Raw genomic sequence first — 57024 nt, forward strand, 5'->3', positions numbered from 1 at the left:
TGGCTGGAACAAAGTGGTGGGCGACCTGGCCAGCCTTAACCAGCACATCGGCCAGCAGCAACCGGGGCTGCCGATTATTTTGCTCGGCCACAGCATGGGCAGCTATATCGCCCAGGCCTATCTGCTGCATCACAGCGCCAGCCTGCATGGGGCGATACTCAGCGGTTCGAATTTCCAGCCGGTGGCGTTGTATCGCGCGGCACGGGCGATTGCCCGTATCGAGCGCGCGCGCCAGGGTTTGCGCGGGCGTAGTGCATTGATTGACTTTCTGTCGTTCGGCTCCTTCAACAAAGCGTTCAAACCCAATCGCACCGCCTTCGACTGGCTCAGCCGCGACCCGGTTGAAGTCGACCAATACATTCATGACCCGCTTTGCGGTTTCCGCTGCACCAACCAGCTGTGGGTCGATCTGCTCGGCGGCTTGCAGCAAATCAGCAAAGCGTCCAATCTCGCGCAGATCGATCCGGGCCTGCCAATTCTGATAATCGGCGGCGAATGTGATCCGGTGAGTGAAGGCAAGCGTCTCAAAAGCCTGGCCCATGCCCTGCGCGACGCGGGCTGCCAGCACCTGCAATTGACGCTCTACCCGCAGGCACGTCATGAAGTGTTCAACGAAACCAACCGCGACGACGTCACCGCGGATGTGCTGACATGGCTCGATCACGCCCTGACAGTGCGCAGGCCCACCCGCTGCGAATAATTTTTCGTTTAAAATCAGCCAATTAAATTATCGATTAGCCACAGGATGCACCTTTAGATGACCCAGGTAACCAACACCCCCTACGAGGCCCTTGAAGTCGGCCAGACCGCCAGCTTCAGCAAGACCGTCGAAGAGCGCGATATCCAGCTGTTCGCCGCCATGTCCGGCGATCACAACCCGGTGCACCTTGATGCCGAGTATGCCAAGGCGACCATGTTCAAAGAACGCATCGCCCATGGCATGTTCAGCGGTGCGTTGATCAGCGCGGCGGTAGCCTGTGAACTGCCTGGCCCGGGCACGATTTATATCGGCCAGCAGATGAGCTTTCAAAAGCCGGTCAAGATCGGCGACACCCTCACCGTGCGCCTGGAAATCCTGGAGAAGCTGCCCAAGTTTCGTGTACGCATTGCCACGCGAGTGTTCAACCAGCGCGATGAGTTGGTAGTGGATGGCGAAGCGGAGATTCTTGCCCCGCGCAAACAGCAGGTAGTGACGTTGACCGAATTGCCGCCAATCAGCATTGGCTGAAAATGACGCAATACAAATGTGGGAGGGGGCTTGCCCCGATGGCGGTGATTCAGTCAATAAACCTATCGACTGATCCACCGCTATCGGGAGCAAGCCCCCTCCCACATTGCTTTTACAGCATGTACAACCCAGGGCTTACGACTGAGCGCGAGCCTGGTTACGCAGGGCTTTAACCTGGTCGTGGTTGCGCTGCACGCCGTGGTACTGACGTTCAACCAGATCACGAATACCCAGCAGGTTGTGCTTGTTGATCTTCTCGATCGCTTCCTTGTAAGCCTTCAGTGCGTGGTCTTCACCGCGCTCGGCTTCGTTCAGCACCGATTCTTCGTCCTTACCGGTCACCATCGACTTCACGTCAACCCAACCGCGATGCAGCGCACCGGCCATGCTGCCGGAATCTTCCGGATCGCCACCCAGGGCACGCACGGCGGTTTTCAGTTCGGCGGCGGCAGTGGCGCAATCGGCGGAACGCTTGACGAACAGGGCTTTGAGCTCTGGGTGCTTGATGTCTTCAGCGCACTCCTGGAAACCCTTTTGGCCGTCGATGCTGGTTTCGATCAGGTCGTTCAGTACGGAGATGGATTCTTTATTGATGTCAGTCATTTTTCAATTCCTTATGTGGGTTGAGAAAGTTGTCTTAATGATTGCAGCGCTCGTGCCAGGTTTTGAAAAATTACTTATTTGTTTTATTTCAATGACTTACGAATTATTGAACCATCTGTATCGACGTTATTTGCATGATCTGTCATTTGGCCTTCATGCAGAATGCCTGTATTTTCCCCGCTATCGAATCAAACGCTGAAGCCCATGAACCCCGAAAAACTCGAATTGCTGATCACCCGCGAAATGCCCTTCGGCAAATACAAAGGGCGGATCATCGCCGACCTGCCCGGCCCCTACCTGAACTGGTTCGCCCGTGAAGGTTTTCCCCACGGGGAACTGGGCGGCTTACTGGCACTGATGCAGGAAATCGACCACAACGGTTTGGCCGAATTGCTTGAACCGCTGCGCGTTAAACACGGTAAACCCGCCCCTCGCCATTAATTAAGAGCCTCGCCATGCCAAGGAATGCAAACAACGAAAGTCACTGGCAGGCCATCGCCCAGCGCTATGAGCTGGAGCCGGGCCCGATCAATCTGGAAAACGGCTACTTCGGGCGCATGAGCCGTGCAGTCCAGGCCCAGTACCTGGAACACGTTGCCTTCATCAATCGCAGCAACTCGGTGTACGTGCGTCAGCGCTTCGAGCAAGGGGAAAATCTCGAAATTCGTCGCCAACTGGCTGCTTTGATCGATGCAGACCCGGACTCGGTAGCCTTCACCCGCAACGCCACTGAAGCCTTGCAGTCGCTGATCCGCAACTACAACCGCCTGCAACCCGGCGACCAAGTGCTGATCAGTGACCTGGAGTACGACACGGTCAAAGGCGCGATGCGCTGGCTGGCCGGCGTGCGCGGTGTCGAAGTGATCGAGATTTCCCACGCTCACCCGGCCAGTTTCGACAGCCTCGTGCAGATCTATCGCGATACCTTCATTCAGTACCCGCGCTTGAAGCTGATGGCGCTGACCCATGTCACGCACCGCACCGGCCTGGTGATGCCGGTGGCGGCGATCGCCAAGGCTGCGCGTGAACAGGATATTGATGTAATTCTCGACGGCGCCCACGCTCTGGGCCAGATCGATTTCAACCTGGCCGAGTTGGGCATTCAGTTCGCCGGCTTCAACTTGCACAAATGGATCGGCGCCCCGCTGACCCTGGGCTTTCTCTACATCGCCCCCGAGCGCCTGGCGGATATCGACCCGGACATGGGTGAATTCCACTACCCCGCCACGGATGTACGCGCGCGTACGTCGTACAGCACGCCGAACTTTCCGGCACTGATGAGCCTGCCATTGGTGTTTGAAGAACACCGGCAATTGGGCGGCGCGGCGGCCAAGGGCGCACGGGTCAATTACCTGCGCAATCGTTGGGTGAACCAGGTGCGGACTGTGCCGGGAATCGAAGTGCTGACGCCGGATGATCCGAGGCTGTATTGCGGGATTACCGCGTTCAAGTTCGTTGGGCGCGATCAGCAAGTGATGGTGGATCGGTTGCTCAACGATTACGGGCTGTTCACCACGACCCGCACGGGTTCGGCGTTTGGCACGTGTATTCGGGTGACGCCGGGATTGGTGACGTCAGCACAAGACATCGGCATGCTGGTCAACGCCATTACCGAGCTGAGCGAAGATTAAATGTGGGAGGGGGCTTGCTCCCTCCCACATTGGTTTTGTGGCGTTCTTCAGGTTTTCTACAGGCAAAAAAAAGCGGTACACCGACCAAGTGCACCGCAAAAATGCCGTTAAGCACAGCAACAACGATTCGATAAATCAGATCAATCCAGCAGTGCCAGCGCCTCGGCGGTGACTTCCTGGATACGCGCCCAGTCGCCGTTCTTGACCCACTCAGGATCAAGCATCCAGCTACCGCCCACGCACATCACGTTTTTCAACGCCATGTAGCTTTTGATGTTGGCCGGGCCGACGCCACCAGTCGGGCAGAATTTCACTTCGCCGAACGGACCGCCCAAGGCCTTGATCGCCGCCACGCCGCCGCTGACTTCGGCCGGGAACAGCTTGAAGCGGCGATAGCCCAGGCCATAGCCTTCCATAATGCCGGAGGCATTGCTGATGCCAGGCAGCAGCGGGATCGGGCTGTGCACCGAGGCTTCCAGCAGGTCGCGGGTGATGCCGGGGGTGACAATGAACTGCGAGCCGGCAACTTCTGCCGCTTCGAGCATATGACGGTCCAGCACAGTGCCGGCACCGGTGCACAGTTCAGGGCGCTGCTCGCGCAATACCTGGATGGCCTTGAGGCCGAACTCGGAACGCAGGGTCACTTCCAGGGCGGTCAGGCCACCGGCAGCCAGGGCATCGGCCAGGGGCAGGATGTCCTGCTCGCGGGCGATAGTGATCACAGGCAGGATCCGCGCCTTGGCGCAGAGGCTGTCGATCAGGGCAACTTTATCCGCCATGGACACGGTCGGTTGAGGGCTTTTCATAGCGGCTGATCCTTGGCTCATGGGCACCAGTAAATCTCTAAAGTAGGTTGCAAAAACGCGCGAATCGGCATGGCGGCGACATCGTCACCGGCCAGCGCGGCGCTCAAGGTAGTCAACTTCGAACTGCCGGAAATCGACAGCACGGTGTAGTGGGCCGTGGCCAGCAATGCACGACTCATGGTCAGGCGCTGGTGCGGCACGGTTGGCGCCAGCATTGGCCAGCAACGGCGGGTGCCGTCGGCCTGCAACGCCTGGGCGAGGTTCGGGCTGTTGGGAAACAGCGATGCGGTGTGGCCGTCATCGCCCATGCCCAGCACCAGCACATCGATCGCCGGCAGTTCGGCCAGCAGGCGATCAGCCTGCTCGGCCGCCTCTTCAAGGTTGGCGGCAGCGCTGTACAGGCTCAAGAATTTCGCCTTGGCCGCCGGGCCCTGCAGCAGGTGCTGCTTTAACAAGCCGGCATTGCTGTCGGCATGCTCCACCGGCACCCAACGCTCGTCGGCCAGGGTGACCGTGACCTTGGACCAGTCCAGGGCCTGCCTGGCCAGGTTCTGGAAGAACGCCACCGGGCTGCGGCCACCGGACACCACCAGGGTGGCCGCGCCACGGGCGCTGATGGCCGCGCGCAATTGTTCGGCCACGTCATTGGCCAGGCCGTCCGCCAACAGCACGGGCGTACGATACTCATGGGCAGTGACGCCCTGAGGCAGTTTCAATTCAGATATCGCCATACCACGACCTCCCATCCCGCGTGATCAGTGCAATCGAGCTCATCGGCCCCCAGGACCCCGCCGCATACGGCTTGGGCGCATCACCGGATTTTTTCCACCCGGCGATCAACTGGTCACACCACTTCCACGCGGCTTCAATTTCATCTTTGCGAACAAACAGGTTCTGATTGCCGCGCATCACTTCCAGCAACAACCGCTCGTAGGCATCGGGAATCCGTGCGCTGCGATAGGTGTCGGAAAAATTCAGTTGCAGCGGCCCGCTGCGCAGTTGCATGCCCTTGTCCAGGCCCTGCTCCTTGGTCATCACGCGCAAGGAAATACCTTCGTCCGGCTGCAGGCGGATGATCAACTTGTTGCTGATCTGCAAGCGCTGCTCGGGGGCGAAGATATAGTGGGACGGTTCCTTGAAGTGGATGACGATCTGCGACAGCTTTTGCGGCATGCGCTTGCCGGTACGCAGGTAGAACGGCACCCCGGCCCAACGCCAGTTGCGAATATCGGCGCGCAGGGCGACGAAGGTCTCGGTGTCGCTCTGGGTGTTGGAATTCTCTTCTTCCAGGTACCCCGGCACGGCTTTACCGGCGCTGTAGCCGGCAATGTACTGGCCGCGCACCACCTGGGTGGTCAGGCCTTCCGGGCTGATCGGCGCCAGGGCCTTGAGCACCTTGACCTTCTCGTCGCGAATGCTGTCGGCAGACAGATCGGCCGGCGGGTCCATGGCGATCAGGCACAGCAGCTGCAGCAGGTGGTTCTGGATCATGTCGCGCAGTTGGCCAGCCTTGTCGAAGTAGCCCCAACGGCCCTCGATGCCAACCTGCTCGGCCACGGTGATTTCCACGTGGGAAATGTAGTTCTGGTTCCATTGGGTTTCGAACAGGCTGTTGGCGAAACGCAAGGCGATCAGGTTCTGGACGGTCTCTTTGCCCAGGTAGTGGTCGATGCGGTAGGTGCGGTTTTCCGGGAAAAACTGCGCGACGGCGTCGTTGACTTTGCGCGAGGACTCCAGGTCCGAACCAATCGGCTTTTCCAGCACGACGCGGGTGTTTTCCGCCAGGCCGACCTTGGACAGGTTTTCGCAGATCGCGCCATACACGGCGGCCGGGGTGGCGAAGTAGGCGATCAGGCGCTGTTCGCTACCGACCTTTTCGGCAAGGGCGACGTAGTCGTCGGCCTTCATGAAGTCGACATGCACATACGCCAGGCGCGCCAGGAAACGCTGGGCCACGGCTTCGTCCAGCTCCTTGCCGACGTATTTGCGCAGTTCTGTTTCGATATGGGCCAGGTGCTGCTGCTCGGAACCGGCTTCGCGGGCCAGGGCCAGGATGCGCGTGTCATCGTGCAGCAAGCCGGCGCCATCGAGTTGATAGAGGGCAGGAAATAACTTGCGCAGCGCCAGATCACCCAAGGCGCCAAACAGGGCAAAGGTGCAGGGTTCTACGGTTATCAAAGGCATGATGTTTGTTCTTTTATCAAGTTAAGCTACAAATACCTTTTTTCAAGGCATCACTCAAGGAAAAATGTAGTAATAACCACAACATTTTCCGCAAATACGCATTGCGAGTGGTGGTGTTCGGCTACCCTCAGTAGGATAGGCCACCGCGAAAAGCCACTCATCGATTGGTTACCGCCTCTTTATTTGCATTGTCGCCCGAAGGAAAGACTGAATGGACCGCGTGCGAAATCTTCTGGAACAGATCCGGAACCGCCTCGAAGAATTGAACAAGGCCGAGAAAAAAGTCGCCGAGGTCATCCTGCTCAACCCGCAGCAGGCCACCCGCTTCTCGATCGCTGCCCTCGCCCAAGCCGCTTCGGTCAGTGAACCGACGGTCAACCGCTTCTGCCGTTCGTTCGGCGTCAGTGGTTACCCTGAACTTAAATTGCAATTGGCGCAAAGCCTGGCCAGTGGCGCGGCGTATGTCAGCCGCGCCGTGGAAGCCGATGATAACCCGGAGGCCTACACCCAGAAGATCTTCGGCAGCGCCATCGCGTCCCTGGACAGTGCCTGCCAGGCCCTCGACCCAGCCCTGATCAGCAAGGCCGTGGATCTGTTGATCCAGGCGCGGCAGATCCACTTCTTCGGCCTGGGCGCCTCGGCCCCGGTGGCCATGGACGCGTTGCACAAGTTCTTCCGTTTCAACCTGGCGGTGACCGCCCACGCCGACGTGCTGATGCAACGCATGATCGCCTCGGTGGCGCATACCGGTGAGTTGTTCGTGATCATTTCCTACACCGGGCGTACCCGTGAGCTGGTGGAAGTGGCGCGTATCGCGCGGGAAAACGGCGCGTCGGTGCTGGGCGTAACGGCCGAGAACTCACCACTGGCCAAGGCCAGCACGGTGAGCCTGAATATTCCGCTGCCGGAAGACACCGATATCTACATGCCGATGACCTCGCGGATCATTCAGCTGACGGTGCTGGATGTGCTGGCGACCGGGATGACGTTGCGCCGTGGGGTGGATTTCCAGCCGCATTTACGCAAGATCAAAGAGAGCTTGAATGACAGCCGGTATCCGGTGGGGGATGAGTTCAACTGAGCCTGATCGTTCCCACGCTCCGCGTGGGAATGCCTCTTGTGACGCTCCGCGTCACGGCATCAAGAGCAGACGCGGAGCGTCAAGGGCCGCATTCCCACGCGCAGCGTGGGAACGATCACAGCAGTACCACTAAATCCCAGCCCGAGCCTGCAAACTCAGATGCGCCCTCTCCCCCGGCGCCAGGCTGGCCCCGGCCATCGCCGACTCCACGCACACAAACCCCGACGCCTCGTTGAAGCTCACACCCAACAACGGCCGGCTGCCGGGATGCCACACCACAGTGTCGGCGCTGTCGCCGGTGTCGATACACAGTTCCCGCTGCCACGCATGGTCCTTGAGGTGCAGCTCACCCTCATGCTGGAACACCCGCTGGCAGCCGCCATCCACCCGCAGCTCGCCTTCCTGCTGGCAAGCCTGGCGGTTGAGCTGGTCATAACCTTGCGCCCCGTCGAGCCCAGACAGCGCTACCTCGTCAACGTGACCGATACGCCAGTAGGCATGCAAAGCGTGGCTCAACTGGCACGGCAGCTCATCCTGATGCTCGGTGCTCAGGCGCAGTTCCAGGGTTTCACCCAAATGCGCGTGCAGGTCCACCTGCCAGTCGCACAGCTGCAGCTGCCAGTGCAGGCGCACGCCATCGTCTTCGGTGCTGCTGTCGAGCAGTTTCCAATCGATCAAGCGCGCCCAACCGTGGGAAGGCCACGCGTTTTCGCTGGGGTGACGGCCATACCACGGCCAGCACACCGGCACGCCACCCCGGATGGCACCGACTTGCGGCCACTTGGCGGCGCACCACAGCCAGGGTTTCTGGCCGGTGGGCTGAAAGTGCAGCAATTGCGCGCCCTGGCGACTGAACACCGCCTGGCACAGCGGATGGTCGATCACCAATACGTCACGCATCTGGAAGCGCTCCCAGGCGAACACCGGACGCTCGCGCAAGGATTTGAAAAAGCGTTGCAGCGGTTGCTCATGCATGTGCACAGGTTCCGAATATCACAGTGCGACCCAAAAAAAAGCGGATAGCCATGGCTACCCGCAAAATGCGCACAGAGAGAAGGAGCTTATCGCAACAGCGTTAGAACGTAGACTGGATTTTCAGGCCCGCTACCAACGCGTTGTCGACTTTGTCCACGCCACCAGGCTGGACAACGTATTGCAGGTTCGGACGCACGGTCAGCCAGTTGGTGACGTGGAAACCGTAGTTGAGTTCGACGTTGTACTCAGTCTCACGAATGGGCGTGTAGAACGGATTGTCATAGTCGCTCACACCATTGGCGGCGTTGAGCAGTTCAGAGTTCTTCTTCACGTCATCGTTGACATGCAGGCGAGCGACGCCAATGCCGACGTCATCTTTTGGACGCGCGTCGAAGGGGCCTTTGTACACCAGCATCAACGACTGGTAGTTGTCGACCAGGTTGGTTTCCTTGTCGTGGAAGGTCGCGTTGGCGGCGATGTTCAGGCCACGGGTAGCGTCGCCGTTATGCGTGGTGAGTTGCTGTTGTGCAACGAACCAGTAACCTTTCTTGCTGCTGTGGGTACGGTAGGCGGCGCCAGTAGTGGCGGCATCGTTGCCGTTGACGTCTTCGCGTACGTCAGACGCATCGGCAGCGCTTTTGTAGTAACCCACACGGTATTCGCCCGGCAGGTTGTTGACCTTCGGCGACCAGACCAACTCCACCGGAATCACGGTGCCTTTGGTACCGCTGCCGCTGAGTTTGAAGCCGTTGCCGTGCTCCAGTTGCGACGGGTTCTGGTTGTAGGCACCAATCTGCGCATACAGCTCAGGCGTGATGTTGTACTTCACGCGGATAGCGGCCTGGGCGACCGGCCAGTTGTACCAGGTGTTTACGTAGTTACCGACCTGGGAGCCGCAGAACGACAGGTTCTGGAAGTCGCACGGGAAGGTGTTGAAGTCTTCGCCTTCACCGAAGTAGCCGAGCTTCACGTCCAGCTTGTTGTCGAACATCTGGTGCTGAACCCAGAACTGGGTCAGACGCACCATGTGGCCACGGCCATACACTTCCTGAGACGAACTCAAGGTGCCGGCGCGCGGGTCGCCAATACGGTCATTGGAGATGTTCTGGCCATTACGATTGGTGAACTGGATCTTGGCCTGGGTGTTATCCCAGCCCCACAGTTTTTGCAGGTCCAGTGCCACGCCCAGACCGAACTGGTCGGAGTAACGACCGGTCTTGTCGTCGTTGTAGCCACCGTGGGCGTTGTAGCCCATCTCCCCTACGTAGTCGGCCTTGATGTCGATACCTTGCTCGATCAGCTTGGTACGCTCGCCGCCCCAATCGCCGGTCATCCACTTGGAATCGGCGCTGAACGCATCGGCCGCCATCGCATTGGCGGACAATACAAGGGCTGCTGCCGCTGACAGTTGGCAGAACAGCCGAGTGTTGTTGTGTTGCTTTTTCATCCCTACATCCTCGTCTTTATTGTTATTAAACTGTTTTTATCTAACGCGGGTTACATTTTTTAATCAAAACAACTACTTATCTCGCCTAACGACCTTTGAACTGGGTCACATTGTCGGCATGCCCCTGTGCCGGCAATGCAGCAACGGTACCCAATCGCTCACCGGTCGCGGCATCAAACAGCAATACCTTGGCCGGGTCGAACTGCAGGGTCAGGGTCTCGCCCACCTGCGGCGCCACGTCCGGCGCCAGACGGCAGCAGACCTTGGTGTCATTGAGCTGCACGAACACCAGGGTGTCCGGGCCGGTCGGCTCGGTTACCTGGACTTCGGCACGAATGCTCGAAGAACCATTGCCCTCGCCCGCCGCCAGCACGATCTGCTCCGGGCGCAGGCCCAGGATCACATCGCGGTCTTCCAACCCAGCGTCATTCATACTCAGCGGCAGCTCGCAACGGGCCTGGCCGCTGTCGAGCAGCGCCACCAGGCGACCGTCCTTGCGTTGCAGACGCAAAGGCACGAAGTTCATGGGAGGTGAACCGATAAAGCTTGCCACAAACAAGTTGGCCGGGTCGTTGTAAATTTCTTTCGGCGTACCAAATTGTTGGATGATGCCGTCCTTCATCACCGCCACTTTGTCGCCCAGGGTCATTGCTTCGATCTGGTCGTGGGTCACGTAGACGGTGGTGGTCTTCAGGCGCTGGTGCATCAGCTTCATTTCAGTGCGCATCTCGACGCGCAGCTTGGCGTCAAGGTTCGACAACGGTTCGTCGAACAGGTAGATCTTCGGTCGACGCGCCAAGGCCCGGCCCATCGCCACGCGCTGTTGCTGGCCACCGGACAGTTGGCCCGGCTTGCGGTTGAGCAGGTGTTCGATCTGCAGCAGCTTGGCTACGCGCGCGACTTCGGCGTCAATGTCGGCCTGGGGCATCTTGCGGATCTTCAGGCCGAATTCGATGTTCTCGCGCACGCTCATGGTCGGGTACAGCGCGTAGGACTGGAACACCATGGCGATGTCACGGTCCTTGGGGCTCATGCCGCTCACGTCCTGATCACCGATCATGATCGCGCCGCCGGAGATGGTCTCAAGACCGGCGATGCAGTTCATCAACGTGGACTTACCGCACCCCGACGGACCGACCAGGATCAGGAACTCACCTTCCTTGATCGACAGTTCGATGTTCTTCAAGGTGTCGGGCAGGCCGGCGCCATAGGTCTTGTTTACATTGCGAAGTTCAAGCGTAGCCATGATTACCCCTTGACCGCGCCGGCCGTCAGGCCGCGCACGAAATACTTGCCTGCGATCACATAGACCAGCAGGGTCGGCAGCCCGGCGATCATCGCCGCCGCCATATCCACGTTATATTCCTTGGCCCCGGTGCTGGTGTTGACCAGGTTGTTCAGCGCTACCGTGATGGGCTGCGAGTCGCCGCTGGAGAACACTACACCGAACAGGAAGTCGTTCCAGATCTGGGTGAACTGCCAGATCAGGCAGACCATGATGATCGGCGTCGACATCGGCAGAATGATCTGACGGAAGATGGTGAAGAAACCGGCACCGTCCAGGCGGGCCGCCTTGATCAGCGCATCCGGGATGCTCACGTAGTAGTTACGGAAGAACAGCGTGGTGAACGCCAGGCCGTAGACCACATGCACGAACACCAGGCCGGTGGTGGTGCTGGCCAGGCCCATCTTGCCGAGGGTGAACGACGCCGGCAGCAGCACGGTCTGGAACGGCAGGAAGCAGCCGAACAGCAACAGGCCGAAGAACAGCTGCGAACCGCGAAAGCGCCAGAACGACAGCACGTAGCCGTTCAACGCACCGATCGCTGTGGAGATCAGCACAGCGGGCACGGTGATCTTGATCGAGTTCCAGAAGTAACCGTCCACGGTGGCCCAGGCCTTGACCCAGCCAATGCCGCTGACCACGGTCGGCCAGCTCAGCAGGTTGCCGGTGCTGATGTCTTCAGGCGTCTTGAAACTGGTGAGCAGCATCACTACCAGCGGCACCAGGTACAGCAGCACCGCAAGGATCAGCACCGCGTAGATCGCGATGCGACTCAGGCTGATGGCAGGTTTAGCGGCGAGACTAGTCATTGCGCTTGGTCCTCAGCTCGGAATACAGGTACGGCACGATGATCGCGAGGATCGCACCGAGCATCAGGATTGCACTGGCCGAGCCCATGCCCATCTGGCCGCGACTGAAGGTGAACGAGTACATGAACATGGCCGGCAGGTCGGAGGAATAGCCCGGGCCGCCAGCGGTCATCGCCGCCACCAGGTCGAAGCTCTTGATCGCAATGTGCGCCAGGATCATCACCGCACTGAAGAACACCGGACGCAGGCTTGGCAGCACCACGCTCCAGTAGATGCGTGGCAGGCTCGCGCCGTCGATCTGCGCGGCGCGGATGATCGACTGATCGACGCCCCGCAGGCCCGCCAGGAACATCGCCATGATAAAGCCCGAGGCTTGCCACACGGCGGCGATCACCAGGCAGTAGACCACGCGATCAGGGTCGATCAGCCAGTCGAGACGGAAGCCTTCCCAGCCCCAATCGCGCAATAATTTGTCCAGGCCCATGCCCGGGTTGAGCAGCCATTTCCAGGCGGTACCGGTGACGATCATCGAGAGCGCCATCGGGTACAGGTAAATGGTGCGAATGAAACCTTCGCGACGGATTTTCTGGTCGAGGAAAATCGCCAGCAGCACGCCGATCACCAGGGTGATACCGATGAACATCCCGCCGAACACGGCGAGGTTTTTGCTCGCTACCCACCAACGATCGTTGTCGAACAACCGCTCGTATTGCGCCAGGCCAGCCCACTTGTAGCTGGGCAGGAAGGTGGAGGTGGTGAACGACAGCACGAACGTCCACAGGATGTAGCCATAAAAGCCCACCAGCACGATGAACATGCTCGGCGCCAGCACCAGTTTAGGGAGCCAGCGCTGCAGTGCATCGAATGGCGAGGCCTTGCTGAACACAGCAACAGAACTCATGGGGAAATCCAATACAAGGAAAAGGACTGACAGGTGAAACCATGGCGCTCCCCTGTAGGAGCGAGCTTGCTCGCGAAAGTCTTCAACGATGACGCGGGCATCAGGGATGAACGCGGTGACCTTGAGTTTTTCGCGAGCAAGCTCGCTCCTACAGAAAAGCGCTTTTAGAGCGTGTTACTTCGCCGACTTGATCGCAGCGCCCAATTTCTTGGCGGTGTCGGCCGGGTCGGCTTTCGGATCGTTGATGTAGTTGGTGACCACGTCAAAGAACGCACCTTGTACCGCCAGGGTGGTGGCCATGTTGTGCGCCATGCTTGGCTGCAGGCCACCGGTCTTGGCATCGGTCAGGAAGTCCTTGGCCGCCGTCTGGGCGCAGGAGTCGAAACCGTACGAATCCATTTTGTTCAGCATGTCGTTGCGCACAGGGATCGAACCCTTGTTGATGCTGAACACTTTCTGGAAGTTTTCACCCAGGACGACTTTGGCGATGTCCTGCTGGCCAGCGGCAGTGCCTTTGTCTTTCTGCTTGAACACCGCCAGGGAGTCGATGTTGTAAGTGAAGGCTTTGTCGGTGCCCGGGAACGCTACGCACTCGTAGTCCTTGCCGGCGACTTTCTTGGCGGCGGTCCATTCGGACTTGGCCCAGTCACCCATGATCTGCATGCCGGCCTTGCCGTTGATGACTTTACCGGCTTCGAGGTTCCAGTCCTGGCCTTTGCCGTCAACGTCCATATAGGTCGCGACTTTCTTCAGCTCGGTCAGCGACTTGACCATTTCCGGGCCGGTCAGTGCGCCGTTATCCAGGTCGACCAGGGCTTTCTTGTAGCCATCGGCACCCATCACCGAGAGCACCACCGCTTCGAACACGGTGCTGTCCTGCCAAGGCTGGCCGCCGTGAGCGAGCGCAATGAAGCCCGCCGCTTTCAGCTTGTCGCCGGCGGCATAGAATTCTTCGAGGGTGGTGGGGTTCTTGGTGATGCCGGCTTTCTTGAAGACTTCCGGGTTGATCCACAGCCAGTTCACACGGTGGATGTTGACCGGTACGGCGACGTAGTCACCGTCGTACTTCACGGTGTCGGAGACTTTCTTGTCGAGCAGGGAGTCCCATTTTTCTTCTTTGGCGACGTCTTTGAGCACGTCGGTGTCGAGCAGGCCGGTGGACGCCCATTCCTGGATGTCCGGGCCTTTGATCTGGGCGACGCCAGGTGGGTTGCCGGCGACCGCACGGCTTTTCAGCACGGTCATTGCAGTGGCACCGCCGCCACCTGCAACAGCGCCGTCTTTCCAGGTGAAGCCGTCTTTCTCGACTTGGGCCTTCAAGACATCGACAGCCGCTTTTTCACCGCCCGAGGTCCACCAATGCACCACTTCAACCGTCCCTTTGGAGTCGGCGGCAAATGCACTGAGGGGAAACAACGAGGCAACGGAAATAGCTACGGCGAGGCGATTAATCGCGTTCATCTGAATACCTTTTCTTGTTGTTATGCATGCAAGTCTAGAGCTTGCGCTGCACGGAGTTTAAACAGGGATTTTCCGGGCGCAGGTAACAAAGGGACGTACAAATGTCACCACTTGGTGACATAGCGTCCGCTGCCCAATGCACTGGCCAGGCTGGGTGCCAAGGGTAATGCAGGCAGCAACACGGCTTGCCAGGCATGGTACAGGTCCGGTTTGCCCGCCCAGATTTTGCTGCTGGGCTGGTTGTGCGGGCTGAGTTCGTGATGCCAGCTGCCATGGAGCCGGTCGATGAAATGGGTTTCGCAAAACTCCCAGAACCGCCGGTACCAGATTTCATAATGCAACTCACCGGTACGCTTGAGCAGCGCCTGGGCCGCAGCGCTGGCTTCGGCATGGGTCCAGTGCAGGCGTTCGCGAACGACCGGGCGGTTGTTCCAATCCAGGGTGTAGACAATGCCCGGCGCACCATCCACGGCCCAGGCATAGTCGCAGGCGCTGGCAAACAGCCCTTGGGCATCGCTCACCAACCAGTCCGGCGTGAACAGCCCGGCTTGCAGGCGCGCGGCTTCCAGATGCAGTACCAGCCGCGCCCATTCGAAGCCATGGCCGGGGGTGATGCCGTAGGGACGGAAACCGTCGGCGGGGTTGTCTTCATTGTAAGCGGGCAAAGGCTTCCACTGGGCGTCGAAGTGCTCGATCACCATAAAGTGGCTACCGGCGGCGTGGGTGTGGATAACGCGCTCGACGATACGCAACGCGCGGTCCAGCCAGCGCGTGTCACCGGTGACATCGGCCAGGGCGAGGAACGCTTCGGTGGCGTGCATGTTGCTGTTGGCGCCGCGATAGGCTTCGACGCCGCTCCAATCGCGGGCGAAGGATTCGAGCATAACGCCCTCCTCTTCGCTCCAGAAGAACTGGTCGATGATATGGACCGCATCGTTCAACAGGGTGTGTGCACCGGGTGCACCGGCCACCACCGCAGAGCTGGCGGCCAGGGCGACGAAGGCATGCAGGTAAGCGGCCTTGCCGGTATTGCCATCGATGGCATCGGGCGCGGCGAACCAGCCACCGTGTTCGCTATCGTGCAACGGGCCACTGAGGGCCGCGACGCCGTGGGCTACCAGCTCGGCGTAACCGGGCAGCCCCATGGCGTGGGCCATGGCGAAGCTGTGGGTCATACGGGCAGTGTTCATGGTTTCGGCATGGGCATCGGCCGGCAACTGGCCTCTATCGTCGAGGTTGCCAAAGCCGTGCGGCAGGCGCGAAGCCTTGGCAAATGACAGCAAACGCTGGCCTTCTGCCGCGAGCCAGGCGTGATGGGCAGGTGCGTTCAGCCAACTGCTGGCAGGCAGTGGTTGCATGGTCATGGGTAGCCCTTGTTATTTTTTATGGGTGGCCGGAGTCTAAACAAGGGCGCGGGAGTGGCAAGTAACGAAGGGGACAAGAAATGTCACCGGACGGTGACAAAGGTGCGAGCGACATCGATTTACCTGACTAATACAGGTTTAAATGTGGGAGGGGGCTTGCCCTAATGCCAGTCAGTTAAGCGTACACCGCCGTCTGTAGGAGCGAGCTTGCTCGCGAAAAACGTCAACGATAACGCGTGCTTCCTGAATGAAGGCGGTGCCTGTGAGTTCTTCGCGAGCAAGCTCGCTCCTACAAAAAGCCTTAACTGACTGGCATTAGGGCTAGCCCCCTCCCACATTTTGGCCTCATTCACAGTCCACAGAACGAGTCATTGACCCAGCGGCGTGACCGCCGCCGGCGCATTGAGACGTTGATTCAGGTTCTGCACCTGGCTTTGCAAGGTCGTGATATTGCGCGTGGTCTGGATGCGGAACACGTCGAATTCCTTATTGGTCGGCGCATCCGTGGTGACGGGCTGGTTTTCCTGCGCGCTCTTGAGTACCAGCACGTCCTGCTCAAGACGGGCGATGGCCGCCGTCGGATTGCCTTGCTTCTTCAAGGCCGCCACGTCGTTAGCCAGGTCCTTGGTCTCAACCTGTGCCGCCTTGAGGCTGGCGACCGCATCGGTCAGGGCCTGCACCTGGCCCTGCAATTTGGCATTCGCATTCGCAAGCTCAGTGGTGCTGGCGCTCATCTGTGCCAGGCGCTGGTCGAGCGCGGTGGCTTGGCCGGCCACGCCCACTTGTTGCTTGCCCTGCTCGAGCAACTGGGCTTCCAGCTGCTTGATCTGCAATTTCAGGGCTTCGCCGCCGTTGTTCACATTGGCTTCGCTGGCCACGACCTTGCCGGAAATATCCTGCAGGCGCCCCGCCGCTTCTTCGCTGATACGCGCAAAGCTTTCCTGGGTGGCGACCAGTTGCTGGCCCATCAGGGAAATCTGCTGGAAGCTCCACCAGGCAAGACCGGCAAAGGCGATCAGCAATGCGCCGACCAGCGCCCACAACGGGCCGGTGTTGGCCCGTTTAACCTTGACCACAGGCGTCGTCCGCGAGCGCACCGAGGTGGCGGCAGTCGGCACGAAATCATCATCGTCCCCGGGATCAGCCCGCAGGCTGGGAACGTTGTCGAAGTCGTCTTTAGCATCGTTACGCATGAATCTATCCTGAATCAATGAGATGGCCGGCTGGAAAGCCGAGCGGCGCGAGTATAAACCCTGCGCCCGGCGCATGGGTCGACACGCAACCGGCGATACGGTTCCCGATGTGTTGCTGGTTGTGAGCTTAAGCGTGGCCCGGGGCCTGGGCCTTCCACCAGGTACAGAACTCGTCGAGGGCGCTCCACAGGCTGACCTTGGGCTCATAGTCGAGATAATGCCGCGCCCGGCTGATGTCGAGGGTGAAATCTTTGTTCATGACCTGCATGCCCAGGCGCGACAACGACGGCTCCGGCCGCCCCGGCCACATTGCGCAGAACGCCTCATTCAAAGCCGCCATGCTGTAGGACAAACCATAGGAGCGATAGCGGGTGACCTGCGGCAGGTCCATTTGTCGCATCACGTAGTTGACCACGTCCCACACCGGCACCGGCGTGCCATTGCTGATGTTGTAGGCCTTGCCCAATGCCGAACCAGGCGCCAGCAAACTGCTGAGCAGCGCCTCGTTAAGGTTGTGCACGCTGGTGAAATCGACCTTGTTGAGGCCGTCACCGACGATGGCCAGGCGGTTCTTGCGCTGCATCTTCAACAGGCGCGGGAACAGGCTCATGTCACCGGCACCGGTGACGAAACGCGGGCGCAGGGCCAGCACTTCCAGACCGAATTCCTGGGCCCCGAAGACCTTCTGCTCCGCCAGGTATTTGGTCGCCGCATAAGGATGCTTGAAGCGCTTGGGCACTTGCTCTTCGGTCAGCCCCAAGTGGTCGCGCCCATCGAAATAGATGGAGGGCGAGGACAGATGCACCAACCGCCCGACCCGCTGCTTGAGGCACGCTTCGACGACGTTCTCGGTGACCAGCACATTGCCCTGATGGAAATCCTGATACTTGCCCCACAGCCCGACCGCACCGGCGCAATGCACCACGGCCTCGACGTCACGGCACAGCGCGCGCACCAGGTCGGCATCGTTCAGATCACCCTGGATAAACTCGGCCCCGCGCCGCACCAGATGTTCCACACCCTCGGCACGTCGCCCGTTGACCCGCACGTCCAAGCCCTGCTCCAGGGCGAAACGCGCAAAGCGCCCGCCGATGAAGCCGCTTGCGCCGGTGACCAGAATCTTCATGCATTACCCCATGTTCTTTCGTTTTTCATCGCTGTTGCCTTGACGCCCGCCATCACTTCAACGGCACCAACCATTGCCCACAGACCTGTGCCAGATGCTCGGTCAACAGGCCCAACAGTCGCCCGCCGCTGCGCCAATGATGCCAGTACAGCGGCACGTCGATGGGCTTATCTGGCAGCAATTCGACCAACAGGCCGTTCTGCAGTTGGTCGCGTACCTGCAGTTCGGGTACCAGGCCCCAGCCCAGGCCGGCTTCCGTCAGGCGGATAAAGCCTTCGGACGACGGGCATAAATGGTGCTCGAAACCACCGTTCACCCCGAGCGAAGCCAGGTAACGGTGTTGCAGGAAATCATCCGGCCCGAACACCAGGGCCGGGGTACTGGCCAATTGGTCGGCCTGCACGCCAGCGGGGAAGTGTCGCGCGATAAACGCGGGGCTGGCCAATGCGCGATAACGCATGGCGCCAAGCGCCAGGCTGCGGGCGCCGGCCACCGGGCGCTCGCTGGCGCAGATGCAGGCCGCCACTTCACCGGCGCGCATGCGTTTGAGGCCGACAGTCTGGTCCTCTACCACCAGGTCCAGCAGCAAGTGCTGTTCGCCGCAGAAATCACTCACCGCCAGCGCCCACCAGGTGGCGAGGCTGTCGGCGTTCAGCGCGATGCGCAAGCGCTCGGGCATGCCTTCTTCGTCCAACGCGGGCACCTGGCTTTGCAGGTCGCGCTCCAGCAGCCGCACCTGTTGCACATGGTTGAGCAAGCGCCGACCGATATCGGTGGGGGTCGGCGGCGTTGCCCGTACCAGTACCGGTTGGCCGACGCGCGCTTCCAGCAGCTTGATGCGCTGGGACACGGCCGACTGCGACAGCCCCAGCACCTGCGCGCCGCGCTCGAAGCCCGCCTGTTCCACTACGGCCGCCAACGCGGAAAGCAATTTATAGTCGAACATCAGTTTCTCTAATGAGCGATCAGCAATATTGATTTTTCTTATACAGCCTGTACCCAGAGAATAGCCAGCATCGCTTCTCTCTTTATAAGGAACCTTCCATGGTTGGCGAAACTTCCCTGGCAACCCTGTTGCGCAGCATGAGCCCTCAGCTCAATGACGGTGACTACGTATTCTGCACCCTGCCCGATCACCGTATCCCGGCCGGTTGCGAGGTGATCGGCAGCTTTCGCGAGCAGGAAGGCCTGACGCTGATCCTGGAGCGCCGGCACGCCGAGAAGGCTGGCCTGGCATTCGACTATGTGGCGGCATGGATCACCTTGAATGTGCATTCAGCCCTCGAAGCGGTGGGCCTGACCGCTGCGTTCGCCAGCGCGCTGGGTCAGGCCGGTATCAGTTGCAACGTGATCGCCGGTTATTACCACGACCACCTGTTTGTCGGTCGCGCGGATGCCGAGCGCGCCATGCATGTGTTGCACCAGTTGGCGGCGGACGCGGAGTAAACCCAATGTGGCAAAGCTATCTGAATGGGCTGTTGGTGTCCCTCGGCCTGATCATGGCGATCGGCAGCCAAAACGCCTTTGTCTTGGCGCAAAGCCTGCGCCGCGAACATCACCTGCCGGTGGCCGCGTTGTGCGTGGTGTGCGATGCATTGCTGGTGGCAGCCGGCGTATTCGGCCTGGCGACGGTACTGGCGCAAAGCCCGCTGCTGCTGGGCATTGCCCGTTGGGGCGGCGCGGCGTTCCTGCTGTGGTACGGCACCCTGGCATTGCGTCGAGCGTTTTCGAAACAGAGCCTGGAGCAAGGCGCACACCTCAAGGTGCGCTCATTGCGCGCGGTGCTGCTCAGCGCCCTGGCGGTAACCCTGCTCAACCCCCACGTGTACCTGGACACCGTGCTGTTGATCGGCTCACTGGGCGCGCAGCAAACCGAACCGGGCGCGTATGTAGCAGGCGCCGCCAGCGCTTCGTTGCTGTGGTTCGCAACGCTGGCCCTCGGCGCGGCGTGGTTGGCGCCCTGGCTGGCACGCCCGGCCACCTGGCGCCTGCTGGACCTGCTGGTGGCCGTGATGATGTTCAGCGTGGCCTACCAATTAATCAGTGCGCCATGAACTTATTCCAAAAGGCTCTGGAACCTCTATCCCACACAGTTGTTGCGTGGTTTTGCCGCACCCCCGGTGCTATGATCCCGAACTTGCGCCGCAAAGAGTACAGACTCGCCGGCGCTTGTTTGGCCGCCCGTGATCGGCCTTGCGCTCACCGCAACTGACCTGATTAGGAGAATCATCATGGCTTTCGAATTGCCGCCGCTGCCCTACGCACACGATGCCCTGCAGCCGCACATCTCCAAGGAAACCCTGGAGTATCACCACGACAAGCACCACAACACCTATGTCGTGAACCTGAACAACCTGGTGCCAGGCACCGAGTTCGAAGGCAAGACCCTGGAAGAAATCGTCAAGTCTTCCTCGGGCGGTATCTTCAACAACGCCGCTCAGGTCTGGAACCACACGTTCTACTGGAACTGCCTGGCGCCAAACGCCGGCGGCCAACCTACCGGCGCACTGGCTGAAGCCATCAACGCTGCGTTCGGTTCGTTCGACAAGTTCAAGGAAGAGTTCAGCAAGACGTCCATCGGCACCTTCGGTTCCGGTTGGGGCTGGCTGGTGAAGAAGGCTGACGGTTCCCTGGCCCTGGCCAGCACCATCGGCGCAGGCAACCCGCTGACCAACGGCGACACCCCGCTGCTGACCTGCGATGTCTGGGAACACGCCTACTACATCGACTACCGCAACGTGCGTCCGAAGTATGTAGAAGCGTTCTGGAACCTGGTCAACTGGAAGTTCGTGGCCGAGCAGTTCGAAGGCAAGACCTTCACTGCCTAAGCAACGCTTGCAGTAGAAAGAGCCCGGCGATTGCCGGGCTTTTTCATGGGCGCTGGAAAGTAGCGAGTTGGTTGGAATCCTGGAACTCGCCGAAGGGAATTTGCCACGCACAGAGTGAGAGGAATAACCCTCTCGCGCTCTTCTGGAGAAAAAAGATGGAAGAAATCGGAAAAGCAGGCGGGCAGATGGCGATGCAACTCATCAGCGGCCTGATGAAAGGTCTTGCCGGTGGTGCAGGTGGCGGCGGCGATGAAGGTGGCGCGAAAGCACCTGAGCGCCCCGGTGAGGACAACATGCCACCGCCACCACCGAAGATTGATTTTTCAGTCAGTTAATCAATGCGTTTGAAATGCCAAGCTACCGTTGGCATGCAGCGCGTTAGTCAAACAGTCAGACGGCGGAACGAATCCGCCGTTTTTCTGGTTTTTTTCTTTCTGTCAGGCGTGAAGTCGCCTTGCGCGCCAATGTTCCTTTGACTGCCATCGCCCGATTGCCAATACTCATGGCATATTGAAGGCCACCCGCATGAGACAAGGAATGCCCCTTTGAAGCTGGAACTCAAAAACAGCTTGTCGGTGAAGTTGCTACGGGTTGTCTTGCTCTCGGCATTGATCGTGGGCGTAGCGCTGAGCGTGGCGCAGATCGTGTTCGATGCCTACAAGACGCGCCAGGCCGTGGCCGGTGATGCCCAACGTATTCTCGACATGTTTCGCGACCCCTCGACCCAGGCCGTGTATAGCCTGGACCGCGAAATGGGCATGCAGGTGATCGAAGGGCTGTTTCAGGATGACGCCGTGCGCGTCGCGTCCATCGGTCATCCCAACGAAACCATGCTCGCGGAAAAAAGCCGCGCCTTGCAGCAATCTTCCAGCCGCTGGTTGACCGACCTGATTCTGGGACAGGAACGCACCTTCACCACCGCCCTGGTCGGCAAGGGCCCCTACAGCGAGTACTACGGCGACCTGAGCATTACCCTTGACACCGCCACCTACGGCGAAGGCTTTATTGTCAGCTCAGTAATCATCTTTATTTCCGGCGTGCTGCGCGCCCTGGCCATGGGCCTGGTGCTGTACCTGGTGTATCACTGGCTGCTGACCAAACCGCTGTCGCGGATTATCGAGCACCTGACGTCGATCAACCCGGACCGGCCCAGCGAGCACAAGATCCCGCAGCTCAAGGGGCATGAACGTAATGAGCTGGGCCTGTGGATAAACACCGCCAACCAGTTGCTCGAATCCATCGAACGCAACACCCACCTGCGCCACGCGGCCGAGTCCAGCCTGTTGCGCATGGCCCAGTATGACTTTCTCACCGGCCTGCCGAACCGCCAGAAGTTGCAGGAGCAACTGGACAGGATCCTGACCGACGCCGGCCGTCGTCAGCGCCGGGTGGCGGTGTTGTGCGTGGGGTTGGATGACTTCAAGAGCGTCAACGAACAATTCACCTACCAGAACGGCGACAAACTGCTGCTGGCACTGGCCGATCGTTTGCGCGCCCATAGCGGTCGCCTCGGCGCGCTCGCACGCCTGGGGGGCGACCAGTTCGCCCTGGTGCAAGCCGATATCGACCAGCCCTACGAAGCCGCCGAACTGGCGCAAAGCATTCTGGATGACCTGGAAGCGGAATTCGCCCTCGACCAGGACCAGATTCGTTTGCGCGCCACCATCGGCATCACCTTGTTCCCGGAAGACGGCGACAGCACGGAGAAATTGCTGCAGAAAGCCGAACAGACCATGACCCTGGCCAAAAGCCGCTCGCGCAACCGTTATCAGTTCTATATCGCCAGCGTCGACAGCGAAATGCGGCGGCGCCGTGAGCTGGAAAAAGACCTGCGCGATGCCTTGAGCCGCGACCAGTTCCACTTGGTGTACCAACCGCAGATCAGCTATCGCGACCTGCGCGTGGTCGGTGTAGAGGCGTTGATTCGCTGGCAGCACCCGGAACACGGCCTGGTTCCGCCGGACCTGTTCATCCCGCTGGCGGAACAGAATGGCACCATCATTCCCATCGGCGAATGGGTGCTTGACCAGGCGTGCCGCCAACTGCGCGAGTGGCATGACCAGGGCTTCACCGAGCTGCGCATGGCGGTCAACCTGTCCACCGTGCAGTTGCACCACACCGAATTGCCGCGGGTGGTCAACAACCTGATGCAGATTTATCGCCTGCCGCCGCGCAGCCTGGAGCTGGAAGTCACCGAAACGGGCCTGATGGAAGACATCAGCACCGCCGCCCAACACCTGTTGAGCCTGCGTCGTTCGGGGGCGTTGATCGCCATCGATGACTTCGGCACCGGTTATTCATCCCTCAGTTACCTCAAAAGCCTGCCGCTGGACAAGATCAAGATCGACAAGAGCTTCGTCCAGGACCTGCTGGACGTAGACGACGATGCGACCATCGTGCGGGCGATTATCCAACTGGGCAAAAGCCTGGGCATGCAGGTGATTGCCGAAGGCGTGGAGACCGCCGAACAGGAGGCCTACATCATTTCCGAGGGCTGCCATGAAGGCCAGGGTTACTACTACAGCAAACCGCTGCCGGCCCGGGAGTTGGCGGCTTACTTGAAGCAATCGGAACGCAATAACGCGGCGATTCTTTGAGCGGGCCGAACGATTCCAAATATTTCACGCGTATAAGCCTTTACACAAAATGCAAATCTTTCGCATTATGTCGCAGCTTTTGCGCCCGCGCGCGCGCCCTATCAACAACCGAAGCAGGATGTTCGCCATGATTCGTATGCCCCTGGCCACCGCCAGTCTGCTGGCTATCGCCATTTCTCTCGCCGGTTGCGGCGAAGGTAAAGACAAGGCCGCCGCGCCTCAGGCGCCTGCCGCTGCCAGCACTACCGCCCCAGCGCCCGCCGCGCCTGCGGGCCAGGTCGACGAGGCTGCCGCCAAGGCCGTGGTCGCGCATTACGCAGACATGGTATTTGCGGTGTACAGCGACGCCGAGTCCACCGCGAAAACCCTGCAGACCGCCATCGACACCTTCCTGGCCAACCCGAACGACGACACGCTCAAAGCGGCCCGTACCGCCTGGATCGCTGCGCGCGTACCTTACCTGCAGAGTGAAGTGTTCCGCTTCGGCAACACCATCATCGACGACTGGGAAGGCCAGGTGAACGCCTGGCCCCTGGACGAGGGGCTGATCGACTATGTCGACAAATCCTACGAACACGCACTGGGCAACCCAGGCGCCAACGCCAACATCATCGCCAACACCGAGGTCCAGGTCGGCGAAGACAAGGTCGACGTCAAGGAGATCACCCCGGAAAAACTCGCCAGCCTCAATGAGCTGGGCGGTTCCGAAGCCAACGTCGCCACCGGCTATCACGCCATCGAATTCCTGCTCTGGGGCCAGGACCTCAACGGTACCGGTCCAGGCGCGGGTAACCGCCCGGCCTCAGATTACATGACCGGTGACGGTGCCACCGGCGGCCACAACGAGCGTCGTCGTACCTACCTGCGCGCCGTGACCCAACTGCTGGTCAGCGACCTGCAGGAAATGGTCGGCAACTGGAAGCCCAACGTCGAAGACAACTACCGCGCCACCCTGGAGTCGGAACCGGCTACCGACGGCCTGCGCAAAATGTTGTTCGGCATGGGCAGCCTGTCCCTCGGCGAGCTGGCCGGCGAACGCATGAAGGTGTCCCTGGAGGCCAACTCGCCGGAAGACGAGCAGGACTGCTTCAGCGACAACACGCATAACTCGCACTTCTATGACGCCAAGGGCATTCGCAACGTCTACCTGGGCGAGTACACCCGCGTCGACGGCAACAAGCTGACCGGCCCGAGCCTGTCGTCCCTGGTGGCGAAAGCCGACCCGGCGGCCGATGCAGCCCTCAAGGCTGACCTGGCGGCGACCGAAGCGAAAATCCAGGTGATGGTTGACCACGCCGCCAAGGGCGAGCACTACGACCAGTTGATCGCAGCCGGTAACGATGCGGGTAACCAGATCGTGCGTGATGCAATCGCTGCGCTGGTCAAGCAGACCGGTTCAATCGAAGCCGCTGCGGGCAAACTGGGCATCAGCGACCTGAACCCGGACAGCGCTGATCACGAGTTCTGATCAAGGCGCAGTTGAATGAGGCGACCTTTGGGTCGCCTTTTTTGCGCCATCTTCACCACAAAACCTATGTGGGAGGGGCGGTGCGACGATTCGACTTGCTCCCGATAGCGGTGTGTCAGTGACAAATGCATTTGCTGACCCGCCGCCATCGGGAGCAAGCCCCCTCCCACAGTTGATCCCTGTTGTTCCGAAGTCCGCCGGTTTACATGCCCTGCACCGCAGGTAGAATGGCGCCTCTGCCCAATCTTCAGAGCGAACTTCATGGCGTTGCCGACCCTGCGCATCATCGGTTTCATCATCGGCATCTTCCTGATCACGCTGGCGATCGCCATGGTCGTGCCCATGGCCACCCTGGTGATCTTCGAACGCACCGGCGACCTGCCGTCTTTCCTGTGGGCCAGCATGATCACCTTTATCGCCGGCCTGGCCCTGGTCATTCCCGGTCGCCCCGAGCATGTGCACCTGCGCCCGCGGGACATGTACCTGCTGACGGTGACAAGCTGGGTGGTGGTGTGCGTGTTCGCGGCGCTGCCGTTTTTGCTGACCCAGCACATCAGCTACACCGACTCGTTTTTTGAAAGCATGTCCGGCATCACGGCCACCGGGTCCACGGTGTTGAGTGGGCTGGACAGCATGTCGCCGGGCATCCTGATGTGGCGCTCGCTGTTGCACTGGCTCGGCGGCATCGGCTTTATCGGCATGGCGGTGGCGATCCTGCCACTGCTGCGCATCGGCGGCATGCGCCTGTTCCAGACCGAATCTTCGGACCGTTCGGAAAAGGTCATGCCGCGCTCCCATATGGTGGCGCGGCTGATCGTTGCGGCGTATGTGGGCATCACCATACTCGGCAGCCTGGCGTTCTGGTGGGCCGGCATGGGGTTGTTCGATGCGATCAACCACGCCATGTCGGCGATTTCCACCGGCGGGTTTTCCACCTCTGATGAATCCCTGGCGCACTGGAAGCAACCGGCGGTGCACTGGGTGGCGGTCGTGGTGATGATCCTCGGCAGCTTGCCCTTCACCCTGTATGTGGCGACATTGCGCGGCAACCGCCAGGCGCTGATCAAGGACCAGCAGGTGCAGGGTTTGCTCGGCCTGCTGCTGGTGACCTGGCTGGTGCTCGGCACCTGGTATTGGTGGACCACCAACCTGCACTGGCTGGACGCCCTGCGCCATGTGGCGCTGAACGTCACCTCGGTGGTGACCACCACCGGTTTCGCGCTGGGGGACTACAGCCTATGGGGCAATTTCTCACTGATGCTGTTCTTCTACCTGGGCTTTATCGGCGGCTGTTCGGGCTCCACTGCCGGCGGGATCAAGATCTTCCGCTTCCAGGTTGCCTATATCCTGCTCAAGGCCAACCTTAACCAGCTGATTCACCCACGCGCGGTGATCAAACAAAAGTACAACGGCCATCGCCTCGACGAAGAAATCGTACGCTCGATCCTGACCTTTTCGTTTTTCTTCGCCATCACCATCTGCGCCATCGCGCTGGCCCTGTCACTGCTGGGGCTGGACTGGATGACCGCGTTGACCGGCGCAGCCAGCACCGTATCCGGCGTCGGCCCCGGCCTGGGTGAAACCATCGGCCCGGCCGGCAACTTCGCCAGCCTGCCGGATGCGGCCAAGTGGATTCTGTCGCTGGGCATGCTGCTGGGGCGGCTGGAAATTATTACGGTGTTTGTGCTTTGTATTCCGGCGTTCTGGCGTCACTGACGCTCGACGCTTGCAGCAACCGCGCCCGGTATTCGCCGGGCGTGGCGTCAAACCAGCGGCGAAACGCGCGAAAGAAGTTGCTCGGGTCGGCGAACCCCAACAGGTAGGCGATTTCCAGCAAGGTCATGCTCGGCTGCGCCAGGTATTGCTCGGCCAGCTCGCGGCGGGTGTCATCGAGCAGGGTCTGGAAGCTGGTGCCCTCCTCCTGCAAACGCCGCTGCAAGGTACGCTGGGACAGGTGCAACGTCTGCGCCACCACTTCGCGCTTGGGTTCGCCCTGGGGTAGCAGGCGGCACAGCACTTGCCGTGCCTTGTGGGTCACGCGGCTTTCGGAAAAGCGCGCCAGGTATTCACCGGCAAACCGATCATGCAGCAGCGCCATGGCCTCGTTGGCCGTGGGCAGCGGGGCATCCATGTCAGCCTGTTCGAAAATCAGCGCGTCATAGGGTGCATTGAATTCCAGCGGCGCATGGAACACCTGTTTATAGGGCGCCTGGTCGACCGGCTGAGCGCCTTGCAACAGTACTTTACGCGGTTGCAGGGTTCGCCCGGTGAGCCAGCCGCACAGCGCCAACGCGCTGGCCAGCGAGGCTTCGGCGCTTTGCCGGGTGGGCGGCAGATGGTCACCGTGCACTGTCAGAATCAGCGCATAACCCTCGGGTAACAAGCGGAAGCTCAAGTCGGCGCTTTCGGCGATGATGCGCTGGTAACGCACCAGGCGCCCAAAGCCTTCGGCCAGGGTGTTGCTGGACATCAAGGCATAACCGGCCACATGAAACGATGCCGGGCGCACCACTTTCCCCATGTTCAGGCCAATTGCCGGGTTGCCCGACACCTCCACCGCGCGCTGCCACAAACGGGTCATGGCGTCTTGCGCAAACCGCGCGTCGGGATCACTGAGGGCGGCGTAGTCCAGCCCCAGTTGTTGGAACAGGGCCCGGCAATCCAGGCCGTCCATTTCCAAGGCCTTGACTATCCCCATCGCCCAGCTTGCAGAAGTTGTTCGTTCGCTCATGGCGTCTTCTTGAATAAAGCGGGCCTGAATGGCAGGCCAGGAAGGCAAGGATACTAAAGTGGCATCTATTGTCACTGGCTGTAACCATCGATCACTCTAGACTCCAATAAGCTCCCCGCCGAACATCTGTTGGGCGGCATAACAATCAAAGGGCCGGCCACAGTGGAAAATCTCAAGCGATTCAACAGCTTCGCCGAGTTTTACCCGTATTACCTGGCAGAGCATGGCAACAGCACCTGCCGGCGCCTGCACTTTATCGGCACCACCCTCGTGATCGGCATTCTGGCGTATGCCGTGGGTCGAGGCTCGCTGGGCCTGCTGCTGGCCGTGCCGATTGCCGGCTACAGCTTTGCCTGGATCGGCCACTTCTTCTTTGAAAAAAACCGCCCGGCGACCTTTCAGCACCCGTTTTACAGCCTGCTGGGTGATTTTGTGATGTACCGCGACATGATCCTGGGCAAGGTGCCGTTCTAGTTTTCGTGGATATAAAAGTCTATTTGTCATTTACAGTGCTGTATCCTGCCAAGGCTTTTTGAGAGCGCGCAATCACCCGCGATTTAAAACAGACCTTGCGAGGAGCGACGACGATGCACGAGATACCTAATCTCCCCTTCCCAAGCCTGCACCCAACAGAGCAGCCAACACCGCAGCAGGCCAGCCCAAAGCAGCCTGAGGCCAAACAAGCCAAACCAGTCGACAGCAAACGCCAGGACTGACGCCGTACCAGACCGTGTGGAAAGCGCCACTTCAAGCGTTTTCCACACTGCCTGAACCCTGGGATACCCGCCATGACCGACACCCTTCCCGATTCCCCGGACACCGCCGTCCTCGACGCCGCCTTGCAAATGGTCGAGGTGTGGAACCGCCTCAGCGCGGACAAACAAGCCACGTTGCTCAAGCGCTTCGGTACCCAGGAAAACGCCTTGGCCGCCCTGGTCACCACCCAACTGCTGGCCCCTGCGCAAACCTGAGGTCTTCCCGATCTGAGGTTTTTGCGCTTTAGCGCCCTACGTGAGCCAAACCACCGGTATCATTAGCAGCCTATCTTTACCTGCTGCGACAGTGGACCTCTCCCATGCCAGATACCCAGCGCCCCATGGCGGTCACGCTGCAAGTCGTTTCCATCGTGCTGTTCACCTTTATCGGTTACCTGAATATCGGCATCCCCCTGGCTGTTTTGCCGGGCTATGTGCATAGCGAACTGGGCTATGGCGCGGTGATTGCCGGCCTGGTGATCAGCGTGCAGTACCTGGCCACCCTGCTGAGCCGCCCGTATGCGGGCAAAATCATCGACAACCTGGGCAGCAAGCGCGCGGTGCTGATCGGCCTGGCGGGGTGTGGCTTGAGCGGTGTGTTCATGCTGCTCGCGGCGTGGTTTGCAAGCCTGCCGGCCTTGAGCCTCGCCAGCCTGCTGATCGGTCGCCTGGTGTTGGGCAGTGCTGAAAGCCTGGTGGGCTCGGGCGCCATCGGGTGGGGCATCGGCCGGGTCGGAGCGGCGAACACCGCCAAGGTCATCTCCTGGAACGGCATCGCCAGTTATGGCGCCTTGGCGGTCGGTGCGCCGTTGGGCGTATTACTGGTAAGAAATTTCGGACTGTGGAGCATGGGCGTGAGCATCCTCCTGCTGGCGGCAATCGGCCTGTTGCTGGCCTGGAACAAGGTCGCCGCGCCCATCGTGACCGGCGTGCGCCTGCCGTTCATGAACGTGCTGGGCCGCGTATTGCCGCACGGCTGCGCGCTGGCGTTGGGTTCCATCGGCTTTGGCACCATCGCAACCTTTATCACCTTGTATTACACCACCCAGCACTGGGATAACGCGGTGTGGGCCTTGAGCTTGTTTGGCGCCAGCTTTATCGGTGCGCGCCTGCTGTTCGGCAACCTGATCAACCGTATCGGCGGGTTTCGCGTGGCGATTGCCTGCCTGTCGGTGGAGATCCTTGGGCTGTTGTTGCTGTGGCTGGCGCCGGACGCCAACCTGGCCCTGGCGGGCGCGGCGTTGAGCGGGTTTGGCTTTTCCCTGGTATTTCCGGCGCTGGGGGTGGAAGCGGTCAACCTGGTGCCCGCCTCAAGTCGCGGTTCGGCGGTGGGGGCTTATTCGTTGTTCATCGACTTATCGCTGGGTATCACCGGACCATTGGCCGGGGCTGTGGCGGCAGGCTTCGGCTTTGCGTCGATCTTCCTGTTCGCCGCCCTCGCCGCCCTGGGTGGCTTGCTGCTGAGTGTGTACCTGTACCGCCAGGCGCCCAAGGCCCGCGAAGCACGCGAGGCCTAGAAGTCGACCTTGCCGCGCCCGGCCTTGATGCTGCCGCGCTTGGTCTTGGATTCGAGGCGACGCTTTTTCGAGCCCAGGGTCGGCTTGGTCGGGCGGCGTTTCTTCTCGACCTTGGTGGCGCTGAGGATCAACTCCACCAGGCGCTCCAGCGCATCGGCGCGGTTCTGTTCCTGGGTGCGATATTGCTGGGCCTTGAGCACCAGCACGCCATCACTGGTGATGCGGCTGTCGCGTAATGCCAACAGCCGCTCCTTGTAGAATTCCGGCAGCGACGATGCCGGAATATCAAAACGCAGGTGCACCGCACTCGACACCTTGTTGACGTTCTGCCCCCCGGCGCCCTGGGCGCGAATGGCGGTCAGCTCGATTTCGGCGTCGGGCAGGTGCACGTTGTTGGAAATTACCAGCATTGGAACGGGTCCGTGATTCAGGCTGACCAGCATACGCCACGCGTCCCGCCAGTCCAAAAAAACCCGGCGATACGCCGGGTTCTTTATTCAGGGTAAACGAGGTTACTCAAGCACCGTCTGTGGCGTGACCAGGGCGGTTTGTGCCTTACGCTTGTTTTTCAACCAATAGCACAGAGCCATAAACGCCACCCAAACCGGGATCGCATACACCGACACCTGGATACCCGGAATCATCAGCATGATCACCAGGATAAACACCACGAACGCCAGACAGACGCAGTTGCCATAGGGGTACCACAGCGCCTTGAATAGCGGCACCTGGCCGGTGCGGTCCATGTGCTGACGGAATTTGAAGTGGGAGAAGCTGATCATCGCCCAGTTGATCACCAACGTGGCCACTACCAGCGACATCAGCAACTCCAGCGCATGCTGCGGGATGAAATAGTTCATCAACACCGCCACCAGGGTGACCGCCGCCGACGCCAGGATCGAACGCACCGGCACCCCACGCTTGTCGATCTTGGCCAGCGCTTTCGGCGCGTCACCCTGCTCGGCCATGCCCAACAGCATGCGGCTGTTGCAGTAGGTGCCGCTGTTGTAAACCGACAGCGCCGCCGTCAATACCACGAAGTTGAGAATATGCGCGGCGGTGTTGCTGCCCAGCATCGAGAACACTTGCACGAAAGGGCTGCCGCTGTAGGCATCGCCCGACGCATTAAGGGTGGCCAGCAGGCTGTCCCACGGCGTCAGCGACAACAGCACCACCAACGCGCCGATGTAGAAAATCAGGATGCGGTAGATCACCTGATTGATCGCCTTGGGGATCACGGTGCGTGGCTGGTCCGCTTCGGCGGCGGTAAACCCGAGCATTTCCAGGCCACCGAAGGAAAACATGATGATCGCCATGGCCATCACCAATCCGCCCACGCCATGGGGGAAGAAGCCGCCGTGGTCCCACAGGTTGCTCACCGAAGCTTGCGGGCCACCGCTGCCACTGACCAGCAGGTAGCTGCCCAGGGCAATCATGCCGACGATGGCCACTACCTTGATGATCGCGAACCAGAACTCGGCTTCACCGAAGACTTTGACGTTGGCCAGGTTGATCAGGTTGATCAGCACGAAGAACGCCGCCGCCGAGACCCAGGTCGGAATCTCCGGCCACCAGTAGTGCACGTATTTGCCGACTGCGGTCAGCTCCGACATCCCCACCAGGATGTACAAAATCCAGCAGTTCCAGCCCGACAGGAAGCCGGCGAAACCGCCCCAATACTTGTGGGCAAAATGGCTGAAGGAACCGGCGACCGGCTCTTCGACGATCATTTCGCCGAGCTGGCGCATGATCATGAAGGCGATAAAGCCGCAGATGGCATAGCCCAGGATCATCGATGGGCCGGCAGACTTGAGTACCCCGGCCGAGCCGAGGAACAGGCCGGTGCCGATGGCGCCACCGAGGGCGATCAACTGGATATGCCGATTTTTCAGGCCGCGTTTCAGCTCGCCTGAAGAAGAATGGGGTCCACTCATGAAAAAGGTCTCACGCAAGGTTTGAAGAGGTTGAATGCAGGTTGCTGCCTTGAATTACCGACTCAAGCAGCGCCGCTCAAACCCCAGCGCAGGCACCAGGAGTACAGCGTCTTTCTAGCGGTCATGCGTCACCTGTTTGTTTTTATCTGTGACGAAATCGAACCCGTCTGGCTCGTGGCCGGACGGAGTGATCAGGGCGGATACACCCTGGGTCTTGGCCTTTGCGTGGGTACGCAAGAGGGGGTCACAGTAAAACGCGGCGCATTGTACACCGCTCGACAGCTTCGGCACGCACCACGAACGTGCACCCGACAATCTGTCAGGTATTCCTTACAGGGGATTTGCACCCAAAGCGGGCAGGACGATAACGTAAACTTAACGTTACGCAGCGGAAAATTGGCTTTACGGTCAGGCTCAAATGACGGTTTACGGAAAATTGTCAGTCAGACTCGTCTGAAGAATCGGTTCAGCCAATCCGCTGTTTTACCTGGATAAAAAATAGCGTCAAAAAAACGGAAGAAAAAATCCAAATGAAACCGTGTCAATAAATATTTTGCATTTTGAAACACTCTCTCCTAGGTTCTCTTCACTTGCCTGCGAGCCGCTGGCAAGCCGTTCTCAAACAACGTCCTCTAGGAGATACACCATGCAAGCACTGGAAAAAGACCTGGAAACTGAACTGCAACTCGACGATTGGTTTGAAGCGCCGACCCATGAGGCCGCCGTTGAAATGATGCAAGCTGATGCCGTTGTGCCATTTGGCACCGCGATGTGGCCTTTCTAACACCCGGCAGGCATCCGGCAGGTGTCGTGCACGGCACCTGCCCCCTTACCCAAGGCACAGAAGGACACTCGTCATGGACAAGGCCCGCGCTGTCGAACATTTTCTCTACTATCTCGCTCACCACCCGGCCCTTCAGGGCGTGAACCGCCCTACCGTGCTGCTGGGCCATACCGAACGCTACGACGCCATCGCCCAGGCAATCACCCAGGGCAGCGCCGCCCGTTTCAATTTCCAGGTGCAGCGCCTGGACCTGAGCGCCAGCGAAACCCTGGCCCAGGCCATCGAAGCCTGCGACCTGTACCTGTTTCTCTACGATTCCTCGACCCTGCCCAACCCGCGTGCCGAAGGCCCGGACTTCATCCGCGCGTTGCACGGCGTCATGGCCGAACATTGGAAAAAGTCGCTGCTGTTCAAGGACTACGGCGACTATTTCTACGACACCTTCAGCGTCGAACCGCAACGCATCGCCGACCTCAACGCCACGTTGATCCGGCGCATGTCCGAGGCCAGCGTGCTGAGCTTCACCGACAAGCACGGCTCACGCCTTGAAGCACCGATGAGCAGCATCAAGAAGTGGACCAATATCAACGGCGTCGGCAACCACGACCTGGCCCCTGGCGAGATTGCCACCCACAGCGAAGCCATCAACGGGCAAGTGCGGTTTGTCGGCACCTTTCTCAGCACCATCCCCTTTGCGCGCAAATACGGCGTGCTGGAGTCACCCCTGGAACTGTGGATCGAGAACTCCACCATCTGCAGCGTGGCCAGCGACGTGCCGGGGCTGGCGGATGACTTCAACAAGTACCTGAATGCCAACCCGTCCAACCGCCGTGTGGAGGAATTGGGGATTGGCACCAATGAAGGCGTGAAGGATTTGTATGCGCGCAACGCAGGCTTTGAAGAGCGCCATTGCGGCTTGCACCTGGGGTTGGGTGGCGGGCAGAAAGGCAGCCATCACCTGGACTTGATCTTTGCCAGCGGCGTGTTGGCGCTGGATGACAAGCCGGTGTTTGATGGAACGTTTGCGTTCTGAACACCGGTCTCGAAAACACTGGAGACCCAAATGTGGGAGGGGGCTTGCTCCCGATTGCGGTGGTTCAGCCGATGCTTATGCAAGCTGATACACCGCTATCGGGAGCAAGCCCCCTCCCACAATTGAGCGCATTTCAAATTTGAATCAAAAAAAACGCCAACCCGAAGGTTGGCGTTTTCTTGTGCAGCGCTTAAGACATCACTGCGGCTTCTTGCGACCAAACCCAGGACGCTGACCGGAACCGGCCAGCGCGCCACGGCGCTTGCCCGACGGCTCGTCCGCTACCAGTTTCGGGCCAGGGCGCTTGTTAGCCGCAGGCTTGGCTGGACGCTTGGTGCTGGCGTTGTCAGCGGGGCGCTCCGCTTCACCACGGTTGCTGCGACCACCGGTCGGCGCTGGGCGCGGCGTACGTGGCGCGCGGTCACCTTCCTGACGCGATGGCGCGGTTGGACGACGCTCACCTTCGATCTGCGGCTCACGCGAGATGCGACCACCAGTGGCCGGAGCGTTCAACGCCGGGCGCACGGTGCGCGCAACACGTTCGGTACGGGCCACCGGGCGCGACGACTTACGCTGCATACGCTCAAGCTTGTCTTTGCTCTTGGCGTTCATCTGCGGCATGGCCACCGGCGTCAGGCCAACTTCGGCACTGAGGATGTCGACTTCGTACTGGCTCATTTCGCGCCAGCGGCCCATCGGCAGGTCGGAGTTCAGGAACACCGGGCCGAAACGCACGCGCTTCAGGCGGCTGACCACCAGGCCCTGGGATTCCCACAGGCGACGCACTTCGCGGTTACGGCCTTCCATCACCACGCAGTGGTACCAGTGGTTGAACCCTTCGCCACCTGGCGCCTGCTTGATGTCGGTGAACTTGGCCGGGCCGTCTTCCAGCACCACGCCGGCCTTGAGGCGTTCGATCATCTCGTCATCGACTTCACCGCGCACACGCACGGCGTATTCACGGTCCATCTCGTAGGACGGGTGCATCAGGCGGTTGGCCAACTCACCGTCGGTGGTGAACATCAGCAGGCCCGTGGTGTTGATGTCGAGGCGACCGATGTTGATCCAGCGGCCCTCTTTGGGCTTGGGCATCTTGTCGAACACGGTCGGACGGCCTTCCGGGTCGTCACGGGTGCAGATCTCGCCATCGGGCTTGTTGTACATGATCACGCGGCGTACCGATTCGGCCGCCTCTTCACGCTTGATGACTTTGCCATCGATGGTGATTGCATCGTGCAGGTCGACGCGCTGGCCAAGGGTAGCCTCGACGCCGTTGACCTTGATGCGCTTCTGGGTGATCCAGGCTTCGACGTCGCGGCGCGAGCCCACGCCGATACGCGCCAGCACCTTTTGCAGTTTTTCGCCTGCTGGGCCGATTTCCTGGCTGTCGTTCTGGTCTTTGTCGTTCATCTTAAGCACCTCCCGGTGGGTCGATTCAGGCGTGGCCTGAAGAGTGTTGAAAGCGGGGCTTTGGCCGAATAGCTCGGCAAAGGGTCGCGAATCATACGCGCATGCTGCGCGTTGCGCATCAGAGACTAGCCGATCCAGGCACAATCATTTGCTTTTCCGCCGGCCGGTGGCACCCAGGGCCAGCAGGCGCAGCTCGGCTTCGGCCAGCACCGTGCGCTTGTCGACTTTGTCGAGTTTCTTCCAGGCACGGATTTCGCGCTTGCTGCGGCCACAGCCGACGCAGATGTCGTCGTTGAACTTGCAGATGCTGATGCAGGGGTCTTTGGTGGAAGTCATCGCTAAGGCTCTCGTTCCCACGCTTCGCGTGGTAATGCATCCCGTGACGCTCCGCGTCACAGCGGACGCGGAGCGTCCAAGGCGACATTCCCACGCGGAGCGCGGGAACGATCATTGCGTCAGTCTTCGAATTGGCGGCGTTCGGCTTCTATGGCTTCGGCCAGCGCCCGGGCTTCGTCTTCCTCATCGCTCAACGGCGGCTGTTCGAGGGCGGCGACGGCGGCTAGCAGTTTTTCTCGGGCATCGGCAACGCCAAGGATGTCAGCTTCGACGTCAGGCTGCGGTTCAACGTTCACCTGAATCTCAGCCTCAACGGCACCATCGCGCAGCACATCATCAAAATCGGTCTTGATGCCCTGCTCCATGTCGTCCAGTTCCAACAGCAACGTATGGAAACTGGTTTCGTCTTTCGGCTCTTCCGGCTCGGCGCTGGCGTCGGCCAGTTCCTGCAAGCTGGCCGGCACCGGCGCGTCGTCGAAGTCTAGCACCGGTTCGGCTTCCATCTCGCGCAGTTCGGCCAGCGGCGGCAGGTCGTCGAGGTTCTTCAGGTTGAAGTGGTCGAGGAACACCTTGGTGGTGGCGAACATCGCCGGTTTGCCGGGCACGTCACGGTAGCCAACGATGCGGATCCACTCGCGCTCCAGCAACGTCTTGACGATATGGCTGTTGACCGCCACGCCCCGCACATCTTCGATCTCGCCCCGAGTGATCGGCTGGCGATAGGCGATCAACGCCATGGTCTCCAGCATCGCCCGTGAATAACGCTGCGGGCGTTCTTCCCACAAGCGCCCCACCCAAGGGGAAAATTTCTCGCGGATCTGCAGGCGATAACCCGACGCCACTTCACGCAACTCAAAGGCGCGACCGTCACAGGACTTGCGCAGGATTTCCAGCGCCTTCTTGAACACCGGCGGTTCGGGACGTTCGGCCTCTTCAAAGAGTTCGAACAGGCGCTCCAAGGATTGCGGCTTGCCCGAGGCCAGGAGAAAGGCTTCCAGCAAGGGTGCCAGTTCGCGGGGTTCAGTCAGATTCATCGATTCAGCTCGTTATTCGGCTCGCGCCCGCACATGGATAGCCGCAAACGGCTCATTCTGGACCAGCTCGACCAAGGACTCCTTGACCAGCTCCAGGATCGCCATGAAGGTCACCACCACGCCCAGGCGCCCTTCCTCTGCGGTGAACAGCTCGACAAACGGCACAAACCCGCCGCCCTTGAGACGCTCCAGCACATCACTCATGCGCTCGCGGGTGGACAGGGCTTCGCGGCTGACCTGGTGGCTTTCGAACATATCGCCACGGCGCAGCACCTCGGCCATGGACATCAGCAATTCTTCCAGGCTCACATCGGGCAACAGTTTGCGCGCGCGGGCTTCCGGGGCATCCAGCTTGGGCACCACCACATCGCGCCCTACGCGGCTCAAACCGTCGATCCCTTCGGCGGCCGCCTTGAAGCGCTCGTATTCCTGCAGGCGCCGGATCAGTTCGGCGCGCGGGTCATCTTCTTCGGCCTCGACCGTCTCTGCGCGCGGCAGCAGCATGCGCGACTTGATCTCGGCGAGCATGGCGGCCATCACCAGATACTCGGCGGCCAGCTCCAGGCGCACCGACTGCATCAATTCGACATAGCCCATGTACTGCCGGGTGATTTCCGCCACGGGAATATCGAGGATGTTGATGTTCTGTTTGCGGATCAGGTACAGCAGCAGGTCCAGCGGGCCTTCGAAGGCTTCAAGGAAGACTTCCAGGGCGTCCGGCGGGATGTACAGGTCCAGGGGCATTTCCAGGACCGCCTGGCCATAGACCATCGCGAAGGGCAGTTCCTGCTGGGCCCCCGCCTGGGAATCGACGGTTTCCACGACCGACATTCAGGCCTCGACCATGAACGGCGTCGGGTCGCCGCACCCTACACGCACCACTTGCGGCTCGCCATCGGCCAGGTTGATCACGGTGGAGGCTTTGTTGCCGCCGTAGCCACCGTCGATGATCAAGTCGACATGTTTCTCCAACAGGCGGCGCATTTCGTAAGGGTCATACAGCGGCTCGGTTTCGCCGGGCAGGATCAGCGACACGCTCATCAGCGGCTCGCCCAGTTCGGCCAGCAGCGCCAGGGCGATCGGGTGCTCCGGCACGCGCAGGCCGATGGTGCGTTTTTTCGGGTGCAGCAACAGGCGCGGCACTTCGCGGGTGGCGTTGAGAATGAAGGTGTACGGCCCTGGCGTATGGGCCTTGAGCAAGCGGAAGGTGCCGGTGTCGACCTTGGCGAACAGCCCGAGCTGGGACAAGTCGCTGCAGATCAGCGCAAAGTTGTGCTTGTCATCCAGTTGGCGCAGACGTCTTACGCGCTCGACCGCACCCTTGTCGCCGATCTGGCAACCGATGGCGTAGGACGAATCAGTTGGATAGATCACCACGCCGCCGGCGCGAATGATTTCCACGGCCTGTTTGATCAGGCGCGCCTGGGGGTTTTCCGGATGAATCTGGAAGAATTGACTCACGAGCTCTACCTGTTCAGACGGTGGCAATAATGGGGTCATGCTTGAATCGCCCCCACAACAGCGGCAGGTCTTGCGGAACCTGGCGATACTCGCCGATCTCGGACCAGCCGCCTGGGCCATGAAAATCACTGCCGGCACTGACCAGCAGACCAAATTCGCGGGCAAGGATCGCCAGGCTGCCGACCTGCTCGGCGGGTTGATGCCCGTTGACCACTTCGATCGCGTGGCCGCCCGCTCCAATATAGTCACTGATCAGCTTGCGGCGCTTGCTGCGGGTGAAATCGTAATGCCAGGGATGCGCCAGGCTGACCCAGGCCCCGGCGGCCCGCAGGGTCTCGACGGTGTCCTCCAGCGTCGGCCAATGTTGCTTCACATCGCCCAACTTGCCCGCGCCCAACCATTTACGGAAGGCTTCGGCGCGGTCCTTGACGAAACCTGCTTGCACCATCCAGTCGGCAAAATGCGGACGGGCCGGTGCATTACCGCTGTCGCCCAACGCCTGCTGGATGGCCCGGGCGCCGTCGAGGGCGCCAGGCATGCCTTTGAGGCTGAGCTTGCGGCTTATTTCTTCGGACCGCAGCCAGCGGCCATCGTGCAATCGGGCGATGGCCGCCACCAGGGCCGGGGCGTCTTGCTCGAAACCGTAGCCGAGCACATGAATGGTGGCGCCGCCCCAGGTGCAGGACAATTCCACGCCGTTGACCAGCTGCATGCCCAAGGCCTGGGCCGCCGCGCGGGCCTCATCGAGGCCTTCGAGGGTGTCGTGGTCGGTCAACGCGAGGACTCGCACGCCTTTTTCAAACGCACGCGCAACCAGTACCGCAGGCGCCAGGGCGCCGTCGGAGGCCGTGCTGTGGCAGTGCAAATCAACATTCACGGGAGTGTGTAACCTCAAGTCAGCTGGCGCTATCGCAACCAAGGATGTTTGTTATTATGCCGCCACATCCAGCTTCTGGCTCTTACTGTGAAACAATTCATCGACTTCATCCCGCTGTTGCTGTTTTTCATCGTTACCAAACTCGACCCCAGGGTCATCGACATCGCCGGTCACCAACTCTCGTTCGGCGGCATCTACAGCGCCACCGCCGTGCTGATCATCAGCTCCATCGTGGTGTACGGCGCCATCTTCATCTCCCAGCGCAAGCTGGAAAAAAGCCAATGGCTGACCCTCATCGCCTGCCTGGTGTTCGGCGGCCTGACCCTGGCCTTCCACAGCGAAACCTTCCTCAAATGGAAAGCCCCGGTGGTCAACTGGCTGTTCGCCCTGGTGTTCATCGGCAGCCACTTCATTGGTGATCGCCTGCTGATCAAGCGGATCATGGGCCACGCGCTGACCCTGCCGGACCCGATCTGGGTGCGCCTGAACGTGGCCTGGATCGTGTTTTTCATCTTCTGCGGTGCCGCCAACCTGTTCGTGGCCTTCACCTTTCAGGAATACTGGGTCGACTTCAAGGTGTTCGGCAGCCTGGCCATGACCCTGCTGTTCCTGGTCGGCCAAGGTATCTACCTGTCGCGTCACCTGCATGACTCTGCCGCCACCACGCCGAAAACCGAGGACTGACATGCTCTACGCCATCATTGCCACCGATGTTGCCAACTCGCTGGAAAAACGCCTGAGCGTGCGCCCGGCCCACGTCGAGCGCCTCAAGCAGCTGCAAACCGAAGGCCGCATCGTACTGGCCGGCCCGCACCCGGCCACCGACAGCAACGAGCCGGGCGAAGCGGGTTTCACCGGCAGCCTGATCGTTGCCGAGTTCGCTTCCCTGGCCGATGCCCAGGCATGGGCCAAGGCTGATCCTTATGTGGCGGCGGGCGTCTACGCGGATGTCGTGATCAAGCCGTTCAAGCAAGTCCTGCCTTGAGCCCGGTGGCGCCGGGCCAAAACGCTTCGGCGCCATCCCAATGGCTCATCATTCCCGGTAACCTGCCGACAACGTTCTGAATATCCGTGTGGAATCAGGAGTTCCGATGCGCTTACGTCAGTTGTGTCTGTTGGCAGTGTTTACGATCGGGGCGACGGCCCACGCTGAAGAGTCCTCGAGCAGCGGCAGCTCCACGCCGCTGTCCTTGAGTGCCGGCAGCCAGATCACCGAATTGCAGCAACGCTTGAAAGAAAGCGAAGGGCTACGCGAAGCGCTGAGCAAGCAACTGCAAAGCACGCAGGCTACCCGTGAAAGCGCGCAACTGAGTCGTTTGCGCCAGGAGAACCAACGCCTGGCCCAGCAACTAAAAGAGACACAAGGCGGTGCCTTGACCCGATGGCTGACCGAGCAGCAGCAATGGTTTGTCACCGGCGCGGGCGTCGCCCTGATCGCCTTGCTGTGCGGCATCTTTGCCAGCGGTGGGCACCGTCGTCGTCGACAATGGCTAAATTGAGTGAGTCATGAGCGAGCTGTTACTGATAGATGATGACCAGGAGCTCTGTGAGCTGCTGACCAGTTGGCTGAGCCAGGAAGGTTTCCAGGTACGCGCCTGCCACGACGGCTCCAGTGCCCGCAAGGCCCTGGCCGAAACCGCCCCGGCGGCGGTGGTGCTCGACGTGATGCTGCCCGACGGCAGCGGCCTGGAGTTGCTCAAGCAATTGCGCAACGACCACCCGGAGTTGCCGGTGCTGATGCTCTCGGCCCGGGGCGAACCCCTGGACCGCATCCTCGGCCTGGAGCTGGGCGCCGACGATTACCTGGCCAAGCCTTGCGATCCGCGCGAACTCACCGCTCGCTTGCGTGCCGTGCTGCGCCGCAGTCATCCGGCAGCCGTGTCGACCCAACTGGAACTGGGCGACTTGTGCTTCAGCCCGGTGCGCGGCGTGGTCAGCATCGACGCACAGGAATTTACCCTGACCGTCTCCGAAAGCCGCCTGCTCGAAGCCTTGCTGCGCCAGCCCGGCGAACCGCTGGATAAACAGGAACTGGCGCAAATCGCCCTGGGCCGCAAGTTGACCCTGTACGATCGCAGCCTGGACATGCACGTCAGCAACCTGCGCAAGAAAATCGGCCCACACCCGGACGGCCGTCCGCGGATCGTGGCGCTGCGCAGCCGTGGTTACTATTACGCCCCTTGAATAATCGTTCCCATGCTCCGCGTGGGAACGCCGCCCGGACGCTCTGCGTCCCGCCTTGCGCTTGGGTGACGCGGAGCGTCACGGGATGCATTCCCACGCAGAGCGTGGGAACGATCGGGGCCGCCGCCTCACCCTTACCAAACCTTTACCCTCCCCTGACGGCCGCTGACCTTGTCCTGGGTAATCTACTCACATCCGGACTCACCGGAATAGAGACAGGAGAATCCCCATGCGCAAGACCCTTATCGCTTTGATGTTCGCTGCTGCACTGCCTACCGTCGCAATGGCCGCCATGCCGGAAGGTCCAGGCCCGATGGGCGGCCCGGAAGGCCATATGATGGGTGGCCCAGGCCACGGTGAACATGGCCCGCGGGGTAAAGGTGGCCCGTTCAGCCAGTTGGATTTGAGCAAGGAACAACGCGAGCAGATCCGCAAGCTGATGGGTGACCAATGGCACGCTCGCAAAGACCTGACCCAAAAGTACCTGGCCAAACTGCCGGCAGCTGACCAGAAAGCCATGCAGGACGAGATCGCCGCCGGCAAGCAGAAAACCCAGGCCGACATCCGCGCCGTGCTCAAACCCGACCAGCAGAAGAAGTTCGACGAGATCGTCAAGCAGCAAGAGCAGCGTCGTGCCGAATGGAAAGAATTCCAGGCCTGGAAAGCGCAACAACCGCAAAAAGCGCAATAATGCCCTCGCGTTAATGCTCCCAGCCCAGTGGCCCCGCCACTGGGCTTTTCCTATTTGAGGGTTTCCCGTGCGTTCATTGTTCTGGCGCATCCTGGCGAGTTTCTGGCTGGCCATCGCCCTGGTTGCCGGATTGTCGATCCTGCTTGGGCATATGCTGAACCAGGACGCCTGGATTCTCAGCCGTCACCCCGGTCTCAACAACCTGGCGCAAGAGTGGACGCAACTCTACGAAGCCCAAGGCGAAGACGCCGCCCAGGAGTTGCTGCAGCAACGCAAGCGCCAGTATCACATTGACGTGCAAGTGCTGAACGAAGGCGGCGAGCCGGTGGTACGCGGCACCTTCCCGCGCCGCGCCGCGGCCTTCGAAGCCCGGCAGAATGACAGCCAGGACGGCCACCTGCCCTGGCGGCGCCTGACCGCCGAGTACACCAGCGAAAAAACCGGCGACACCTACCTGCTGATTTACCGCATTCCGCACCCGGAACTCGATGCCTGGCACCGCAGCAGCCTGCTGTGGCCGTTCAGCGCCCTGGCCATTGCCCTGGTGGTGCTGACCCTGTTCAGCCTGTTGGTGACATTGTCCATCACCCGTCCGCTGAGCCGACTGCGCGGCGCGGTGCATGACCTGGGCCAAGCCACGTACCAGCAGAACAGCCTGGCGCAATTGGCCAACCGCCGCGATGAATTCGGCGTGCTGGCCACCGATTTCAACCGCATGGGCGCACGCCTGCAGAGCCTGATCGCCAGCCAGCGCCAACTGCTGCGCGACGTTTCCCACGAACTGCGTTCGCCCCTGGCCCGCTTGCGTATCGCCCTGGCCCTGGCCGAGCGCGCCAGCCCCGAAGAACGGGAAAAACTATGGCCGCGCCTGACCCGCGAGTGTGACCGTCTGGAAGCCCTGATCAGTGAGATCCTGGTACTGGCCCGGGTGGATGCCGACAACGCCAGCGCCGAAGAGGTCGACCTCAACCTGTTGCTCCAGACGCTGCAAAAGGACGCCCAACTCAGCGCGCCCGAGCAAGCCGTGCAACTGAGCACTGAACCCGACCTGCACCTCAAAGGCTGGCCGACCATGATCGAACGCGCCGTGGATAACCTGCTGCGCAATGCCCAGCGTTTCAACCCGGCCGGCCAGCCCATCGAGCTGCAGGCACAGCAGCGCGGCGAGCGCATTTTGATCAGCGTGCGCGACCATGGTCCCGGCGTTGAAGCCGAGCATCTGAGCCAACTGGGCGAGCCGTTCTACCGCGCCCCGGGCCAGACAGCGCAAGGTCACGGCCTGGGCCTGGCGATCGCCCGTCGCGCCGCCGAACGCCATGGCGGCAACCTGATCCTGGCCAATCATGCCGACGGCGGCTTTGTCGCCAGTATCGAACTGCCGTTGGTGCCGGGGGTTGTCACACCGGCCTGACGATCTTCTATAGTGGCCCTTCTCTCACGGAGGGCCTTAGATGACTGACCTGCTGACACCCATCCAAGCGGCACTCGATCTACCGCACACCCCGCTGCCTCTGAACGAGCCCGGCGCCCTGCCCTCGGCCTTCGCCGTGACTGACCTGGCCGCCGCCAGCATCGGCGCCGCCGGCCAGGCCGTCGCCGAGCTTATCCGGCAACAGACAGCGCGCTTGCCAAGCGTCAGCGTGGACCGTCGCCTTGCCTCATTCTGGTTTGCCTCATCGATTCGCCCGCTGGGTTGGCAGGTGCCCCCGCTGTGGGACCCGATAGCCGGTGACTACGCCAGCGCCGACGGCTGGATTCGCTTGCACACCAATGCGCCTCATCACCGCGCGGCGGCCGAACGGGTGTTGGGCAGGGTCACTGAGCGTACGCAAATGGCGCGTCACGTTGCCAAATGGAACGCGGCTGAACTGGAACAGGCGATTGTCGACGCGGGCGGTTGCGCGGCGCAGATGCGTTCGTGGCACGCCTGGCAGCAGCATCCACAGGGCTTGGCCGTGAATACCGAAGAGCTGATACAGCGCCAGGTCTTCGACAGCGGCATCGATAAACCCTGGCTCGGTTCGCCTGCGCGCCCACTGGCCGGCATCAAGGTGCTGGACTTGACCCGCGTATTGGCCGGCCCCGTCGCCAGTCGTTTTCTCGCGGGTTTGGGTGCCGATGTACTGCGCATCGACTCGCCGACCTGGGACGAGCCCGGCGTGGTGCCGGAAATGACCCTGGGCAAGCGCTGCGCGCGGCTGGATCTGAAAAGCCCCGAAGGCCGCCAGGTATTCGAAGCGTTGCTCATGGACGCCGATATGGTGTTCCACGGTTACCGCGCCGATGCGTTAGAGCAGTTGGGCTATTCGGTCGACGCACTGCAACGCATCGCGCCGGGCCTTATTGACGTCAGCCTCAACGCCTATGGCTGGAGTGGCCCGTGGCGTAACCGTCGCGGCTTCGACAGCCTGGTGCAGATGAGCAGCGGCATTGCCGATGCGGGCATGGCCTGGAAGCACGCGGATAAACCGCTGCCGTTGCCGGTGCAGGCGCTGGATCACGCCACCGGGTACCTGATGGCCGCCAGCGCGATCCGGGCCTTGACCGAGCGCCTGGCCTGCGGCCGGGGCGGGTCGGCACGCCTGTCGTTGGCACGCACGGCGAAACTGCTGGTGGATGCAGGGCAAGTGCCGGAGCAACCGCCGCTACGGGCCGAAGATACGCGTGATCAAGGCCTGGTGGTTGAGCAGACTGCCTGGGGCCAGGCCCACCGGTTGTTGGCGCCGCTGAGTATCAGCGGCGCACCGCTGCAGTGGGATTTGCCCGCTGGCGAACTGGGGGCGCACCGGCCTCAGTGGTGACGGGAAGAGCGCCATCGGGGGGCAAGCCCTAATGCCAGTCAGTTAAGCGTACACCACCGTCTGTAGGAGCGAGCTTGCTCGCGAAAAACGTCAACGATAACGCGTGCTTCCTGAATGAACGCGGTGCCTGTGAGTTTTTCGCGAGCAAGCTCGCTCCTACAAAAAGCCTTAACTGACTGGCATTAGGGCTTGCCCCCGATGAGGCCCGCACAGACTGCCCTCACAACGACAACACCCCGCTATACAGCCCATAGGCCGCCAGGCCGGCCCCTGCAACCACGCAGCCGAAAATGCCTTTTTCCACAACGGTAAACAACGGCTGGCCCTGTTCGCGCTTGGCCTGGGCGAACAGGATCACCCCGGGCGCATACAACAGCGCCGACAGCAGCAGGTATTTCAGGCCGCCCGCATACAGCAGCCATACGGCGTAAACCAGGGCAATCAGGCCCACCAGCAAGTCCTTCATTCGCCGACGCTGGGCGCCTTCGTAGGTTTCGCCGCGCCCGCTCAACAGCACCGCATAGGCCGCCGACCACAGGTAGGGCACCAGAATCATCGACGAAGCCAGGTAAATCAGGGTGGTGTAGGTGCTGGCGGAAAACAGCGTGATCACCAGGAACGCCTGGATCATCAGGTTGGTCAGCCACAGGGCGTTGACCGGCACCTGGTTGGCGTTTTCCTTCTTCAGGAATGCCGGCATGGTCGTGTCCTGGGCGGTGGCGTAGAGGATTTCCGCACACAGCAGCGCCCAGGACAACAGCGCGCCCAGCAGCGACACCGCCAGGCCGAGGCTGATCAATATCGCGCCCCAGCGCCCGACGATATGCTCCAGCACCCCGGCCAGGGACGGGTTTTGCAATTGCGCCAGTTCCGGCTGGCTCATGATCCCCAGGGACAGCACATTCACCAGCACCAGCAGCGCGAGCACGCCGAGAAAACCGATCACGGTGGCCCGGCCCACGTCCGCGCGCTTCTCGGCCCGCGCCGAGTAAACGCTGGCACCCTCAATGCCGATAAACACAAACACTGTGACCAGCATCATGTGGCGCACCTGGTCCGTCACACTGCCCATTTGCGGGTTGCCCAAGCCCCAGATATCGCGGCTGAAGATATCCGCCTTGAACGCCACGGCGGCAATCACGATAAACATCAGCAGCGGCACGATCTTCGCCACGGTGGTCACCAGGTTGATGAACGCCGCTTCCTTGATCCCGCGCATCACCAGAAAATGCACAGCCCACAGCAACAGCGACGCACAACCAATGGCCAGCGGCGTATTGCCCTCGCCGAACGCCGGAAAAAAGTAGCCGAGGGTGCTGAACAGCAGCACGAAGTAACCAACGTTGCCCATCCACGCACTGATCCAGTAACCCCAGGCGGACGAGAACCCCATGTAGTCGCCAAACCCGGCCTTGGCGTAGGCATACACGCCGGAGTCCAGCTCGGGCTTGCGGTTGGCCAAAGTCTGGAACACGAAGGCCAGGGTCAGCATGCCGACCGCCGTGATACCCCAGCCGATCAACACCGCGCCCGCGCCAGCGCGTGCAGCCATGTTCTGCGGCAGTGAGAAGATGCCACCGCCAATCATCGAACCCACCACCAGGGCGATCAGGGCACTGAGCCGAAGTTTCTGTGCGGGGTGGGACATGACGATTCCTCAAATTAAATTTTTCAGCTGACAGCTGCGCACTCAACTAATTCAGTTTAATGAACATAGCCTTCATAACATAAGGGCATGTAATAACAGGAACTTTAGGCGTATTTATAATTTAAATAAGTGCGGCATAAACCAGTCGTCAGACCTTATTCAAAAAGTTTGCACATTGGTAAATACCAACTAGCGTCATACATCCATGCACCGCCAAATGATTAATCAGGAGGGAGGAAGCGCTCTGCAAAGCGCCTCTTCGGGCTTCTTATCGCCTGCGAACCTTCACCCCAAGTCATTAATTCATAATGAAATGTGCAAATGATGTGATCTAAGTCAGCTGTTTGATTAGCCCACGGAATTATTCTGTGATCTCTCTCTCCTGCATTGGAGTCACACAATGTCTGATTCACCCGGAAAACTTAGGCTTGGCGCGTTGGTTGCGCTGGTCGTAGGCTCAATGATTGGCGGTGGCATCTTCTCCCTGCCACAAAACATGGCCGCCAGTGCCGACGTGGGCGCGGTGTTGATTGGCTGGGTGATTACCGCTGTCGGCATGTTGACCCTCGCGTTCGTGTTCCAGACCCTCGCCAACCGCAAGCCGGACCTTGACGGCGGTGTCTACGCCTACGCCAAGGCCGGTTTCGGTGACTACATGGGTTTCTCGTCGGCCTGGGGTTACTGGATCAGCGCCTGGCTGGGCAACGTCGGTTACTTCGTGCTGCTGTTCAGCACCCTCGGCTATTTTTTCCCGATCTTCGGCGAGGGCAACACCCCGGCCGCCGTGATTGGCGCCTCGCTGTTGCTGTGGGCCGTGCATTTTCTGGTGCTGCGCGGGATCAAGGAAGCGGCGTTCATCAACCTGGTGACCACCGTCGCCAAAGTGGTGCCACTGGTGCTGTTCGTATTGATCGCGCTGTTCGCGTTCAAGCTGGACATCTTCACCGCTGACATCTGGGGCGTGAAAAACCCGGACCTGGGCAGCGTGATGAACCAGGTGCGCAACATGATGCTGGTCACCGTGTGGGTGTTCATCGGTATCGAAGGCGCGAGCATCTTCTCGTCCCGGGCGGAGAAACGCTCGGATGTGGGCAAGGCCACGGTGATTGGCTTTATTACCGTGCTGCTGTTTTTGATGCTGGTGAACGTGTTGTCCCTGGGGATCATGACCCAGCCGGAACTGGCCAAGCTGCAGAACCCGTCGATGGCCGCCGTGCTGGAGCATGTGGTGGGTCACTGGGGCGCGGTGCTGATCAGTGTCGGCTTGATCATTTCGCTGCTGGGGGCGCTGCTGTCGTGGGTGTTGCTGTGCGCGGAGATCATGTTCGCCGCCGCCAAGGACCACACCATGCCGGCTTTCCTGCGCAAGGAAAACGCCAACCACGTGCCGGTCAACGCCCTGTGGCTGACCAACGCAATGGTGCAAGTGTTCCTGGTGATCACGCTGTTTTCCGCCAGCACCTACCTGTCGCTGATCTACCTCGCCACCTCGATGATTCTGGTGCCGTACCTATGGTCGGCGGCGTATGCGCTGTTGCTGGCGGTGCGCGGCGAAACTTACGAAAACGCCCTCAAAGAACGCAAGAAAGACCTGTTCATCGGCGCCGTCGCCCTGATCTACGCGATCTGGCTGCTCTACGCCGGCGGCACCAAATACCTGCTGCTGTCCGCCCTGCTCTACGCCCCCGGCGCGATTCTGTTCGCCAAGGCCAAGCGTGAACTGGGCAAACCGATATTCACCAACGTCGAGAAGCTGATTTTCGCCGCAGTGATCGTTGGCGCCCTGGTGGCTGCCTATGGCCTCTACGACGGCTTCCTGACGCTGTAATTGCATGTCCACTGGAGGATCTGAAATGACCAAGGAAAAAGTGAAGTACGGCGTTCATTCCGAAGCCGGCAAACTGCGCAAAGTCATGGTGTGCTCCCCAGGCTTGGCCCACCAGCGGCTGACCCCCAACAACTGCGACGAACTGCTGTTCGATGACGTGCTGTGGGTCGCCCAGGCCAAGCGCGACCATTTCGACTTCGTGACCAAGATGCGCGAGCGGGACATTGATGTGCTGGAAATGCACAACCTGCTGACCGACATTGTCGCCATCCCCGAAGCGCTTGACTGGATTCTGCAGCGCAAGATCACCGCCAATACCGTCGGCCTGGGCCTGGTTGACGAAGTCGGTTCCTGGCTGCGCAGCCTGGAGCCGCGCAAGATCACCGAGTTCCTGATCGGCGGCGTGTCGGCCGATGACTTGCCGAGCAGCTTCGGCGGCCGGACCATCGAGATGTTCCGCGACTTCCTCGGCCACGCCAGTTTCATTCTGCCGCCGCTGCCCAACACCCAGTTCACCCGCGACACCACCTGCTGGATCTACGGCGGCGTGACGCTCAACCCGATGTACTGGCCGGCGCGACGCCAGGAAACCCTACTGGCCAGCGCCATCTACAAATTCCACCCCGAATTCACCAACGCTGAATTCCAGATCTGGTACGGCGACCCCGACCAGGACCATGGTGCCGCCACACTGGAAGGCGGCGACGTGATGCCGATCGGCAACGGCGTGGTCCTGATCGGCATGGGCGAGCGCTCGTCGCACCAGGCCATCGGCCAACTGGCGCGCAACCTGTTCAAGAACAACGCAGTGGAACGCGTGATCGTGGCCGGCCTGCCCAAGTCCCGCGCGGCGATGCACCTGGACACGGTGTTCAGTTTCTGCGACCGCGACCTGGTCACCGTGTTTCCCGAAGTGGTCAACCAGATCGTGCCCTTCACCCTGCGCCCGGACGACAGCAAACCCCACGGTATCGATATTCAACGGGAAACCACCAACTTCCTCGACACCGTCGCCGCAGCGCTCAACCTCAAGGCGCTGCGCGTGGTCGAGACCGGCGGCAACAGCTTCGCCGCCGAGCGCGAGCAATGGGATGACGGCAACAACGTGGTGGCCGTAGAGCCGGGCGTGGTGATCGGCTACGACCGCAACACCTACACCAACACCCTGCTGCGCAAGGCCGGGGTGGAAGTCATCACCATCAGCGCCGGTGAACTCGGTCGGGGCCGTGGCGGCGGCCACTGCATGACCTGCCCGATCATCCGCGACCCTATCGACTATTAAGGAGATTCCATCATGGCTTTCAATATGCGCAACCGCAGCCTGCTGTCGCTGATGCACCACACCACCCGCGAACTGCATTACCTGCTGGACCTGTCCCGCGACCTCAAGCGCGCCAAATACACCGGCACCGAGCGTCCGCACCTCAAAGGCAAGAACATCGCGCTGATCTTCGAAAAGACCTCGACCCGCACCCGCTGCGCGTTCGAAGTAGCGGCCCACGACCAGGGCGCGCACGTCACCTACATCGACCCGGTGTCGTCGCAGATCGGCCACAAGGAAAGCATGAAAGACACCGCCCGCGTACTTGGGCGCATGTTCGACGCCATCGAATACCGGGGCTTTGAGCAGGAAATCGTCGAAGAGCTGGCCAAGTTCGCCGGCGTGCCGGTGTTCAACGGCCTCACCGCCGAATTCCACCCGACGCAAATGATCGCCGACACCCTGACCATGCGCGAACACAGCGACAAGCCGCTGCATGACATCAGCTACGCCTACCTGGGCGATGCCCGCTACAACATGGGCAACTCGCTGCTGATGATCGGCGCCAAGCTCGGCATGGACGTGCGCATCGGCGCGCCGAAAGCCCTGTGGCCCCACGACGACTTCATCAAGCAGTGCCAGGCGTTCGCGCAAGAAAGCGGCGCGCGCATCACCATCACCGAAGACCCGGCCGAGGCGGTCAAGGGCGTGGATTTCATTCACACCGATATCTGGGTGTCGATGGGCGAACCCGTGGAAGCGTGGGACGAGCGCATCGAGCAACTGCTGCCGTACCAGGTCAACAGCAAGATGATGAAAGCATCGGGCAACCCGCGCGTGAAGTTCATGCACTGCCTGCCGGCGTTCCACAACAGCGAAACCAAGGTCGGCAAAGACATCGCCGCGCGCTATCCGCACCTGGCCGGTGGCGTGGAAGTCACCGAGGAAGTCTTTGAATCGCCGGCCAACATTGCCTTCGAGCAGGCGGAGAACCGCATGCATACCATCAAGGCGATCCTGGTGTCGGCGTTGGCGGATATCTAACTGATCGTTCCCACGCTCCGCGTGGGAATGCCTCACTGGACGCTCTGCGTCCGCTTTTGTGGCGCAGAGCGCCACTGGCTGCATTCCCACGCAGAGCGTGGGAACGATCATTTCAGAAGGACATTTTCTATGCGCATCGTCGTAGCCCTGGGCGGCAACGCCCTCCTGCGCCGTGGTGAACCCATGACCGCAGACAACCAACGCGCCAATATCCGTATCGCCACCGAACAGATTGCCAAGATCCACCCCGGCAACGAGCTGGTGATCGCCCACGGCAACGGCCCGCAGGTCGGCCTGCTGTCGTTGCAGGCAGCGGCCTATACCAGCGTTTCGCCGTACCCGCTGGACGTACTCGGGGCCGAGACCGAAGGCATGATCGGCTACATCATCGAACAGGAACTGGGCAATCTGCTGGACTTCGAAGTGCCCTTCGCCACCCTGCTCACCCAGGTTGAAGTAGACGCCAACGACCCCGCGTTCCAGAACCCGACCAAGCCAATCGGCCCGGTGTACGCCAAGGCCGAAGCGGAAAAGCTTGCCGCCGAAAAAGGCTGGGCCATCGCCCCCGACGGCGATAAATACCGCCGCGTGGTCGCCAGCCCGCGCCCGAAACGCATCTTCGAAATCCGCCCGATCAAATGGCTGCTGGAGAAGAAAGCCATTGTGATCTGCGCTGGCGGCGGCGGTATCCCCACGATGTATGGCGAAGACGGCAAGCTCAAAGGCATTGAAGCAGTGATCGACAAAGACCTCTGCTCATCGCTGCTGGCCGCGCAACTGGACGCCGATTTGCTGGTGATCGCCACCGACGTCAACGCGGCGTTCATTGACTTCGGCAAGCCCACCCAGAAGGCCATCGGCCAGGCTCACCCCGACGCCATGGAACAACTCGGCTTCGCCGCCGGTTCCATGGGCCCCAAGGTGCAAGCGGCCTGCGAGTTCGCCCGCCAGACTGGCAAAACCGCGGTGATCGGTTCACTCTCGGACATCGAAGCCATCGTCCAGGGCAGCGCCGGCACACGCATCAGCACGGCAACCCCTGGCATCAGCTATCTGTGAAGTAGAGGAGATTTGCCTATGGCTACCTTTGAACCGGGACACTTGCACGTCGAACGTCACGCGCTGAACAAAGACGACTACAGCTACAACCTGTGCATCGACTATGAAGTCAGCCAGGACCCCAAGGAAGGCAAGGGCATGTTGTTCAAACTGCACGGTTCGGTGCAGGGCAAGGACCTCAAGGAGGAGTTTTTCCTGCCCAAGGACCAGGCCTTCGACTTTGCGCGGCATGCGATGAATATCGCGCAGAAATACGGCATGCCGAAAACGGCCGTGTTGAATGGCTCGATGCACAAGCAGTACGACTTGATGTTCGAAGATGTGCGGCATCAGCTGGATGTGAAATCGGGCGACCCGATCAAGCCTGAACACCTGGCATAGTCAGGGTGCACTGACACAACACTGTTCAAAAATGTGGGAGGGGGCTTGCTCCCGATGGCGGTGGATCAGCTGATAAATCTTTGGCTGACACACCGCTATCGGGAGCAAGCCCCCTCCCACATTTTTGATCTCCATCACCTGTCAGGCATACTTGCCGCCTCTGCTCTCCAGAATTGCCAATCGCCCCATGCGTATCCACGTCAGCTTCATCGACCGCGTCGGCATCACCCAGGAAGTCCTGGCCTTGCTCGGTGGGCGCAATCTCAACCTGGATGCGGTGGAGATGGTGCCGCCCAACGTCTATATCGACGCGCCGACCTTGAGCGCCGAGGTGCTCGAGGAACTGCGCGATGCGTTGTTCAGCGTGCAGGGCGTGCAGGCGGTGACCGTGGTCGACATCCTCCCCGGCCAACGCCGCCACCTGCAACTCGACGCCCTGCTGGCGGCCATGACCGACCCGGTGCTGGCCTTGGACAGCGCGGGCAAGATCCTGCTGGCCAACCCGGCGCTGATCGCGCTTTACGGGCGCGAACCGGCCGGGGAAAGCATCGCCGAGCTGTTCAACGATCCAGGGCTGCTCGACACCTTGCTGGAGCACGGCTTCCGCCTGCCGCTGCGCGAGATCAGCGTGAACGGCCAGACCCTCTTGCTGGACGCCACGCCGATCACCGATGCCGGCGCCCTGCTCACGCTTTACCAGCCGAACCGCATCGGTGAACAACTCTCGGCGCTGCACCACGACCATGCCGAAGGTTTTGATGCGCTATTGGGCGAATCACCGGCGATCCGCACCCTCAAGGCGCGTGCGCAACGGGTGGCCGCACTGGATGCGCCGCTGTTGATCCAGGGTGAAACGGGCACCGGCAAAGAGTTGGTGGCACGCGCCTGTCATGCGATCAGCGCGCGTCACAGTGCACCCTTTCTGGCCTTGAACTGCGCCGCGCTACCGGAAAATCTCGCCGAAAGTGAATTGTTCGGCTACGCCCCCGGTGCCTTTACCGGCGCACAACGAGGTGGCAAGCCGGGGCTGATGGAACTGGCCAACCAAGGCACGGTATTTCTCGACGAGATCGGCGAAATGTCGCCATACCTGCAGGCCAAGTTGCTGCGTTTTTTGAATGACGGCAGCTTTCGCCGGGTGGGCGGCGACCGCGAGGTGAAGGTCAATGTGCGCATCCTCAGCGCCACCCACCGCGACCTGGAAAAGATGGTCAGCGAAGGCACCTTTCGCGAAGACCTGTTCTACCGCCTCAACGTACTCAACGTTGAGGTGCCGCCGTTGCGCGAGCGCGGCCAGGACATCCTGCTGCTGGCCCGCTATTTCATGCAGCAAGCGTGCGCACAGATCCAGCGCCCAGTGTGCCGCCTGGCGCCGGGTACCTACCCGGCCCTGTTGGGCAACCGCTGGCCAGGCAACGTGCGCCAATTGCAGAACGTGATCTTCCGCGCCGCCGCCATCTGCGAAAGCAGCCTGGTGGATATCGGCGACCTGGACATTGCCGGCACCTCCGTCGCCCGCCAGAGCGATGGCGAAGTCGACAGCCTGGAACAGGCGGTGGAAGACTTCGAGCGCGGCCTGCTGGAAACGCTCTACACCAGCTACCCCTCGACCCGCCAACTGGCCAACCGGCTGCAAACCTCGCACACGGCTATCGCACATCGTCTGCGCAAATACGGCATTCCCACCAAACCCTGACTCAAGTTGGAATACAAAACCCCTGTGGGAGGGGGCTTGCTCCCGATAGCGGTGGTTCAGTTACAAATCAATTGACTGACACACTGCCATCGGGAGCAAGCCCCCTCCCACATTTGGAATGCATTTCAAATTTTGGTCTGGGAACGACATCCAGTGTACTGAAAGCGCTACAGTGGAACGATATCGCTACAACCCTGCTTTTTGCGCGCCATGCAAGGCTTTGATCCACATAGGCTTTTTTTCACGCGCCCGACTGTAGCGAAATCGCTACAGCCAAACACACCACCCGCCTGACAAAATTTATTAAATTCTTGATTTATAAGGACTTAATAACATTGGCCGCAATATTGCTAATCAACTCCCCATTATTCCGATCCCACCCACCAGACGATTCTGGCCCTGAGGAGTTTCCATGAGCGAGTTGCGTTTCACTGAAGATCACGAATGGCTGCGCGCCGAAGCCGATGGCAGCGTCACCGTGGGTATCACCGCTTTCGCGCAGAACGCGCTGGGTGATGTGGTTTTCGTGCAACTGCCGGAGTTGCAGGCCTACGCCAAGGGCGCTGAAGCCTCCACCGTGGAGTCGGTCAAGGCCGCCAGCGGCGTGTACATGCCGTTGGACGGTGAAGTGCTGGAAGTGAACGACAAACTCGATGGCAGCCCGGAGCTGGTCAACGAAGACCCGATGGGCGAAGGTTGGTTCTTCCGCTTTAAACCGGCCGACGCCGAGGCGGTCGCTAAACTGTTGGATCAGGATGCGTACGACCGCCTGATCAAAGCCAACGCCGAAGCCTGAGGAGCGCGCCATGACGATCAACTTGAGCACCGCCAACGAATTCATCGCCCGTCACATCGGCCCGCGCCAGGAAGATGAGCAGCAGATGCTCGCGAGCCTGGGCTTCGATTCCCTGGAAGCCCTGAGCGCCAGCGTGATCCCGGAAAGCATCAAGGGCACCAGCGTGCTTGGCCTGGAAGACGGCCTGAGCGAAGCCGAGGCCCTGGCCAAAATCAAGGCCATCGCCAGCCAGAACCAACTGTTCAAAACCTACATCGGCCAGGGCTACTACAACTGCCATACGCCGTCGCCGATCCTGCGCAACCTGTTGGAAAACCCGGCCTGGTACACCGCCTACACCCCGTACCAGCCAGAGATTTCCCAGGGCCGCCTGGAAGCGCTGTTGAATTTCCAGACCCTGATCAGCGACCTCACCGGCCTGCCGATCGCCAACGCCTCCCTGCTCGACGAAGCCACCGCCGCCGCCGAAGCCATGACCTTCTGCAAGCGCCTGAGCAAGAACAAGGGCAGCAACGCGTTCTTCGCTTCGGTGCACAGCCACCCGCAAACCCTCGACGTGCTGCGCACCCGTGCCGAGCCGTTGGGCATCGACGTAGTAGTGGGCGATGAGCGCGAACTGACCGACGTCAGCCCGTTCTTCGGTGCCCTGCTGCAATACCCGGCCAGCAATGGTGACGTGTTTGATTACCGCGAACTGACCGAGCGTTTCCACGCCGCCAACGCCCTAGTCGCCGTGGCCGCCGACTTACTGGCCTTGACCTTGCTGACCCCGCCGGGCGAGTTCGGCGCCGACGTGGCCATCGGCAGCGCGCAACGCTTCGGCGTGCCATTGGGCTTTGGCGGCCCGCATGCGGCGTACTTCTCCACCAAGGACGCGTTCAAGCGCGACATGCCGGGCCGTCTGGTCGGTGTCTCGGTAGACCGCTTCGGCAAGCCGGCCCTGCGCCTGGCCATGCAGACCCGCGAACAACACATCCGTCGCGAGAAAGCCACCAGCAACATCTGCACCGCCCAAGTGCTGCTGGCCAACATCGCCAGCATGTACGCCGTGTACCACGGCCCCAAGGGCCTGACCCAGATCGCCCAGCGCATTCACCAGCTGACCGCGATCCTGGCCAAGGGCCTGACCGCCCTGGGCTTGAAGGTCGAGCAGCAGCACTTCTTCGACACGCTCACCCTCAATACCGGCGCCAACACCGCCGCCCTGCACGACAAGGCCCGTGCCCAGCGTATCAACCTGCGCGTGGTGGACACCGAGCGTGTCGGCCTGTCGGTCGACGAAACCACGACCCAGGCGGATATCCAAGCCTTGTGGGCGATCTTCGCCGACGGCAAGGCGCTGCCTGCCTTCGCCGCCACTGAAAGCACCTTGCCAAGCGCCTTGCTGCGCCAGTCGCCGATCCTCAGCCACCCGGTGTTCAACCGCTACCATTCGGAAACCGAGCTGATGCGCTACCTGCGCAAGCTGGCCGACAAGGACCTGGCGCTGGACCGCACCATGATCCCGCTGGGCTCGTGCACCATGAAGCTCAACGCCGCCAGCGAAATGATCCCGGTGACCTGGGCCGAATTCGGCGCCCTGCACCCGTTCGCCCCGGCCGAACAGAGCGCCGGCTACCTGCAACTGACCTCGGACCTGGAAGCCATGCTCTGCGCGGCCACCGGCTACGACGCGATTTCCCTGCAGCCGAACGCCGGCTCCCAGGGCGAATACGCCGGCCTGCTGGCCATCCGCGCCTATCACCAGAGCCGTGGCGAAGCGCGTCGCGACATCTGCCTGATCCCCTCGTCGGCCCACGGCACCAACCCTGCGACTGCCAACATGGCCGGCATGCGCGTGGTGGTCACCGCCTGCGACGCGCGTGGCAACGTCGACATCGAAGACCTGCGCGCCAAGGCCATCGAACACCGCGAGCACCTCGCCGCGCTGATGATCACCTACCCGTCCACCCACGGCGTGTTCGAAGAAGGCATCCGCGACATCTGCGCGATCATTCACGACAACGGCGGCCAGGTGTACATCGACGGCGCCAACATGAACGCGATGGTCGGCCTCTGCGCGCCGGGCAAGTTCGGCGGCGATGTGTCCCACCTGAACCTGCACAAAACCTTCTGCATCCCCCACGGCGGTGGCGGCCCGGGCGTTGGCCCGATTGGCGTCAAGTCGCACCTCACGCCGTTCCTGCCTGGCCATGCGGCCATGGAACGCAAGGAAGGCGCCGTGTGCGCAGCGCCTTTCGGCAGCGCGAGCATCCTGCCGATCACCTGGATGTACATCAGCATGATGGGCGGCGCCGGCCTCAAGCGCGCCTCACAGTTGGCGATCCTGAATGCCAACTACATTTCCCGTCGCCTGGAAGAGCACTATCCCGTGCTGTACACCGGCAGCAATGGCCTGGTGGCGCATGAATGCATCCTCGACCTGCGCCCGTTGAAAGACAGCAGCGGCATCAGCGTGGATGACGTGGCCAAGCGCCTGATCGACTTCGGCTTCCATGCGCCGACCATGTCGTTCCCGGTGGCCGGCACCTTGATGATCGAGCCGACCGAAAGTGAATCCAAGGAAGAACTGGACCGCTTCTGCGATGCCATGATCGCCATTCGCGAAGAAATCCGCGCAGTGGAAAACGGCACGCTGGACAAGGACGACAACCCGCTCAAGAACGCTCCGCACACTGCGGCGGAACTGGTGGGCGAGTGGAGCCACCCGTACAGCCGCGAGCAGGCGGTGTATCCGGTTGCGTCGCTGATCGAAGGCAAGTACTGGCCGCCGGTT

The 57024-nt window shown here is 60.9% G+C and carries 56 protein-coding genes (2 of these 56 running past the window's edge); 32 read left to right on the top strand and 24 right to left on the bottom strand.

Annotated elements, in window-relative coordinates; genetic code table 11:
* Together C4J88_RS20825 and C4J88_RS20830 are read left to right on the top strand one after the other, a co-directional pair.
* Positions 1-700: the 3' portion of an alpha/beta hydrolase gene (locus C4J88_RS20825; protein WP_124408006.1), read on the top strand. Its footprint begins 245 nt before the window's first position; the window shows 700 of its 945 coding nt (coding positions 246-945); the start codon falls outside the window, past its left edge; its stop codon occupies positions 698-700.
* Positions 701-757: 57 nt separating this feature from the next.
* Positions 758-1228, top strand: coding sequence for a MaoC family dehydratase (locus C4J88_RS20830; RefSeq protein ID WP_034115694.1), 471 nt, complete (start codon positions 758-760; stop codon positions 1226-1228).
* Between the two features lie 135 nt (positions 1229-1363).
* Here C4J88_RS20830 and C4J88_RS20835 read toward each other — a convergent pair whose 3' ends face one another.
* The gene (locus C4J88_RS20835) at positions 1364-1831 is read right to left on the bottom strand and encodes a PA2169 family four-helix-bundle protein (protein ID WP_124364116.1); all 468 of its coding nucleotides are present in this window, start codon (positions 1829-1831) and stop codon (positions 1364-1366) included.
* Positions 1832-2035: 204 nt separating this feature from the next.
* On the opposite strand from C4J88_RS20835, the gene C4J88_RS20840 reads away from it, so the two are divergent.
* Positions 2036-2272, top strand: coding sequence for a DUF3820 family protein (locus C4J88_RS20840; protein WP_104505342.1), 237 nt, complete (start codon positions 2036-2038; stop codon positions 2270-2272).
* 14 nt (positions 2273-2286) lie between these two features.
* Positions 2287-3462 carry an aminotransferase class V-fold PLP-dependent enzyme gene (locus C4J88_RS20845; protein WP_124408007.1) on the top strand — a complete coding sequence of 392 codons (1176 nt, stop codon included), beginning with the start codon at positions 2287-2289 and terminating at the stop codon, positions 3460-3462.
* 140 nt (positions 3463-3602) lie between these two features.
* Here C4J88_RS20845 and C4J88_RS20850 read toward each other — a convergent pair whose 3' ends face one another.
* From C4J88_RS20850 to zwf, 3 genes are read right to left on the bottom strand one after another with little or no spacing between them, the layout of a single operon-like run.
* The gene (locus C4J88_RS20850) at positions 3603-4268 is read right to left on the bottom strand and encodes a bifunctional 4-hydroxy-2-oxoglutarate aldolase/2-dehydro-3-deoxy-phosphogluconate aldolase (protein WP_069076884.1); all 666 of its coding nucleotides are present in this window, start codon (positions 4266-4268) and stop codon (positions 3603-3605) included.
* A 17-nt stretch (positions 4269-4285) separates the two neighbouring features.
* The gene (gene pgl, locus C4J88_RS20855) at positions 4286-4999 is read right to left on the bottom strand and encodes a 6-phosphogluconolactonase (protein ID WP_124405100.1); all 714 of its coding nucleotides are present in this window, start codon (positions 4997-4999) and stop codon (positions 4286-4288) included.
* A complete protein-coding gene (gene zwf / locus C4J88_RS20860; protein ID WP_124364119.1) occupies positions 4986-6452 on the bottom strand; it encodes a glucose-6-phosphate dehydrogenase in 1467 nt (488 codons plus the stop codon). The genes pgl and zwf overlap by 14 nt, the downstream gene beginning before the upstream one ends.
* Before the next feature lie 220 nt (positions 6453-6672).
* On the opposite strand from zwf, the gene C4J88_RS20865 reads away from it, so the two are divergent.
* On the top strand, positions 6673-7533 hold the full coding sequence (locus C4J88_RS20865; RefSeq protein ID WP_170039859.1) for a MurR/RpiR family transcriptional regulator: 861 nt from the start codon (positions 6673-6675) through the stop codon (positions 7531-7533).
* Between the two features lie 129 nt (positions 7534-7662).
* Here C4J88_RS20865 and C4J88_RS20870 read toward each other — a convergent pair whose 3' ends face one another.
* From C4J88_RS20870 to C4J88_RS20915, 10 genes are all read right to left on the bottom strand, one after another.
* On the bottom strand, positions 7663-8508 hold the full coding sequence (locus C4J88_RS20870; protein WP_124368116.1) for a D-hexose-6-phosphate mutarotase: 846 nt from the start codon (positions 8506-8508) through the stop codon (positions 7663-7665).
* Between the two features lie 100 nt (positions 8509-8608).
* Positions 8609-9955: a carbohydrate porin gene (locus C4J88_RS20875; RefSeq protein ID WP_124368117.1), complete on the bottom strand. Its 1347-nt coding sequence runs from the start codon at positions 9953-9955 to the stop codon at positions 8609-8611.
* Positions 9956-10040: 85 nt separating this feature from the next.
* Positions 10041-11201, bottom strand: a complete 1161-nt coding sequence (locus tag C4J88_RS20880; protein WP_124371660.1) for an ABC transporter ATP-binding protein — start codon at positions 11199-11201, stop codon at positions 10041-10043.
* A gap of 2 nt (positions 11202-11203) precedes the next feature.
* Positions 11204-12049, bottom strand: coding sequence for a carbohydrate ABC transporter permease (locus tag C4J88_RS20885; protein ID WP_034115702.1), 846 nt, complete (start codon positions 12047-12049; stop codon positions 11204-11206).
* Positions 12042-12950 carry a carbohydrate ABC transporter permease gene (locus C4J88_RS20890; RefSeq protein ID WP_124364123.1) on the bottom strand — a complete coding sequence of 303 codons (909 nt, stop codon included), beginning with the start codon at positions 12948-12950 and terminating at the stop codon, positions 12042-12044. Before C4J88_RS20890 ends, C4J88_RS20885 begins: the two co-directional genes overlap by 8 nt.
* A 174-nt stretch (positions 12951-13124) precedes the next feature.
* Complete coding sequence (locus tag C4J88_RS20895) at positions 13125-14411, bottom strand: ABC transporter substrate-binding protein (protein ID WP_124368119.1); 1287 nt, start codon at positions 14409-14411, stop codon at positions 13125-13127.
* A 104-nt stretch (positions 14412-14515) separates the two neighbouring features.
* Positions 14516-15775, bottom strand: a complete 1260-nt coding sequence (locus C4J88_RS20900; RefSeq protein WP_124408008.1) for an AGE family epimerase/isomerase — start codon at positions 15773-15775, stop codon at positions 14516-14518.
* 368 nt (positions 15776-16143) lie between these two features.
* A complete protein-coding gene (locus C4J88_RS20905; RefSeq protein WP_124408009.1) occupies positions 16144-16968 on the bottom strand; it encodes an ATPase in 825 nt (274 codons plus the stop codon).
* Positions 16969-17095: 127 nt separating this feature from the next.
* Positions 17096-18094: an NAD(P)-dependent oxidoreductase gene (locus tag C4J88_RS20910; protein WP_124368122.1), complete on the bottom strand. Its 999-nt coding sequence runs from the start codon at positions 18092-18094 to the stop codon at positions 17096-17098.
* 52 nt (positions 18095-18146) lie between these two features.
* Positions 18147-19040 (bottom strand): LysR family transcriptional regulator ArgP, encoded by an 894-nt coding sequence (locus C4J88_RS20915; protein ID WP_124408010.1) that lies wholly within the window; start codon positions 19038-19040, stop codon positions 18147-18149.
* Positions 19041-19138: 98 nt separating this feature from the next.
* Between C4J88_RS20915 and C4J88_RS20920 the strand changes: the two genes are divergently transcribed.
* The 7 genes from C4J88_RS20920 (at position 19139) to C4J88_RS20950 (ending at position 26703) form a co-directional block, all read left to right on the top strand.
* Entirely contained in the window at positions 19139-19540 is a 402-nt protein-coding gene (locus C4J88_RS20920; RefSeq protein WP_124408011.1) for an ACT domain-containing protein, read from the top strand.
* Between the two features lie 5 nt (positions 19541-19545).
* Positions 19546-20148, top strand: a complete 603-nt coding sequence (locus C4J88_RS20925; protein ID WP_124364130.1) for a LysE/ArgO family amino acid transporter — start codon at positions 19546-19548, stop codon at positions 20146-20148.
* A gap of 177 nt (positions 20149-20325) precedes the next feature.
* A complete protein-coding gene (locus C4J88_RS20930; protein ID WP_065949384.1) occupies positions 20326-20922 on the top strand; it encodes a superoxide dismutase in 597 nt (198 codons plus the stop codon).
* A 155-nt stretch (positions 20923-21077) separates the two neighbouring features.
* Positions 21078-21257, top strand: a complete 180-nt coding sequence (locus C4J88_RS20935) for a hypothetical protein (RefSeq protein WP_104504514.1) — start codon at positions 21078-21080, stop codon at positions 21255-21257.
* A 210-nt stretch (positions 21258-21467) separates the two neighbouring features.
* On the top strand, positions 21468-23519 hold the full coding sequence (locus tag C4J88_RS20940; RefSeq protein ID WP_124368126.1) for a bifunctional diguanylate cyclase/phosphodiesterase: 2052 nt from the start codon (positions 21468-21470) through the stop codon (positions 23517-23519).
* Between the two features lie 127 nt (positions 23520-23646).
* Positions 23647-24987 carry an imelysin family protein gene (locus tag C4J88_RS20945; protein ID WP_124364132.1) on the top strand — a complete coding sequence of 447 codons (1341 nt, stop codon included), beginning with the start codon at positions 23647-23649 and terminating at the stop codon, positions 24985-24987.
* A 261-nt stretch (positions 24988-25248) separates the two neighbouring features.
* Positions 25249-26703, top strand: coding sequence for a TrkH family potassium uptake protein (locus C4J88_RS20950; protein ID WP_124364134.1), 1455 nt, complete (start codon positions 25249-25251; stop codon positions 26701-26703).
* On the opposite strand, the gene C4J88_RS20955 is transcribed toward C4J88_RS20950, so the two are convergent.
* Positions 26660-27718, bottom strand: a complete 1059-nt coding sequence (locus C4J88_RS20955; protein WP_124408012.1) for an AraC family transcriptional regulator — start codon at positions 27716-27718, stop codon at positions 26660-26662. The genes C4J88_RS20950 and C4J88_RS20955 overlap by 44 nt on opposite strands.
* A gap of 162 nt (positions 27719-27880) precedes the next feature.
* Here C4J88_RS20955 and C4J88_RS20960 point away from each other — a divergent pair, with 162 nt between their 5' ends.
* From C4J88_RS20960 to C4J88_RS20970, 3 genes are all read left to right on the top strand, one after another.
* Positions 27881-28192 (top strand): DUF962 domain-containing protein, encoded by a 312-nt coding sequence (locus C4J88_RS20960; RefSeq protein WP_124368130.1) that lies wholly within the window; start codon positions 27881-27883, stop codon positions 28190-28192.
* Positions 28193-28506: 314 nt separating this feature from the next.
* Positions 28507-28689 (top strand): hypothetical protein, encoded by a 183-nt coding sequence (locus C4J88_RS20965; RefSeq protein ID WP_124371666.1) that lies wholly within the window; start codon positions 28507-28509, stop codon positions 28687-28689.
* Between the two features lie 104 nt (positions 28690-28793).
* Entirely contained in the window at positions 28794-29990 is a 1197-nt protein-coding gene (locus tag C4J88_RS20970; protein WP_124408013.1) for an MFS transporter, read from the top strand.
* Here the strand turns inward: C4J88_RS20970 and arfB are convergent.
* On the bottom strand, positions 29987-30400 hold the full coding sequence (arfB, locus tag C4J88_RS20975; protein ID WP_017847165.1) for an alternative ribosome rescue aminoacyl-tRNA hydrolase ArfB: 414 nt from the start codon (positions 30398-30400) through the stop codon (positions 29987-29989). The genes C4J88_RS20970 and arfB overlap by 4 nt on opposite strands.
* 102 nt (positions 30401-30502) lie before the next feature.
* Entirely contained in the window at positions 30503-31924 is a 1422-nt protein-coding gene (locus tag C4J88_RS20980) for an amino acid permease (RefSeq protein WP_124405108.1), read from the bottom strand.
* Between the two features lie 646 nt (positions 31925-32570).
* On the opposite strand from C4J88_RS20980, the gene C4J88_RS27470 reads away from it, so the two are divergent.
* The gene (locus C4J88_RS27470) at positions 32571-32708 is read left to right on the top strand and encodes a hypothetical protein (RefSeq protein WP_003237751.1); all 138 of its coding nucleotides are present in this window, start codon (positions 32571-32573) and stop codon (positions 32706-32708) included.
* Positions 32709-32781: 73 nt separating this feature from the next.
* The gene (locus C4J88_RS20985; protein ID WP_124368134.1) at positions 32782-33741 is read left to right on the top strand and encodes a leucyl aminopeptidase; all 960 of its coding nucleotides are present in this window, start codon (positions 32782-32784) and stop codon (positions 33739-33741) included.
* A gap of 198 nt (positions 33742-33939) precedes the next feature.
* Here the strand turns inward: C4J88_RS20985 and rluB are convergent, their stop codons facing one another.
* The 6 genes from rluB to C4J88_RS21015 form a co-directional block, all read right to left on the bottom strand.
* Positions 33940-35151: a 23S rRNA pseudouridine(2605) synthase RluB gene (gene rluB, locus C4J88_RS20990; RefSeq protein ID WP_124408014.1), complete on the bottom strand. Its 1212-nt coding sequence runs from the start codon at positions 35149-35151 to the stop codon at positions 33940-33942.
* A gap of 144 nt (positions 35152-35295) precedes the next feature.
* Entirely contained in the window at positions 35296-35487 is a 192-nt protein-coding gene (locus tag C4J88_RS20995) for a DUF1289 domain-containing protein (RefSeq protein ID WP_057723807.1), read from the bottom strand.
* Between the two features lie 119 nt (positions 35488-35606).
* On the bottom strand, positions 35607-36521 hold the full coding sequence (gene scpB / locus C4J88_RS21000; RefSeq protein WP_124368137.1) for an SMC-Scp complex subunit ScpB: 915 nt from the start codon (positions 36519-36521) through the stop codon (positions 35607-35609).
* A gap of 12 nt (positions 36522-36533) precedes the next feature.
* Positions 36534-37232, bottom strand: a complete 699-nt coding sequence (locus tag C4J88_RS21005; protein ID WP_177412781.1) for a ScpA family protein — start codon at positions 37230-37232, stop codon at positions 36534-36536.
* Between the two features lie 120 nt (positions 37233-37352).
* Positions 37353-37982, bottom strand: a complete 630-nt coding sequence (locus C4J88_RS21010) for an L-threonylcarbamoyladenylate synthase (protein ID WP_124364147.1) — start codon at positions 37980-37982, stop codon at positions 37353-37355.
* A gap of 13 nt (positions 37983-37995) precedes the next feature.
* Positions 37996-38859, bottom strand: a complete 864-nt coding sequence (locus C4J88_RS21015; protein ID WP_124408015.1) for a PHP domain-containing protein — start codon at positions 38857-38859, stop codon at positions 37996-37998.
* Positions 38860-38946: 87 nt separating this feature from the next.
* Here C4J88_RS21015 and C4J88_RS21020 point away from each other — a divergent pair, with 87 nt between their 5' ends.
* From C4J88_RS21020 to C4J88_RS21050, 7 genes are all read left to right on the top strand, one after another.
* Complete coding sequence (locus C4J88_RS21020; protein WP_124405113.1) at positions 38947-39543, top strand: septation protein A; 597 nt, start codon at positions 38947-38949, stop codon at positions 39541-39543.
* A gap of 1 nt (position 39544) precedes the next feature.
* Positions 39545-39844 carry a YciI family protein gene (locus C4J88_RS21025; RefSeq protein WP_124364150.1) on the top strand — a complete coding sequence of 100 codons (300 nt, stop codon included), beginning with the start codon at positions 39545-39547 and terminating at the stop codon, positions 39842-39844.
* Between the two features lie 106 nt (positions 39845-39950).
* On the top strand, positions 39951-40358 hold the full coding sequence (locus C4J88_RS21030; RefSeq protein ID WP_124368139.1) for a translation initiation factor 2: 408 nt from the start codon (positions 39951-39953) through the stop codon (positions 40356-40358).
* Positions 40359-40365: 7 nt separating this feature from the next.
* The gene (locus tag C4J88_RS21035) at positions 40366-41043 is read left to right on the top strand and encodes a response regulator transcription factor (protein ID WP_124364152.1); all 678 of its coding nucleotides are present in this window, start codon (positions 40366-40368) and stop codon (positions 41041-41043) included.
* Between the two features lie 229 nt (positions 41044-41272).
* Complete coding sequence (locus C4J88_RS21040) at positions 41273-41734, top strand: LTXXQ domain protein (RefSeq protein WP_124371674.1); 462 nt, start codon at positions 41273-41275, stop codon at positions 41732-41734.
* Between the two features lie 67 nt (positions 41735-41801).
* Entirely contained in the window at positions 41802-43145 is a 1344-nt protein-coding gene (locus C4J88_RS21045; RefSeq protein ID WP_124368141.1) for a HAMP domain-containing sensor histidine kinase, read from the top strand.
* Positions 43146-43185: 40 nt separating this feature from the next.
* Positions 43186-44535 (top strand): CoA transferase, encoded by a 1350-nt coding sequence (locus C4J88_RS21050; protein ID WP_124408016.1) that lies wholly within the window; start codon positions 43186-43188, stop codon positions 44533-44535.
* A 220-nt stretch (positions 44536-44755) separates the two neighbouring features.
* On the opposite strand, the gene arcD (C4J88_RS21055) is transcribed toward C4J88_RS21050, so the two are convergent.
* Positions 44756-46183 (bottom strand): arginine-ornithine antiporter, encoded by a 1428-nt coding sequence (arcD, locus tag C4J88_RS21055; protein WP_124408017.1) that lies wholly within the window; start codon positions 46181-46183, stop codon positions 44756-44758.
* Positions 46184-46583: 400 nt separating this feature from the next.
* Here arcD (C4J88_RS21055) and arcD (C4J88_RS21060) point away from each other — a divergent pair, with 400 nt between their 5' ends.
* From arcD (C4J88_RS21060) to gcvP, 8 genes are all read left to right on the top strand, one after another.
* Entirely contained in the window at positions 46584-48011 is a 1428-nt protein-coding gene (gene arcD, locus C4J88_RS21060) for an arginine-ornithine antiporter (RefSeq protein WP_124408018.1), read from the top strand.
* Positions 48012-48036: 25 nt separating this feature from the next.
* Positions 48037-49293, top strand: coding sequence for an arginine deiminase (arcA, locus tag C4J88_RS21065; protein WP_124408019.1), 1257 nt, complete (start codon positions 48037-48039; stop codon positions 49291-49293).
* Between the two features lie 12 nt (positions 49294-49305).
* A complete protein-coding gene (locus C4J88_RS21070; protein ID WP_124364159.1) occupies positions 49306-50316 on the top strand; it encodes an ornithine carbamoyltransferase in 1011 nt (336 codons plus the stop codon).
* Between the two features lie 129 nt (positions 50317-50445).
* Positions 50446-51375, top strand: coding sequence for a carbamate kinase (gene arcC / locus C4J88_RS21075; protein ID WP_124371681.1), 930 nt, complete (start codon positions 50446-50448; stop codon positions 51373-51375).
* Between the two features lie 18 nt (positions 51376-51393).
* Positions 51394-51756 carry a DUF5064 family protein gene (locus C4J88_RS21080; protein WP_124368149.1) on the top strand — a complete coding sequence of 121 codons (363 nt, stop codon included), beginning with the start codon at positions 51394-51396 and terminating at the stop codon, positions 51754-51756.
* A gap of 187 nt (positions 51757-51943) precedes the next feature.
* Positions 51944-53452, top strand: coding sequence for a sigma-54-dependent transcriptional regulator (locus C4J88_RS21085; protein ID WP_124408020.1), 1509 nt, complete (start codon positions 51944-51946; stop codon positions 53450-53452).
* 412 nt (positions 53453-53864) lie between these two features.
* Positions 53865-54248 carry a glycine cleavage system protein GcvH gene (gcvH, locus tag C4J88_RS21090; RefSeq protein ID WP_057007158.1) on the top strand — a complete coding sequence of 128 codons (384 nt, stop codon included), beginning with the start codon at positions 53865-53867 and terminating at the stop codon, positions 54246-54248.
* Positions 54249-54258: 10 nt separating this feature from the next.
* Positions 54259-57024 carry the 5' portion of an aminomethyl-transferring glycine dehydrogenase gene (gene gcvP / locus C4J88_RS21095; protein ID WP_124408021.1) on the top strand. The gene runs 72 nt beyond the window's last position, so the window shows 2766 of its 2838 coding nt (coding positions 1-2766); its start codon is at positions 54259-54261; its stop codon lies beyond the right edge, outside the window.

Source organism: Pseudomonas sp. R4-39-08 (assembly GCF_003852275.1).
In the GTDB taxonomy this organism is placed as follows: Bacteria; Pseudomonadota; Gammaproteobacteria; order Pseudomonadales; family Pseudomonadaceae; genus Aquipseudomonas.

Excerpts from the sequence above, each read along its gene's own strand:
- C4J88_RS20905 (WP_124408009.1), bottom strand. The coding sequence starts at position 16,968 with ATGCGTAACGATGCTAAAGACGACTTCGACAACGTTCCCAGCCTGCGG.
- C4J88_RS20845 (WP_124408007.1), top strand. The coding sequence starts at position 2,287 with ATGCCAAGGAATGCAAACAACGAAAGTCACTGGCAGGCCATCGCCCAG.
- C4J88_RS20880 (WP_124371660.1), bottom strand. The coding sequence starts at position 11,201 with ATGGCTACGCTTGAACTTCGCAATGTAAACAAGACCTATGGCGCCGGC.
- arcD (WP_124408017.1), bottom strand. The coding sequence starts at position 46,183 with ATGTCCCACCCCGCACAGAAACTTCGGCTCAGTGCCCTGATCGCCCTG.
- pgl (WP_124405100.1), bottom strand. The coding sequence starts at position 4,999 with ATGGCGATATCTGAATTGAAACTGCCTCAGGGCGTCACTGCCCATGAG.
- C4J88_RS20910 (WP_124368122.1), bottom strand. The coding sequence starts at position 18,094 with ATGAAGATTCTGGTCACCGGCGCAAGCGGCTTCATCGGCGGGCGCTTT.
- C4J88_RS21035 (WP_124364152.1), top strand. The coding sequence starts at position 40,366 with ATGAGCGAGCTGTTACTGATAGATGATGACCAGGAGCTCTGTGAGCTG.
- C4J88_RS20935 (WP_104504514.1), top strand. The coding sequence starts at position 21,078 with ATGGAAGAAATCGGAAAAGCAGGCGGGCAGATGGCGATGCAACTCATC.
- rluB (WP_124408014.1), bottom strand. The coding sequence starts at position 35,151 with ATGAACGACAAAGACCAGAACGACAGCCAGGAAATCGGCCCAGCAGGC.
- zwf (WP_124364119.1), bottom strand. The coding sequence starts at position 6,452 with ATGCCTTTGATAACCGTAGAACCCTGCACCTTTGCCCTGTTTGGCGCC.
- C4J88_RS20835 (WP_124364116.1), bottom strand. The coding sequence starts at position 1,831 with ATGACTGACATCAATAAAGAATCCATCTCCGTACTGAACGACCTGATC.
- C4J88_RS20875 (WP_124368117.1), bottom strand. The coding sequence starts at position 9,955 with ATGAAAAAGCAACACAACAACACTCGGCTGTTCTGCCAACTGTCAGCG.
- C4J88_RS21070 (WP_124364159.1), top strand. The coding sequence starts at position 49,306 with ATGGCTTTCAATATGCGCAACCGCAGCCTGCTGTCGCTGATGCACCAC.
- C4J88_RS20980 (WP_124405108.1), bottom strand. The coding sequence starts at position 31,924 with ATGAGTGGACCCCATTCTTCTTCAGGCGAGCTGAAACGCGGCCTGAAA.
- C4J88_RS20995 (WP_057723807.1), bottom strand. The coding sequence starts at position 35,487 with ATGACTTCCACCAAAGACCCCTGCATCAGCATCTGCAAGTTCAACGAC.
- C4J88_RS21050 (WP_124408016.1), top strand. The coding sequence starts at position 43,186 with ATGACTGACCTGCTGACACCCATCCAAGCGGCACTCGATCTACCGCAC.
- C4J88_RS20965 (WP_124371666.1), top strand. The coding sequence starts at position 28,507 with ATGACCGACACCCTTCCCGATTCCCCGGACACCGCCGTCCTCGACGCC.
- C4J88_RS20895 (WP_124368119.1), bottom strand. The coding sequence starts at position 14,411 with ATGAACGCGATTAATCGCCTCGCCGTAGCTATTTCCGTTGCCTCGTTG.
- C4J88_RS21085 (WP_124408020.1), top strand. The coding sequence starts at position 51,944 with ATGCGTATCCACGTCAGCTTCATCGACCGCGTCGGCATCACCCAGGAA.
- arfB (WP_017847165.1), bottom strand. The coding sequence starts at position 30,400 with ATGCTGGTAATTTCCAACAACGTGCACCTGCCCGACGCCGAAATCGAG.
- C4J88_RS20950 (WP_124364134.1), top strand. The coding sequence starts at position 25,249 with ATGGCGTTGCCGACCCTGCGCATCATCGGTTTCATCATCGGCATCTTC.
- C4J88_RS20850 (WP_069076884.1), bottom strand. The coding sequence starts at position 4,268 with ATGAAAAGCCCTCAACCGACCGTGTCCATGGCGGATAAAGTTGCCCTG.
- C4J88_RS20985 (WP_124368134.1), top strand. The coding sequence starts at position 32,782 with ATGGACAAGGCCCGCGCTGTCGAACATTTTCTCTACTATCTCGCTCAC.
- C4J88_RS21040 (WP_124371674.1), top strand. The coding sequence starts at position 41,273 with ATGCGCAAGACCCTTATCGCTTTGATGTTCGCTGCTGCACTGCCTACC.
- C4J88_RS20955 (WP_124408012.1), bottom strand. The coding sequence starts at position 27,718 with ATGAGCGAACGAACAACTTCTGCAAGCTGGGCGATGGGGATAGTCAAG.
- C4J88_RS20830 (WP_034115694.1), top strand. The coding sequence starts at position 758 with ATGACCCAGGTAACCAACACCCCCTACGAGGCCCTTGAAGTCGGCCAG.
- C4J88_RS20970 (WP_124408013.1), top strand. The coding sequence starts at position 28,794 with ATGCCAGATACCCAGCGCCCCATGGCGGTCACGCTGCAAGTCGTTTCC.
- arcD (WP_124408018.1), top strand. The coding sequence starts at position 46,584 with ATGTCTGATTCACCCGGAAAACTTAGGCTTGGCGCGTTGGTTGCGCTG.
- C4J88_RS20920 (WP_124408011.1), top strand. The coding sequence starts at position 19,139 with ATGGTTGGCGAAACTTCCCTGGCAACCCTGTTGCGCAGCATGAGCCCT.
- C4J88_RS21025 (WP_124364150.1), top strand. The coding sequence starts at position 39,545 with ATGCTCTACGCCATCATTGCCACCGATGTTGCCAACTCGCTGGAAAAA.
- C4J88_RS20885 (WP_034115702.1), bottom strand. The coding sequence starts at position 12,049 with ATGACTAGTCTCGCCGCTAAACCTGCCATCAGCCTGAGTCGCATCGCG.
- arcA (WP_124408019.1), top strand. The coding sequence starts at position 48,037 with ATGACCAAGGAAAAAGTGAAGTACGGCGTTCATTCCGAAGCCGGCAAA.
- C4J88_RS20925 (WP_124364130.1), top strand. The coding sequence starts at position 19,546 with ATGTGGCAAAGCTATCTGAATGGGCTGTTGGTGTCCCTCGGCCTGATC.
- C4J88_RS21030 (WP_124368139.1), top strand. The coding sequence starts at position 39,951 with ATGCGCTTACGTCAGTTGTGTCTGTTGGCAGTGTTTACGATCGGGGCG.
- arcC (WP_124371681.1), top strand. The coding sequence starts at position 50,446 with ATGCGCATCGTCGTAGCCCTGGGCGGCAACGCCCTCCTGCGCCGTGGT.
- C4J88_RS20870 (WP_124368116.1), bottom strand. The coding sequence starts at position 8,508 with ATGCATGAGCAACCGCTGCAACGCTTTTTCAAATCCTTGCGCGAGCGT.
- C4J88_RS20890 (WP_124364123.1), bottom strand. The coding sequence starts at position 12,950 with ATGAGTTCTGTTGCTGTGTTCAGCAAGGCCTCGCCATTCGATGCACTG.
- C4J88_RS20945 (WP_124364132.1), top strand. The coding sequence starts at position 23,647 with ATGATTCGTATGCCCCTGGCCACCGCCAGTCTGCTGGCTATCGCCATT.
- C4J88_RS20900 (WP_124408008.1), bottom strand. The coding sequence starts at position 15,775 with ATGACCATGCAACCACTGCCTGCCAGCAGTTGGCTGAACGCACCTGCC.
- scpB (WP_124368137.1), bottom strand. The coding sequence starts at position 36,521 with ATGAATCTGACTGAACCCCGCGAACTGGCACCCTTGCTGGAAGCCTTT.
- gcvH (WP_057007158.1), top strand. The coding sequence starts at position 53,865 with ATGAGCGAGTTGCGTTTCACTGAAGATCACGAATGGCTGCGCGCCGAA.
- C4J88_RS20840 (WP_104505342.1), top strand. The coding sequence starts at position 2,036 with ATGAACCCCGAAAAACTCGAATTGCTGATCACCCGCGAAATGCCCTTC.
- C4J88_RS21080 (WP_124368149.1), top strand. The coding sequence starts at position 51,394 with ATGGCTACCTTTGAACCGGGACACTTGCACGTCGAACGTCACGCGCTG.
- C4J88_RS20930 (WP_065949384.1), top strand. The coding sequence starts at position 20,326 with ATGGCTTTCGAATTGCCGCCGCTGCCCTACGCACACGATGCCCTGCAG.
- C4J88_RS27470 (WP_003237751.1), top strand. The coding sequence starts at position 32,571 with ATGCAAGCACTGGAAAAAGACCTGGAAACTGAACTGCAACTCGACGAT.
- C4J88_RS20915 (WP_124408010.1), bottom strand. The coding sequence starts at position 19,040 with ATGTTCGACTATAAATTGCTTTCCGCGTTGGCGGCCGTAGTGGAACAG.